Here is a 57,671-nt window from a genome sequence, read left to right on the forward strand (position 1 = left end):
GTCGCAGCCCCGACCCGCGGTCACGAGCGGGGGCTCCTATCTTTTTAGTGCCCTCGGATTGGGTCATAGTGTCTGTCGGTGCCAAAGCATCGGCGTTGCCTTGATCAACGCCTGCCAAAAAGGGACGGGTTTATTTTGGTCGGTTTTATCTGGGCAAACGTGGTCGTCTATCGCAATGTAGTCGTTGGGGACGTTCTTGTTTGACTAGTCGTTTAAGAACGTCCCCAACGACTACATAGCATGAGAGTGGATAATCTCCCGGTTTGAGCCCATATTCATGCTCAAGGTGGGAGATTGTCCACTCTCGTTTCGTTTGATGATTTCGATGCCTACATTTGGAGGAAGAGCTCGTGGAGGCGCGTGTCGTCGTCGAGCTCGGGGTGGAAGGTTACGCCGAGCTGGCTGCCCTGACGGGCGGCGACGATACGGCCGTCGACTTTCGCTAAGGCCTTGGCGTCGCCGTGGACCTCGACGATGCGGGGCGCGCGGATAAACGTCAGTGGCACTTCACCGTCGATGCCGGCTAGCTGCCCCTTGGTTCGAAAGCTGCCGAGCTGCCTGCCGTAGGCATTGCGCTCGACAAGTACATCCATGGTTGCCAAACGCGGCGTGCCCTTATCGTCATGGGCGGCAAGGTCGTGAGCCAGCAGAATTAGGCCGGCACAGGTGCCCAGGACGGGTATGCCTTCAGAGATGCGGGCACGAAGCTCCTCGAGCATGCCCAACTCATCAAGCAGCTTCCCTTGAACGGTAGACTCGCCGCCGGGAAGTACCAGACGGTCAAAGTCCTGCTTTAAATCAGGCGCCTGCCTCAGCTCAATACAGTGTGCGCCAAGCTCGGCTAGTCTTGTCTCGTGCTCGGCAAAAGCGCCTTGGACCGCCAGCACGGCGACCGTTTGGTCTGCATAATCGCTCATGTGCGATCCTTTCTGCTGGACTAGCGCCCGCGCTCTTCCATGATAATCTCGATCTCGTCGGCGTTGATGCCCACCATGGCCTCGCCCAGGTCCTCCGAAAGCTCGGCAATGAGTTTGGCATCGGTGAAGTTTGCCACGGCCTTGACGATGGCGGCTGCGCGCTTGGCGGGGTCGCCGCTCTTAAAGATGCCCGAGCCGACAAAGACGCCTTCGGCGCCCAGCTGCATCATCAGCGCGGCGTCGGCGGGGGTCGCTACGCCGCCGGCGGCAAAGTTCACGACGGGAAGCTTACCCGTGGCATGGACCTCGCGCACCAGCTCGACCGGAACCTGCAGTTGCTTGGCTGCCTCAAAGAGCTCGTCGTCGCGCAGGGCAACAACGTCGCGGATCTGCTTTTGGATTTTGCGCATGTGACGCACGGCCTGAACGACGTCGCCCTTACCCGGCTCACCCTTGGTGCGAATCATCGTGGCGCCCTCGGCAACACGGCGCAGCGCCTCGCCCAGATCGCGGGCGCCGCAGACAAACGGCACGTCAAACTGGGTCTTGTCGATGTGATAGACGTCATCGGCAGGGGAGAGAACCTCGGACTCATCGATGTAGTCGATCTCGATGGCCTGAAGGACCTGCGCCTCGACGATGTGACCGATGCGGCACTTGGCCATAACAGGGATGGAGACGGCCTCTTGGATGCCCTTGATCATCTTGGGGTCGCTCATGCGCGAGACGCCGCCTGCGGCGCGGATGTCGGCCGGAATGCGCTCGAGTGCCATGACGGCGCAGGCGCCCGCCTCCTCGGCGATGCGCGCCTGCTCGGGTGTGGTGACGTCCATGATGACGCCGCCCTTGAGCATCTGCGCGAGTTCGCGATTGAGTTTGACGCGATCGGCCTTGCTGGTCTGTTCTGCCATGGTTGCTCCCTTGGTTGGCATGTGCATTGCTTGACGGAACATCCTATCGGGGAGCTGGGTATGGCGAAATACTCAGTTTTCGAGATAATAATAAGGTCAGCTTAATACCAGATTGAACAGCTCGATAAGGTCAGGTGGCAAACTCATGCTTGACTACAATTTGGAAAAACGTGGCGAGGCATCGCTTTATGAGTATGTTTACCAGCAAATCCGAGATGATATTGTTGCTGGACGTATTGTGGCGGGGGAGCATCTTCCGTCTAAGCGCGCCTTTGCCCGTCATCTGGGAATCAGTGTCATTACCATCGAGAATGCATATAGCCAGTTACTCGCTGAGGGCTATATTTGCTCAATGCCGCGTCGTGGCTACTACGCTTGCGAGCTTCCGGATGCACCGGTTTTGGCTTCGGCTGCGGAGGGCATCGACCGAGATGTCGTCTCTGTGGGCCCCAGCGTGCATGATGTCAACGGACAGGTCGAGCGATTCGATGCGCTTTCTCCTTCTGCTTTGGAGGCGGCGCGGCTTTGGCAAAGCGCGCTACGGGCGACGCTGGCATCCGAAGACGAGCGCGAAATCTTTTCGCCCGCACCGGCGCAGGGCACTGCTCGGCTGCGACGCGCAATTGCTCACCATCTGCACGGGACAAGGGGTATGAATGTCGACCCCAACAACATCGTTATCGGTGCGGGCGCCCAGCTGCTCGATACCATGTTGGTTCAGTTGCTTGGCGCGGACAAGGTGTATGCGGTTGAGGATCCGGGCTATTTGCGTCTGACGCGTATCTATCAGGCTATGGGCTGCCAAGTTCGACATATCCCGTTGGATGATGAGGGCGTGGACTTGAGCACTCTGCAGAAAAGCGGGACCGATGTCCTTCACCTGATGCCGTCCCATCAGTATCCGACCGGCCTTGTGACGAGCATTGCGCGTCGCTATGCGCTTCTGAGCTGGGCCGCCGAGCGACCAGGTCGGTATCTCATCGAAGATGACTTTGATTGTGAGTTTCGCCTTGCTGGCAAGCCGATTCCCGCGCTCGCGTCGATCGATGCCGCCCAGTCGGTTATCTACACCAACACGTTTTCGAAGAGCCTTTCATCGGCGTTGCGTTTGGCGTACATGGTGTTGCCCGATGAGTTAATGGAGCGGTTTAGGCACAACCTTGGTTTCTACGCCTCGTCGGTGAGCTCTGTTGACCAGGTCGCTTTGGCGCGTTTGCTGGAATCGGGTGATTACGAGCGACATGTGAACCGCGTGCGCGTTCGTGCTCGCGAGGCGCGTGATGGCCTGATGGCGCTTGTGCGGAAGGTATTTCCGGCAGGAGAGGTCTCGATCGAGCATGCAGACGCGGGCCTTTACTGTATCGTGGTTGCGGAGCGTGGAACGGGCGGAAGCACTTTTGCATGGGCCCTCACGCGCTCGAGCATCCCTTTTATCGATATCGGTGACTGTTTTTGGTGTGCCGATGGCGCATCTGTCCCTGAAAACACAACTCAAATTCTTGTTCAGTATGACGATCTGAGTCCAAAAGTACTAACAACCTTGGAATTGCAGCTAATGGGGGGCACTCTGCAACCTAAGTGAGTAGACTTTTAGCACTTTGGCGACCAGGCAGTTTTGTAGCAAGCTATTTACCTGCGGTTTTGAAAAGCAGGATGACCGGCCTGCTCGGGATGTTCAAAAAAGTCTACTCACTTGCCGCGCAAAGCTCCTGCATGAGAAAAAATGGGGTTTTCAACAGGGCTTCGTCCAGCTCTCGGCAAGCTTTTGGCCAGTTGGGGAGTGCTGTTGAAAACTTGGCAGTCCGTTCGGCGCCATTTTTGGTGCGTTCGCGCCAATGCGTGACTGACTGGGTTGAAATTCGTGTTTTCCTGTGCCTATGAAGGATTTACTTTGTGACATATCGGCTTTTAGGTACTGGCGTTTGCCTCCTCAAGTCCGCGCTTTGTGTCCGCCGCTTCCACGACCGGAAGAAGACCGGCAGCGATATGATCTCGCCCGCAACCCGACGGCTGCGGTCGCGCTCGGTTTTCCGTTGTATACATTGGTTCGGACGAGAAACAAACGGACTTGTCCAGCCAGCATTAGGCAGCGGCTGTTTCTTGGTGAGCTTCCCAGGGAATCCGTGCTGGAAACGGAGCATGGGTTTTTGATTACGTCTCCTCTACTGACGGCATTCATCATGTCGCGGCACCTGACGGATCTCCAGCTTCTTTTGGTATTGGCGGAGATGTGTGGCTTGTTTGCGGTGTGCGCTCTGCCGGCGGCACTTGAGGCGGAGCTTTCGCGTGCAATTGATTCGGGCGCGATTTCGACAACGTTCGGTTGGGTGCGCTGCCCGTCCGAGGACGGCACCGCCTCAAATTTATGGCGTCGAGACGCTTTGGTTTTGGGCGGAGACCTTGACCGTTTTTGTTCAGATGTTTGCGGGATGCGTTACGGCAATAGATTTATGGCGGTATCGCAACTCGTTCCATTGGGTGCCGCGTCGCCTTTTGAGGTCGAGGCGTATTTGCTACTTGCACTGCCGCGATCCCTGGGAGGCGAAGGTTTTTGCGACATAGAGCTTAATGTTGAAGTGATGCTAGGCACAAGTGCTCGAGCGATTGTGGGAAAGTCCCGTATATATATCGACCTACTTCTTTCTTCACCGGACGGTAGGCGACAGGTGGCCATTGAATGTCAGGGAAAGGCCTCGCACGGACGCGCAGGGGATGGCTTGCGTGACGCTGACCGCATGACGGCCCTTCAGGCCATGGGCTACGATGTGCTTCTCCTGACACACAGACAGATATCGGATGAGGATAGATTCCGCGCGATCGTTAAGGCCGTATGCAGGATGCTCGATGCTGAATATCGTGATAAAAGCTCAGATGAGCAAAGGGCTGAGACATTACTCAGGTCTGAACTATTCGTTGACTGGACAAAATTGGGAGTAATCGACGGAAAGATGCCCGTTAGACACAAAATGGCTCGATCGTGGACGGCTGCGAATCTAAGTGAGTAGACTTTTGGCACTTTGGCGACTAGGTCGTTTTGCAACAAGGCATTTACCTGCGGCTTTATAAAGTGATATGGATGGTCTGCTCGGCAAGTTCCAAAAAGTCTACTCACTTAGTTTTTGACGAGAAGCCGATGCCGAAGGCGGTCCTATTTCAGGTAGTTAACAAGTTTGTGAGGCACGAAAAAGGCCCGAACCATGCGGTCCGGGCCTCATCGAGCTAGAGGTTATGTCTCAGGTTGCTGGCTTAGCCGAAGTAGCGCTTGAGCAGGCCGGCGAAAGCCTTGCCGTGGCGAGCCTCGTCGCGAGCCATCTCGTGCACGGTGTCGTGGATGGCATCGAGGCCAGCGGCCTTGGCGCGCTTAGCAAGATCGGTCTTGCCGGCGGTGGCGCCGTTCTCGGCCTCAACGCGCATCTCGAGGTTCTTCTTGGTGGAGTCGGTTACGACCTCGCCCAGGAGCTCAGCGAACTTGGCAGCGTGCTCGGCCTCCTCGTGGGCAGCCTTCTCCCAGTACAGGCCGATCTCGGGATAGCCCTCGCGATGAGCGACGCGCGCCATGGCCAGGTACATACCGACCTCGGAGCACTCGCCCTCAAAGTTGGCGCGCAGGTCGGCAACGATGTCCTCGGAGACGCCCTCCATCTTGGCGACGCCCACGACGTGCTCGGCAGCCCACTCGAGCTGACCCTCCTCCTGCTTCAGGAAGCGAGAACCGGGAACGCCGCACTGGGGGCACTTGAAGTCCTCGGGCAGCTGGTCGCCGTCGAACTCTTCCACATAACCGCAAACGGGGCAAACAAACTTCATGATTCGATCCTTTCGATCGATGGCGATTGTGCGCTCGTCCGGTCCCGTAAGGGCCCTCTCCGGACGTGCGTCTTGACGAGTTCTATTATCCATAAATGCAACCAAATGTGAAGCCTATTAGGAATGATTTTTAATAAAACAATTTTGAGATATGAAGATGTTGATTGATTAACGATTGGCAGGCCGTCTTTGACCGCCGCTGAGTACAATCGGGCGAGCAAATGTTGACCTATCAACAAATGAAGGAGTTTCCTTTATGCATCTAGCCCGTCGTGCCTGGTGCCGAACATATCAGACGGTTTTTCGCATTGCATTGCCGATCCTGCCCTATACCGAGCCGCGCATTTTAGAGCATGCCGAGGATGTGCCCGCGGTGCTTCAAAAGCGCTCGATCCAGAAGGTCCTTATCGTGACGGATCCCGGCATTGCCCGTCTGGGGCTCACGGCACCGCTCGAGACGGCGCTCGCATGCAGGGGGATTGGCGTTACGGTCTATGCCGAAACGCGTGCAAACCCCACGGTTTCAAACGTGGAAGAAGCGGCGTCCCTGTATCGAGAGAGCGCCTGCCAGGCCATTATCGGCTTTGGCGGTGGCTCGGCCATGGACTGTGCCAAGGGCGTGGGCGCACGCATTGCGCAGCCAAACAAGCCCATCAACAAGATGCGCGGCCTGCTGCGGATTCATCGTCGCCTGCCGCTGCTCATCGCCGTTCCCACTACCGCCGGTACGGGAAGCGAAGTCACGCTTGCGGCGGTAATTACCGATGACGGGACGCACTACAAATACCCCATTAACGACTTTGTGCTCATCCCGCGTTTTGCAGTCCACGACCCCGAGTTTACGTGCGGCTTGCCCGCTTCCATTACGGGGCAGACGGGCATGGACGCCCTGACGCATGCCGTTGAGGCCTTTATCGGGCGAAGCACCACGCCCTATACGCGCAAGATGGCGCGACAGGCGGTGCAGCTTATCCACGACAATTTGCTCGAGGCCTATGAGCATGGTGACGACATGCGCGCTCGTCGCAATATGCTTTCGGCGGCGTATAAGGCGGGCGTTGCGTTTACCCGCTCCTATGTCGGATATGTGCATGCCATCGCGCACAGTCTGGGCGGCCGATACGGAATTCCGCACGGTTTGGCCAACGCGATCATCCTGCCGCACATGCTTCGCGCTTATGGTGACGCCGCCGCCCCCAAGCTTGCCGATCTTGCTCGCATGGCGGGCATTGCGCCGGCTACCGCGCAGGATAGTCTTGCGGCCGAGGCCTTTATCGATTGGGTCGACCGCATGAACGAGATCCTGGGAATCCCCAAATATGTCTCGGGCATTCGCCGCTCCGACATTCCCGAGATGGCGGCGCATGCCGATGCCGAGGCCAATCCGCTGTACCCCGTTCCGCTTTTGATGGACCGCTTGGAGCTCGAGCGTATGTACGAGGTCGTCGCGGGTGGTATGTTTGAGGACGAGAACTAGGAGGGTGCCATGAACACCGAGGAAATTGCGCGCATCGTCGGCGATCAGCGCACTTAATTTAAAACGCACGCTACGTTTGATGTTGATGCCCGACGTCGCGCGCTCGTGAGTTTACGCGATGCGGTACGGGCGCACGAGGCCGATATTGCCCATGCACTCAAGACCGATTTGGGAAAGTCGCATGACGAGGCATATATGTGCGAGATCGGCACGTCGCTTTCCGAGATTCGTCATCAGATCGCTCACGTGGCTCGATGGAGTCGTCCGCGCCTGCGTCCGTGTGACCTTGCCAACGCCGTGAGCGCGTGCAAAACGCGAGCCGTGCCCTATGGCGTCACGCTCATCATGGCTCCGTGGAACTACCCGTTTTTGCTAACACTCGAGCCGCTCGCCGGCGCCCTTGCCGCGGGCAATACCGTGGTCATCAAGCCGAGTGCCTATGCTCCGGCATCGAGCGCGGTGCTCAAGCAAATCTGTGAAGAGGCATTTGATCCGCGCCTGGTGACGGTTGTCGAGGGCGGGCGCGCCGAGAACGAAGCGTTGCTCGATGAGTGCTGGGACAAGATCTTCTTTACCGGTAGCGTTCCGGTCGGCAAGCTCGTCATGGAGCGCGCGAGTAAAAACCTCACGCCCGTGACGCTTGAGCTGGGCGGCAAGAGCCCCTGCATCGTGGATGCGACGGCAAACTTGAAGGTCGCGGCACGGCGTATCGCCTTTGGCAAATGGCTCAACGTAGGGCAGACCTGCGTGGCGCCCGACTACCTGCTGGTCGATACGCGCGTGCACGACGAGCTGCTGGACCTCATCAGGGAAGAGGCCCGCCGTATGTTTGGCGAGCATCCGCTCGATAACGAGGATTATGGGCATATCGTCAACGCCAAGCATTTTGCGCGCGTGCGTGGGCTGATCGATCCCGATAAGGTTGTGCTTGGAGGCACGGCGCGCGAGTCATCGCTCAAGATTGAGCCGACGATTTTGGACGGCGTGACCCCCGATGACGCCGTGATGCAGGAGGAGATTTTCGGCCCCATCTTGCCGGTGCTGACGTTTGAGAGCCTAGACGAGGCCGAGACGTTTATTACGGATCGTCCGACGCCGCTGGCTCTGTATATCTTTAGCCAGGATCGCGCAGTTCAGCAGCGCTTTGTGCGTTACGTGCCCTTTGGCGGCGGCTGCGTCAACGACACGATTATGCACTTGGCTACGAGCCATATGGGCTTTGGTGGCATGGGTGCGAGCGGTATGGGGCGGTACCATGGACGCGAGAGCTTCGATACGTTTAGCCACAAGAAGAGCATCGTGAACAAGGCAACGTGGCTGGACGTGCCATTCCGCTATGCTCCTTACGCAAGCTGGAAGCACAAGTTCGTGCGCATGTTTGTGCATTAGAAAAGGGCGCAGGTAATACGAACAAGTGTTCCTATTACCTGCATTTTGCGTTAGACTACTGTTATGGAGCACGGATGGGCCAACTCCCTTTAGAAGGGATTTGGTATGAACGTAAGCGATGTTATTTCGTTATTGGCGTTGTTGATTGCGGCTATCGAACTCGGTCTGTTTATCGGCCGAATGAAATAGCCGCCCCCGCGTAAGCGAAGACGGCCACTTCTCACGATGAAAACGTGTATCGGAGTTGGCAAGACCCGCGGCAACGGGTGCCATCCGTGTTCCTATCTTATCTGCAAGCGTTCTGTCGCGCAAGCGTTGAGGCAAACGATTGAAGGACGCAGACAGGATGTATTTGTGTCCGCACGGGACCGTAGACTTCTCAATAAGGTTACACACCGGTTTATCCGGCCGTTAGAGGAGCTGCTATGTACGAGCCTTCGCGTGTTCTTCTGTCATTTCACATTGCAGGATTTCAGTATGCCGATGGCGCTTTGGTCCTAGGCGATCTTAAAGCGGGCGATAAACTGACGCTGTGTGCCGAGCGCGATAATCCCCATGACCCCGAGGCAGTTGCGATCTACTATGGCAAGACCAAACTTGGCTACGTTCCGGGAAACGAGGTCGGCCCACTGTCCTTGATGATGTATTACGGCCACGAGGACGTATTTGAGGCCCGTGTGCAACAGGTTGCCCCCGAGCGCAGCCCGTGGCATCAGGTGCGCGTTGGGCTCTACGTGGTGGATGCTCGCTAGTCGGCAATGGAGGCTGCCATGTTTGATGACGATGACCTGTTTGATCTGGCAGATGATCCGTTTGAGTGGGATGTGCTACTCGATGACGATGAGCTGGAACAGGACCGTAAGATGCGGCAGGACAAGAAAACTCAGGGTGACGCTTCGAAAAAGCAAGACAAGCGCCGCCGCGGACTGTTCGGCGGGCTCTTTGGATAACCGCCGCATCGCTACGTCTGTATACTTAGCACGAGTTGGATGCATTGCGAAATGAGGGCATAGACGATGATGTGGTTTACCGCCGACCTGCACCTGGGCGATACGAATATCTTGCACGACATGGATCGACCGTTTGATTCGGTCGAGGAGATGAACCGCAAGGTCATCGATGCCATCAATGAGTGCGTGGCTGCGGACGACCGCCTCTATATCCTGGGAGACTTTACGTATCGCTTGCCCATGGCGGAGGCGGTGCGCCTGCGCGAGCGTATCGAATGCAAGAATGCGACGCTCATCCGCGGTAACCATGACGGCGACTGGGAAGATTCCGACGCCCCGCAAATTTGGGAAGACGTGCGCGATTACCTGGAGATTGCTCCCGGCTATGCCAAGGGCCATCGTCTGGTTATGAGCCACTACCCCATGCTCAGCTGGAACGGCAAGGCACGTGGCGCCATTATGCTGCATGGGCATATCCACAGCAGGGGTGACCGCACCAACGCACGCAACCGCGATCGCGAGCGCCCGATCCTGCGCTATGACGTTGGCCTTGATGCCAACGACTACAGACCCGTAAGCCGCGATCAAATCCTGGGCTTCTTTGGACTGTAATGCTCGAACCACCACAAAGGGGACAGGCACCTTTGTGGTGGTTCTGGCGCCGTTGCCATTATGGCGGCGGCGCCTTTTTTGTCCGCGTGGCGCGGTAGAGTGTAGGCGGTTGAAATTTGCGTCCATCGAGGAGCTGCTATGAACGAGATCAAGTGCCCGCATTGCGGCGAAGTTTTTAAGGTCGATGCGTCCGGCTATGCGGATATCGTCAAGCAAGTGCGCGATGCCGAGTTCTCGCGCGATCTTGATGAGCGCGTAGCGGCGGCTCGACGCGAGGGCGAGCAGGCGCTGGAGCTTGAGCGTTCGCGTTCGGCGTCTGCCCTGCAGGAGGCGGAGTCTCAACGCGACGCTCAGCTTGTCGAGCAGAAGAACACTGCGGATCAGAAACTGGCGCAAGAGGTTGCCAAGCGCGATGCTGAGCTTGCCGAGCTGCGCGCTAAGCTCGAGGGCGCTGCCGCAGAGCGCGAGAGTGCAAGCCAGCGCGCGGCGGTTGAGGCACGAGCCAATGCTCAAAAAGAGAATGCCGAACTCCAGCGTGAGATTGATAGCCTGCGTGCGCAGCTTGGGCGCAAAGATGACGAAGCAAAGCTTGCCGAGTCGGCGGCGCGCAACGCTGCTCAAAACGATTTAGCTGCACGTGATGCTCAGATTGCCGAGCTGCAGGCCAAGCTTGCCGCGGCGGACAAGGCCCAGGAGATGGCGCTTGCCGCCGCTGCGGCTGAGTCGCAGCGCGAGCTCGATGCCGCTCGCAGCGAGGCCGAGCGCGCGCTTACTGACTATCGCGCGACGGTACAAGAGAAGTTTTCCGCCGCTAAGGCACAGTCCGAGCAAGAGGCCGAGGGTCTGCGTGCCCAGCTGCGCGAGCAGGAACTGATGGCAAAAATGAACCTGTCGGAGGCGGTTGCCGCGGCGGAGCGAGAGCGCGATGAGGCGCGTGCCAAACTGACGAGCGAGCTGGCGGTGCGCGATTCTCGCGAGGAACAGGCCAAGGCGGCACACGAGCTCGAGCTTGCGCAGGCCAAGCGTGCGAGCGATGACCTGATTCGCTATAAGGATGAAGAGATCGAGCGCCTTAAGGACATGAAGGTCCGCCTGTCCACCAAGATGGTGGGTGAGTCGCTCGAGCAGCACTGCGAGACCGAGTTTAACCGTCTGCGCATGACGGCGTTTCCTAACGCGTACTTCGAGAAGGATAACGATGCGTCCGAGGGCACCAAGGGCGACTTTATCTTCCGCGAGTGCGACGCAAGCGGTAACGAGGTCATTTCGATTATGTTCGAGATGAAAAACGAGAACGACGAGACCGCGACCAAGCATAAAAACGAGGACTTCTTTAAGAAACTCGATCACGATCGTCGCCAGAAAGGCTGTGAGTACGCGGTGCTCTGCACGCTGCTCGAGCCCGAGAGCGAGCTTTACAACGCGGGAATCGTGGACGTGAGCTATCGCTACGAGAAGATGTACGTGATTCGCCCGCAGTTCTTTATTCCCATGATCACGCTTCTTCGCAACGCCGCCATGGGTTCGCTTCGCTATAAGCAGGAGCTGGCGGAGTACAAACAGCAGAATATCGACGTTACGAACTTCGAAGCCAAGATGGAGAAGTTCAAGAATGATTTCGGCCGCAACTACGAGATCGCGAGCCGCAAGTTCCAAACGGCGATCGATGAGATCGACAAGACGATTAGCCACCTGCAGAAAACCAAGGAGGCGTTGCTGTCCTCCGAGAACAATCTGCGCCTAGCCAACAAGAAGGCGGACGATCTTACCATTCGCAAGCTCACGTGGGGCAACAAGACCATGAAGGCCGCGTTTGACGAGGCGCGCGGGGCTGCGACAGAGACAAACGATGAGCCAGCCGAGGCGGATTCGTATGAGGTCGAGGGTGCCGAGTAAGGCATAGCGTATAGCGCAAAAGCGGGGCCGCTGGCTATATTGCCAGCGGCCCCGCTTCGTTTCGTTCCATTGTGCCCGGCTAGTCCTCGAGCAGGTCCTCGATAAAGCCGACGCGGTAGTTTTTGAAGATGACCTCGCCGCCGTCTTGCGTGGCGTCCAGATCGACATCGCCCATGATGCCAAAATCGTGGTCGCCATCCTCGTCGGCAAAGATCTGGTGCACGTGCCATACGTGCGCGGTCTTCTCGTCGGACTCGTCAATGGAAAACATCGCGGCGCTGCGGGCATCTCCGTCGGTGAGGATTTCCTCGTGCTGCTCGTGGTAAGCGTCGAGTGCTTTTTGCCAGCGGATCTCGCTCATGCCCCAGTCGTCGTCGAGCTCGCCCAGCTCGCGAACGTGCTCGCGGGCGGCAAGGGTCACGCGGCGGAAGAGCGCGTTGCGCACCAATAGCGTGCAGCCGCGACGGTCCGCCACGACCTCGTCGATGCCCTGCGGCGGCGCAGCATCGAGGGCTGCCGGGTTGCCGGCGTTTTCCCACTCGTCCACCAGGCTCGAGTCCACCGAGCGCACCACAAAGCCCAGCCACGAGATAATGTCGCGCAGGCGCTCGTCGCGCTTCTCGATGGGCACGGTACGGTCGAGTGAACGGTAGGCCTCTGCCAGGTAGCGCAGTAAAATGCCCTCGGAGCGGGCGATGCCGAGCTTTTGAATGTAACCCTTAAAATCGCTCGCGCTTTCCAGCATATCGCGCAGGACACTCTTGGGAGAGAGCTGGTAGTCGTTTGCCCAAGGCACTTCCTGGCAGTACTTGTCAAAGGCGGCATCGAGCAAATCCTCGAGCGGCTTTTCGTAGGTGACGTCCTGAATGCGCTCCAGACGCTCCTCATAGTCGACGCCGTCAGCCTTCATTTCGGCCATCGCGCGGTCGCGCGCGGCGCGCTCCTGTGCGCGCAATACCTGCTTGGGGTCCTCGAGCGTTGCCTCGACCATCGAGATCAGATCCATGGTATAGGTCTCACTCTCGGGGTCGAGCAGCTCCAGCGCGGCAAGCAAAAACGGCGAGAGCGGCTGATCGAGCGCGAAGTCCTCGGGCAGATCGACCGTCAGCGCATAGTCGATGTCCGGCGCGGCGTCAGTCGGGGCGTCGGGCGCGGGCGGCACCTCGGTGCGAACGACGACGCCGGAATCGATGAGCGTGGCGAAGATTTCGTCGGCGCGAACCTCGAGCTTAGCCTTTTCCTCGGGAGTCTGCAGGCTCGTCTCGATGAGGTCGTGTACGCGGGTTCGGGCATCGCCGCCCTGCTCGACCACGCTAATCACCATGGAGTGCGTGATGCGCAGGCGCGGCTTGAGCGTCTCGGGCTGCGTCTCGATCAGGCGCTCAAAGGTCTGCTTGTTCCAGGTGACAAAGCCCTCGGGGGCCTTTTTCTTTTTAATCTTACGGAGTTTTTTGGGGTCGTCGCCCGCTTTGGCCACAAGCTTGGCGTTTTCGATCTCGTGCTCCGGCGCCTCGGCAATTACCATACCCTCGGTGTCAAAGCCCGAGCGGCCGGCGCGACCGGCAATCTGGTGGAACTCGCGGGCGCGCAGACGACGCATCTTGTAACCGTCGAACTTGGTGAGCGCGGTGAGCACCACGGTGTGGATGGGCACGTTGATGCCGACGCCGAGCGTGTCGGTGCCGCAGATGACGGGCAGCAGGCCCTGCTGCGCCAGGCGCTCAACCAGTAGGCGATAGCGCGGCAGCATACCGGCGTGGTGCACGCCGACGCCGCAGCCGAGCAGGCGCTTGAGAATCTTGCCGAAGGCGGTGGAGAAACTCGTGCCTTTGGCAGCTTCCTTAATGGCCTCGCGCTGCTCCTTGCTAGCGATGCCAAAGTTGGCAAGCGACTGTGCCGTGGCAAGCGCGGCGTCCTGACTAAAGTGCACGATGTAGAGTGGGGCCTCTCCGCGGCGCATGGCGAGCTCGACGGTGCCCTCGAGGGAGGTCGTCACATAGTCGTAGCTCAGCGGAACAGGGCGCGGGGCGTCGACAACCAGGTCGCAAGCAGCGCCGGTGTGCTCCTCGAGCGAGGCGGCGATGGCGGTGACATCGCCGAGCGTGGCACTCATGAGCATAAACTGCGTGTGGGGCAGGGTGAGCAGCGGCACCTGCCATGCCCAGCCGCGGTCGGGGTCGGCAAAGTAGTGGAACTCATCCATGGCTACGCAGCCCACATCGGCGTCCTCGCCCTCGCGTAGCGCATCGTTGGCAAGGATTTCGGCCGTGCAGCAGATGACGGGTGCCTTGGTATTGATATGCGTGTCGCCGGTGATCATGCCGACGTTATCGCGGCCGAGCACCTGCACCAGGTCGAAGAACTTTTCGCTGACCAGAGCCTTGATAGGAGCCGTGTAGTAGCAGCGCTTGCCCTGTGCCATGCCCATAAAGAGCATGCCCAGCGCGACGAGCGACTTGCCCGATCCGGTCGGCGTGCCCAAAATGACGTGATCGCCGGCGGCCAGGTCCATGAGGGCCTCTTCTTGGTGATCCCACAGCTCAATGCCACGGTCGCTCGTCCATTCAAAGAAGCGTTCGAAGGCCTGATCGGGCGTGAGCCATGGTTCGGGCTCACTGCCATCCTCGGGCTCCCACCAGGTGGGGGAGAGCGCGCCGAGCGAGCCGAACTCGGCTTCGGTTCCCGTGCCGCCCGAGAATGAACTGGCGGCGCCGGCGCCGGAGACGGTGCCGGCGACGGTATCTGTCGTGGTCTGTGCCATGTGGTTGCTTTCTCTCGCGATTGTCCGCCAACTATTATGGCGTAGCGGCGGCGTGGGGTGCCAGCGCGCGAGAAAATGCAGGAAATGGGCGTTCTGCCCAGCCGTTTAGTGTAGTCGCTAGCTAAGTGAGTAGACTTTTTGCGATATTGCGAGCACATGGCTTTTGCGCAAGGGTTCTACCTGCGGTTTTATGTTTCGCTATGCGGGCTGTGCTTGGCTATTGCAAAATAGTCTACTCACTTAGGTTTGAGGGCCGTTCGCTGGCGCCTATTTGCGCTTGTTTGCCAACGCCGCGACCATCAGAAGCCCCTAGGACTCTTGCGGTAGACGCTTCTTGCCCTTGCGGGCACGGTTTCTAAAGTTCTCGACGGCTTCTTCCATGCCCAGAGGTATATAGGTGAGCTCATCGAGGTTGTCGGGCAGGTAACACGCAAGGCTTTGCTCCTGCGCGCGGCCCGCCGCGAGCTGTTCATCGCTGGGCTGCGTGCCGGGTGTGGCGCAGATGCCATAGACGGCGGCGCCCATCTCGCGCGTGCGGCATTCATATTCGGTCTCGGGATGTTCGGGATGGTCGCGGCGGACGTCGTCACTTACCCAAAGCGTGTCGTAACCGGCCGCGGCAAACTGCCCCAGGGCGTAGTCACGCAATGGCTTGCTGTCGGTTCGCAGCGTTACGGTGGCGCCAACTGCAAAGAGCGGGCGATAGAGCATCAGATGGTCGACATGGACGAGTCGTTTTTTGGCGTACTTGGCCTTGGGCTGCGGCGTGGGAAAGTTGATGGTGATGGCATCGAGCTCGCCTGTGGCAAACAGCTGCGGCAGCGATGCGGCGCCTCGGGGCAGGACGAGTGCGTTGGTCAGTTCCTGCTCGCAGATTTTCTGCGCGGCATAGGCGATACAGATGGGCTCCTGGTCCATACCGATAAAGAGGGTGTTTGGCTCGTGGGCCGCGCGCTCTACAAGGTACGTTCCCTTGCCACAGCCAAGATCCAGGTGAAGGTGCTCGAAGGGCTTGTTGCCTGCGGGCGCACAGGCCTTGCGCCAATCTCCGACATAGGCCTCGGGGTTCGTCTCAATCGCATCGGCGTAGCGCTCCAGGCGCTCCTCGAGCACAAAGTTCTTAGGCGTGCGAACGTGGACGGCTCCCATGAGGCTCCTTGGTCATAAGTATGGAACGTATAGCTGCGCGTTCCGTCAATGGGTTGAAAAAGGCGTGGGCATAGTTTGCCCGAAAGACGCGGTGCGGCTCGACGGCGAGTCGTCGGTGCCTACAGGCGCTTGAGAATCACATAGCGGTTGAGATCGCCGCTACGACCGTCGGCATGGAAGCGCTCAAGCTCGCGCACGGGGACCTCGCCGCTCTTGTAGAACGTACGCACGCCGCGCACCAGGTCGGTGATCTGCTGATCGTCAAAGTGATGGCAATAGCGGTAGGCGTGGCGGTCGTTTTGCCAGCCAATGAGGTGGTCACCGGCTTCAAACTGCGCGGAATCGTAACCCTCAAACGGCGGGGTGAGCTCGGCGCGGGCCTCGGCGCGAACAGCCTTGCGCGCCATGCGCTCGTCGTTCATAAACTCCCAAAAGCTGATGGCGATGATGCCGCCTGGGCGCGTCTGCCGCACCAGGGCGTCGAGCACGCGTACGCGGTACTCGCACGACGGTACGTGGTGCATAAAGCCAAAACAGACCGAGATGTCGGCGAGCGGGGCATCGAAAAGCGCATCGGGCGTCTCGGCGGGATTGAGCTTCATGAGGGCATCGAGCACATCGAGCTCCTGGAAGTGCAGGTTGGGAATGCGCAGCGCGTGGCCATGTGCATCGATGGCCAGGTCTTGGCACGAGTCGACGCCATAGAACTCAAACGGACAGCTGGCATCTGCCGAGGGGTTTGCTCCGTCGACGCCCTTGGCGGCAAGTGCGCCGCCGGCGGCAAAGTTCTCGAACCGCATATTGCCGCAGGCAAGATCGAAGACGCGGACGGGATGCTCGATCGTGGCGACGTCGAGCTGCCCGAGCGCGATATCCATGGTGCGCACCCAGCCGGGCCACGGGGCCTGGCGCGTATCGGAGAAGGAGGCGGAGTGCTCGCGATAGAACGTGTTGTTGAGCTGGATGAGCGATGAGGCGAAATCGCGGTTCACGGCGCGGAACTCCCTCCGTTGGCGGTGCGGAATAAACAGTACGACCATACTACCGTTAACGCTGCAACGGGGACAACCAAGCTACGGGTCATTGCTTTGTTTGGACACATTTCCGCAGCTCATATGCACCCGCAACCGCCGGTTGTCAAAAATCTCACTAGAATAGGTGGCATGCTTTTGGCGGTGGCGGATAGATTTTTAACTGTGCAAGGCGCCTTAAGAACAAAAACGGTCCGGCGGCACGGCTGGCATCACATAGGAGGAACCATGAATGTAGAAACTGCGCAGCGGCTCGCCGACCTTCGTCGCAGCAAGGGTTTTAGCCAAGAAGGGCTGGCGCGAAAGTTAGGGCTGTCGCGCCAGGCGGTCAGTAAATGGGAACGCGCGGAGAGCTCGCCCGATACCGAGAACCTAATCTCGCTCGCCAAACTCTATGGCGTGAGCCTGGACGAGCTGCTCAATCCGAGCGACGAGATCGAGGACGATATCGAGTTTGAGAACGAGGACCGCGCCCGTCAGCGCGAGGCCGAGGCGGCAGAGCGCGCCCGCACCCATGAGGCGGCGGCACGCGCCACGGAGGCAGCTACGCAGGCAAGTGATGCCGCGGCCAAGGCGGCGCAGGCGGCAAGCTGGAGTGCGCAGGCCGCCAATGCCGCTACGGCGCAGGCGACGAGTGGCACCGCGGTTGGCTCGACTCCGGTGAAGGGCCCGTTCCAGTCGTTCCCGTATTGGGCCGTGTGCTGGCTGCTGTTCTTTTTGCTGATGTTCCTGTTTGGTGCCGGTCCCTTTGCCGCGCTGATCTTCTTTACGATTCCCATCTATCACTGGGTGGCGCGTGCGCTCGATGGCGATTGGGCGCGCGGGGATATTCAGGTTGGCCCGGCGTCGGTGACAACTAGGGCTCAGAATGTTTCCGCTTCGGTTGATGCTGACGTGGCTACCGCGACCACCGCTGAGCCGATTGCCAAAGAGGGTGGTGAATGATGAAGCTTTCGCATGAATCCAAGGTACGCTTGGGCGTTGGCATCGGAGCGTTCGTGCTTATCATCGGGCTTGTCTTTGGCACTTCGCGGCTATTGGCTCATTCTGATATGGTGCGTACGACCGGTATTCTATCTGGCCATTTGTCTGATTTTGACGATATGTTTGACGAGGACGATTCCTTGAATAGCGGTAACTATTCCGCTCGGCCTCAGCAGCTTTCGAGCACGACTTTTGATGCCGATGAGTTCCGCTACCTCGATTTCGATATCAATGCGGCTTCGGTGGACGTCAAGGTTGTTGATGGCAACAAGGCTCGCGTTATCGAGCGGGGGCGCGTTGCCGAGGGTATGGATGCCTCCAAGGCCGCGACGCAAAACATCGCATCCGTCGAGGACTCGACGCTCAAGGTTTCCCAGTTTGGAAGTGATGACGGTAAGGCAATCGATCGCTCAGTTACGGTCGAGCTGCCGCGCCGTGTTGCCGAACATCTGAAGGGAGTCAACGCGCACGTGGGCTCGGGTGATCTGCAGATTGCCGGTGTCATCTGTGATGGTTTCGATCTTTTCCTGGGTGCGGGAGATGTAGAGTTTACGGGCAGCGTGACTGATGCGCTTAGCGCTGAGGTCGGTTCGGGCGATGTGACGCTCGAGCTTTACCAGGCCCCCGCGAAGTCGATGGACGTGAGTGTGGGCTCGGGCGATGTGGAGATGACGGTTCCGAACTCGACGGGCTTTAAGGCGAGCCTCACCTTGGGCAGCGGCGACTTCGAGAGCGATTTCCTTCCGCTTGGCTACGACGGCGAGACCATTTTGAATCTTGAATTCGATAACGGTGACAAGTCTGCCACGTATCGTTTTGAGGTCGGTTCGGGCGACATGTCGTTTGATCCGGAGTGATGGCTGCGGGCTGGTCCGCAAGCATAGATGCTTAGACGCGCTGTTTGATGGAGGCGCCGGAGCCGTGACGGGCTCCGGCGCCTTTGCCTTTACAATGGGGGCATGGAACAGATTATCTTGAACATACTCGAGGCCCTGCGTCGCGGCGAAACCGTGGACGACAAGGCGCTCGTCAAACTGATACATGCCGAGGCGCGCCGCGAGGGTGCCGATAAGCGCGACCTGGCCAAGCGTCGCCTGCTGCCGTTTTACCAGCGGGTAAAGCGTGAGGGGCCGGCTCGTTGGGCTGGGTGGAATGTCGATGCCGAGCTGGAACGTCAACTGCTGCAGGTGCTGCGTATGAAGCCGCGCCGAACGGCTTCGGGCGTGGCGACCATTACCGTCATCACCAAGCCGTGGCCGTGCTCGGGCGATTGCCTGTTTTGCCCCAACGACCTGCGTATGCCCAAAAGCTATCTGCATGCCGAGCCCGCGTGCGCCCGTGCGGAGCAAAATTGCTTCGATCCATATCTGCAGGTGAGCGCCCGTTTGACGGCGCTTTCGCAGATGGGGCATGCGACCGATAAGATCGAGCTCATTGTGCTTGGCGGTACCTGGAGCGACTATCCGGAAGGCTATCAGACATGGTTTATGTCGGAGCTTTTCCGTGCGCTCAATGACGATGCCGTCGCCGGCGTGGCGGCAAACCCCATGTTGGCGCGTCCGGGCATCAGTCGTGCCGAGGCGGGGCGCCTGCTCGATGACGCTCCCGCCGATGCCCTGCCGCCCGTGGTAGCGGAGCGCCGCGAGCGCTATCGGGCTGCCGGCATTGCGACAGACGAGGTCGAGCTTGCTGCCGGCGTTGCCGACGAGCAAGGGCGTGTGGATGCTGCCGTGGGCGGCTATAACCGCGCGGTGCGTCGTCTGTACGGTTCCGGTACGCCGTGGGGCGAGGTCGCCGAGTGGCAGACGGCCACGATGGAAGAGCTTGAGCGCCAGCAACGAATCAACGAGACGGCGAAGCATCGCGTGGTGGGGCTCGTCATCGAGACGCGCCCCGATGCTGTAACGCCGCAGGCGCTTACGCTTATCCGCCGCCTGGGCTGCACCAAGATCCAGATGGGCATCCAGAGCCTCGACCAGCACCTGCTCGATATCAACGAGCGTCGCATTTCGGTGGAGCAGATCGAGCGGGCGTTTTCGCTCGCGCGCCTGTTTGGCTTTAAGATCCACGCGCATTTTATGCTCAACTTGCTGGGCGCCACGCCCGAGGGGGACAAGCGTGACTACGAGTGCTTTATGACCGAGGGGGCCTTTATGCCCGACGAGGTCAAGGTCTACCCGTGTGCGCTTATCGAGGGCTCGCGTCTGGTGGGTTGCTATGAGCGCGGCGAGTGGCGTCCCTATACCGAGGAAGAGCTGCTCGATGTGCTGGCCGACGACATCGTGGTGACACCGGCGTTCTGCCGCATCAGTCGTATGATCCGCGACTTTAGCTCCGACGACATCATGGTGGGCAACAAGAAGCCCAACCTGCGTCAGCTCGTTGAGAACCGCCTGGCTGCTCGGGGTGACGGTGCGACGGTGCGTGAGATTCGTTATCGCGAGATCAGTACGGCGGGTGCCGACTTGGGTGAGCTGTCCCTTGACGAGGTCGCCTACGAGACCCCGGTGACGGGCGAGCGCTTTTTGCAGTGGGTGACACCACAGGGCAAGATCGCCGGCTTTTTGCGCTTGTCTCTGCCCGACCGCGCATTTGTTGCCGCCCACGCGGGCGAGTTGCCGACGACGCCGGACGAGGCGATGATTCGCGAGGTACACGTGTATGGCATGGCGGCGCGTGTGGGCGATCAGGGCCAGGCGGCGCAGCATCATGGGCTGGGCCGTTCGCTGGTGGAGCGCGCGTGCGCTATCGCTCGGGATGCGGGCTATACGCACATTAACGTGATTAGCGCGATCGGCACGCGTGAGTACTATCGTCACCTGGGTTTTTACGATCATGGCCTCTATCTGCAAAAGGAGCTCTAGATGAACAAGCCGAGTGTTTCTGCCGGGGTTGTTGCCGGTGTTGCCTTGGGAGCTGCTGCGCTTGGTGCGGCCGCTGTCGCTGTTCGCGCTGCCTGCTTGCAGGTCGCGCGGACTCGTAATGGGCTAGCACGCGTAAGGCGCGTGCGCGATGCGAACGGCGATGAGGTTCGCGTGCTTGTGCAGGGTGGCGTTTACCAAAGTGCGAGCTATGTTGGCGATCGCTGGACAGAGCCGGTCTTTGCGTACTATCGTGCGTTTGACGATGTGTTTGAGGCCCAGGATGCGATGCGCGCAGCTTGCGGGCATGGCATCGACCGCATGCTCATGCTGGGCGGTGGCGGGTTTGCTTACCCCAAGTTTGCGCTGATGTCGCACGAGGGCCTGCGTATGGATGTCGTTGAGTACGATGCCGAGATTACGCGTCTGGCCCGTCGTTGGTTCTATCTGGACGAGCTTGAGCGCATGGTGGGTGACCGCTTGTGTGTGATCACCGCAGAGGCGCGCTCGTATCTGGGCGTGACGAGCGTGGGGCATCGCCGCTACGACGTTATCGTGAGCGATTGCTTTGGCGGCGCCGAGCCTGTGCGCGAGCTGGCGACCGTCGAGGCTCTGCGCTTGGTGCGGGGTAGCCTGCATGCGGGTGGCGTCTATGTAGCCAATATCGTGAGCGCGAGCGAGGGGAGCGATGTGACGTTCCTGCGCGATTGCGTTGCCACGGCACTTGAGGTGTTTGCCCATGCGTGGGTTGTCCCCTGCGGCGACACGGAGTTTGGCGGCGAGGAAAACTACCTGCTCATCGCCGGTGACGGCGACTATGCCTTCGCGGGCGCCGTGCCCTACGACACCGACTTCCTCGGCACCGTTCTTTACGACTAGCCCATTCGGGGCCGGCCTTATGCGTGGTCTCGCCAGCTAAGGACGCGCTGCTTCATGCCTTCGATGTCGAGCACGCCTTCGGCAAAGCCTTTGCGCACGAGCTCTTCGGGAACAAACTCGTCGTAGCGGTCAAAGTAAGGCACCTCGCCAGGATAGACGAGCTCGATGGGGTCGAAGTTCTTCTCGGCCTCGGCGGCGAGCACCTCAAAGAACGTCTCTTCGTCGGCTTTCATCTTAAACTGCATAAAGTACGGGCGTGACGGGTCGAGTCCGCGAAGGCCCAGCTCAGCGGCACATTTAATCTTGAGCATGCGCTCGAGCGCCAAAAAGGCGTAGCTGCCCAGCCAGGGGAAGAGCACCCAGGTATCGCCGCCCAGGTTGATGAGCGGTTTAGTTCCCGCACCCGAAAGCTTGGCCGTATGACGAGCCTGCGCTAAGCGGGCCCGTGCGTTACCCATGAGGTACGGATATGTCGCGTGCTCGTTGAGCGCCTTGCGCATGCGCTCGAGTACGTGTGTATTGATGTCGCCGGGGCAGTCGCCAAAGTAGGCCGGCACCCGGCCCTTGACCTGCGTGGCAAAGACAGTGTGGCGCTTCCAGTCCACTTCCTCGACAATCCAGCAATGGCCTGCGATGGCGATGCGCTCACCGGGCGGTGGGGGATTGACGATCGTGCCCAACTCGGCCGACTCGCTGCGAACAGTGAACTCCTCGTTTTCCTGGAACACGGCGTAGAACTTAAAGTTGTTAATGATGCGCTCGCCCGCGAGACCCACGATGAGTCCGCCGCCTTCGGTGACCTGGATATGGTCGATCTTAATGAGGTGACGCAGCAGCACGCGATAGTCATCGGCCGAGATACGATGGAAATAGCTCAGTGTGAGCACGCGCTGGGCAAGTTCGGCCGGCGTGAGCTCTCCGGTGCTGGCGAGGGTCGACATGGTCTGGTGATAGAGCAGACTGTAGGGGAGTCGATCGAGCTCAGGCGGCTCGACCCATTTTTCCTCGCGATAGAGTTGTACGAGCGCGATGCCCTGCAGGAGCTTCCAAGGAATGGTCTCGGGCATCATCGTGCGCGGCTCAGGCTCTTCCTCGCGCATGACAAACCACATCTCGGGCGGAAGGTCGCGGCGTCCCGTGCGGCCCATTCGCTGCAAAAAGGAACTGACGGTAAACGGCGCATCGATCTGAAACGCACGCTCCAGACGGCCGATATCGATACCGAGCTCCAGCGTAGAGGTGGTGACGGTTGTCTGTGCCTGCTCCTCATCGCGCATGAGTTCCTCGGCCGTCTCGCGCAGCGATGCCGAAAGATTGCCGTGATGAATGAGGAAACGGTCGGGCTCGTGCCGGTTCTCGCAGTAGCTACGCAGCATGGAGCACACGGCCTCTGCCTCCTCGCGCGAGTTGGCAAAGACCAGGCACTTGCGGCCGCGCGTATGCTCAAAGATATAGCCCATACCGGGGTCGGCGTTGTCGGGCGCCGTGTCGGTGGGGTTGAGAAGCGCCTGCTCGGTCGCTCGTGGGATGTCGACTTCGCCCTCGGGGGCCGAGGAAGTGCGACGGTCTTTGGGAGCGGCTTTGCCCCGTGCCCGCTCACGACGTTGACGGCGCTCCTCTTGTGTGAGCTGTCCGCTGTGACGCATGTCTTGGGCGCCGGCGGGCAGTGCCGCGGATGCCGCCGCCTCGATGCGCTCGCACGCAAGCACTTCGGCCTCTTGAGGACCCGTGCTCTCGAATCCCCGCTGCTGTGCCTGGGGACCCGAGTTGTAGAAGTGCTCCATGGAGATGCGCCACACGCGACGCGGTTCCTCAAAACGGGGGATAACGCAGTCGCGTCCCGTTCCCTGCGAGAGAAAGGCGCCCGTGCGCTCGGGGTCGCCGATGGTGGCCGAAAGGCCAATGCGGCGGGGCTGCACGCCTGCCATGCGCGAGAGGCGCTCGATAAGACAGAGCGTCTGCCCGCCGCGGTCGCCGCGCATGAGCGAATGAACCTCGTCGATGACGACGTAGCGCAGGTCGCAAAACATGCGCGGGATCGCCATGTGCTTATGGATCAGGAGCGCCTCGAGCGATTCGGGCGTAATCTGAAGGATGCCGCTCGGCTTTTTGATGAGTTTGGCCTTGTGCGACTGCGAGACATCGCCATGCCAGTGCCAGACAGGGATATCGGCCTCTTCGCATAGGTCGTTGAGGCGGACGAACTGATCATTGATGAGTGCCTTGAGGGGGCCGATGTAGAGGGCGCCAACGCTTGCGGGCGGGTTCTCCCAAAACTCGGTCAGGATGGGAAAGAAGGCTGCCTCGGTTTTGCCGGAAGCTGTGGATGCCGTCAGGAGCACATTGTCCTGCGTATTAAAGATGGCGTCTGCCGCTGCAACCTGGATAGAGCGCAGACTCTCCCAATCGTGGGAGTAGATGAAGTCTTGGATAAACGGGGCGTAGCGGTCAAAGGCGTTCACGGGGCCTCCTTTCAAAAACGAATCTCTCAACGCGGTGGGCAGTGGCTTGCTGCATTAATGCCTCGACGTTTGCCCAGATAAAACCTGCCAAAATAAACCTGTCCCTTTTTGGCAGGTTAGATGGTGAATTCGGCGAAGTTACGGTCGCCGCCTGCGGTATCGGTGTCGCCTGTTGCGGTTGCTGGCGCCAGCGCGTCACCGCCGACGCTTTGCAGCAGCTCGGCTACGTTGGCGTCGGGGTTCTGGCATAGGATGTCGAGCAGCTCGATAAAGTCACGAATAACTTCACGCGGCGTCAGATGCGTATCGGCTCCCACACGATCGAACTCGATCTTGAGGAAGTCCACCAAGTCGTTCTCGGTAAGCGTGGGCGTCCAGCCAAAGTAGCCGGCGTGAATTTGCATGAGTTTTTCGATCAGCACCAGCAGCTCCTCATAGGTGAGTGGCTGCAGGCGGATGATGGGTGCGAGCATGTCCTTAAGGTCCTCGCGCGCAAAGCGACCCTGAGCGAGCCGGCTGCGCAGAGCCTCGTAGGAGAACACGCCGCGGCGGCGGTCTTCGATGGAGGTTGGAGTGCCGCCCATGATCATGCCCAGGTACTGCGCCTTGCCCTGGAGCGTGTCGTTGTACATAGTCAGGATCTTCTCGTAGTTGTATTGGCGCGTGATCGCGTTGGGAATCTTGTACAGATTCACGAGTTCATCGATGAGCACCAGCATGCCCTTGTATCCGCTGCAGACCAAAAAGCGTGCAATGAGTTTGACGTAGTCGTACCAGTCGTCATCGCTGATGATGGTCGAGGAGCCCAGCTCGGCGCGTGCCTCGCTCTTGGTGCGGTACTCGCCGCGAATCCATTTGGTCACGCGGCTCATGGCCTCTTCGTCGCCCTCGGATACGGCCGTGCGATAGCGGCGGAGCATGCGGGTGAAGTCAAAGCCGTGGACCATCTCCTCGAGCGGGGCCAGTTGGGTATTGACGACCGACTCGTCGTCGTCGGCACACGAGGCGACCCAGCGATCCAGAATAAGGTTGAGCGCACCGCCCTCGGGGCGCGTCTTGGTCGATATATTGCGGATGAGCTCGCGGTAGGTGGCAAGGCCCTGTCCTTGACCGCCCTGCAGGCGGCGCTCGGGCGACAAGTCGGCATCAGCGACGACGAATCCCTCGCCCATGGCGTGCGTGCGGATGGTCTGGAGCAAAAAGCTCTTGCCGGCGCCGTAACGACCGACCAGAAAGCGGAAGCTCGCGCCACCGTCGGCGATGAGACTCAGATCGGTGAGCAGGGCGCGGATCTCGACCTCGCGCCCTACGGTGATGTAGGGAAGGCCGATGCGCGGGACCACGCCGCCCTTGAGCGAGTTTAGGATAACGGCGGCGACGCGTTTGGGTACGCGGGGCGCTGCGGATGCGGTATCACTCATGGTCTAGGTATCCTCTCACGTCTGCTTCGTAATCCTCGATAATTTGCGGTCCTGCCGCGCCGAATTCGATAACGGTGTCGCCCACCAGGTCAAAGAGCGCTTCGTTGATGGTATCGACGAGCATGTCCTCGCTCTGCCCCGATTGCACTACCGCCGATTCCGCCTGTACTGCGTTGTGCTCGAGCAGCGCGCGGAGATAGGCGTCTGCGGCAGGCGTGAGTTCGTTCGTGGCGTCAGCGGGCGCAACAGCTGCGAACGCGGGCGTCGGCGCGAGAAGCGGTGCCACGACACCAAACTGTTCGGTGGATATGGTTGGCTCGTCGGTCTCGTCCTGCCGAATGGGTGCCGCGACCGCCTCGACAATCGCGTCGGCTACGGGCTCGGCTTCCGGTTGCCCTGAGTCCGCTGCCTCGGCTTCCACAGGTGCGCCGTCCTCGCGCTCTTCATCGATCAAAAGCGCTTCGCGCGTTTGCGCGGCGGCGCTTCGAATGTGCCCCAGCTGACTCAGATCGATATCGATCTTGACGGGCTGGTGTGCGGCGTCCCACGAAAGCCATGCCACAATCTCGTCATCGATAATCTTGGCCAGATATTTGGGGACCTTTTCTTCCTTAAGGGGATGGGCGGGGTCCAGCGCCAGGCGCAGGCGTTGGTCGCAGGCGCGCATCATTTCACCGAGCTTGCTGCTCTTTTGCCTGCTGCCGTGGATGCGCATGCATTCCCAAAAGCCGTTTTGGCAACGGTAGATATGGATAGGATCCAGGCGATATTCGCAGTCCTCGTGGCGCTCGGGCGCAAAGAACACGGCCGAGGCAAACATGGTATAGGGCATGGCCGTCTCCTCCCCAAACAAGCTCGCCACGATACCGGTCTTTCGGTGCGTGTCATAGTAACGCGCCATACGGACATACACGGCGCATGCCACGTGGCGCAGGTCGCGATGGTGGCTGCGATCGAGTCTTGAGTTATTGAGGTTATACGTGGAGAGGGCGTTGATAGCGGCCATGAGTCGCTCCTCGCGCGCCTCGTCGGGCGGAAGGGGGAGGATCGGCTCAGAGGATTTACGACGTTTGGGGGCCTGCCCGGACGGCGCCGGTGCAGGCGCAAGGTCTCGAGCTGCGCGCCGCAGCTCGATAAGGGCGTTATCGAACATGACGGTTTTAGAGTCGCGAAGCAGCTTGGGATCGAGCCCGTGGAACACGGCGTAATCCTGCAGCCACACGCGTGCAAACCGGTCGATACCGGGCTCGAAGGCACGATAAGCATCCCAAAAGGTCTTGATCTTGCTAAAACCATCGAGCGGGCCATCTACGCCAATGCCGCAGATCAGTTCATAGAGATACAGGAAGGCAAAGGACGTAGACGTTTCTTCGACGGTTCCGCGGCGTACCCGTGCGCGCCAGGTAAAGTACCCGCGCAGCTGGCGATCGCTCATGGCGTTGTAGGTTGGGAAGTACGACTTGAACGTACCGTTATAGGGGCAATCGTCCTCAAAGTCAGCCATCAGCTGGCCTTGGCGGTAGAAAAGTTCGGCTTCCGAAAGCCAGCGTCCCGCACCGCCTTTGGGGTCATCCTGCCAGCGCGATATCTCGCGCATCTTGCGGTACTGGTCGGGAAGGAAATTCTGCATCTGACGACCGGTTTTGAGAATCGGCTCGTCTGCGTAGACTTCGTTTGAGAAACGGGCGGACTGATGGGTCCGGGCCTCGGCCATAATGCGCTCGATGAGCATCTTGATGTCCTGGTCGGCCACCGCTTCTCCTCTCCTAACGCAGCTTCGGTGACCTCATATCATAGCACAGCATCAAACAGGTGTTCGAGATGCCGCTATGTAGATAGATTTAGAACAGGAGGGCGTAGATGACGGCTATGACAACGGAGGGGAGCATATTGGCCGTGCGGAAGGTCTGGGGACGGATGAGATTGACGCCGACGCAGAAGATGAGCATAGAGCCCACGAGCGATAGGCTGTCGAGGGCGGCGGTGGTCATGATGGGGGAGAGCGCGCCGGCAAACAGCGTAATCGTTCCCTGGAACACGGCGACGGGCAGGGCCGAGAAGATGCAGCCGCGTCCGAGCGAGGCCGTCATGGTGCAAACGATGATGCAGTCCAGTGCGCCCTTGAGAGCGAGCGTGGACCAGTCGCCGAGCAGGCCGTCCTGAATCGAGCCCACGATGGCCATGGCACCGATGCACACCGTGAGCGATGTCGAGACAAAGGCGTTGGTGAACTCGTTGTCACCCTCGCTGCCGGTTTTTCGCTTGAGCCATTCGCCAAGGTTCTCGATGGCGGCCTCCAAGTTGATGGCCTCGCCGATGAGCGAGCCGAGGGCGAACGAGACAATGAGCATGGTGGTACCGGTGGTCGCCAGCGCCTTTCCATCGATAAGGAGCATCTTTTGCATGGTGCCGCCAAGGCCGATAAACAGGACGCACAGCCCCGATGCTTTCATGAGCGTGTCTTGGATGCGCGGTGTAATGAAGCGACCGCCCGCTAATCCCAAAAGACCGCCCGCAACTAAAAGCACAACGTTGATGATTGTTCCCAAGCCCGGCATGAGCCCTCCCGTATTGATGCCAACGTGGCAATCGTAGCAGAACGAAATGCGAGGCACATCGCAACCCATCTAATACGTTATATAAGTGGTATTAGGAATGATGTGCAGCATTTAAGCCTCAGGTGGTTGTCGGGACATAGGGATAGTATTCAAAGCGCAGTGTCATAAGCCGCTGCGGGGATTCAATAGCCGCGGCGATGATATTGGCATCGCGGGCACGATCAAACCCTTCGAGTTCGATCTGATACGAGACGTCTTGCATAATGTCCAGACGTCGCCAGGCTAGAAGTGTGTCGCCATCGAATTCCAGGGTCTTGCTTCCGTTTGCGGCAACGGCGTATAGACGCAGCTTGGCGGTGGTTGCAGGGTCGACAACTGTGACCTTTTTAATTTCGTTTCGAGTATTCTTGGCGCCCAACAAGGTGAGCAGTGTTGGGGCCACGACCTCGCCCGATGGCAAAAAGACGACTTCGATGGATTCAGGAAATGCGATGATAGCCGACTTGCGGACGGGCTGATTAGCGGCGGCAACTTCGATGCTTGCTGCATCGACGGTCGTCGTGTGGTCGAGTGCGGTGAGCATGCAGCAGTTACCTTCATCGATCTCTTGAGGATCAGCAAGCCCCAGACTGTCCGCGAGCTCGGGATCGTTTGGATCGTTAGCGGGCTCATTCGGTGCTTCGAGAGAAGCTGGGATGCTGTTTGTCGGCGACGGCGTGTCGCCCGCACCTGCTTCTTTGTCCGCGCTCTCTTCTTGTATGGTTGCGTTGATGGGTTCGTCGTTTGAGGGGAGCGTCTTGGCGTCAAGCGCGGAGGGAAGAATTCCGATGGCTCCGGATCCGTTCCACTCCATTTCGAGAAGCGCCGGATCGGCAAGAATGCGTTGCCTGCTTTGCGCGTGGGCATCGATTTCAATAGGGCCTGTCTCTATTCCTCGTGTAAGGCTGAGTGATCCGGCTGGCTTCTCGAAATGAGCGTCTGTGTCTTTGGCGCTGACGGCGTAGAACAGCAGGGACGCTTCTCCCGCCGCGATGGCATCGGTGCCGGCTTTGGTCAGCCGCAACGATGCCGTGAATGAGAGGGTGGGCTGCGCATCGTCTGCATTCGCGGCGGCGCAGCCCAGACATATACCGCCTCCTTTCTCAAAAAACGTACCGTCGAAGGCGACCTTCGCTCCGTTCGCCGAGTCATCGACCGAAGCGATGTCGATGCGCAGCTCTAAATTGCATGGATCGCCATCCGCATCGAGCACAACCGAGCGCCACGTGCAGACGGCGCACCCCGCCTGGGAGCCGTTTGCCTTGTTCGAACGCTTGATATCCACGACTATCGAGCCGTCCGTATTACGACGAAGGCATCCCGAGGTTGAGATCGCGGCCTGTGCGATCGAAAAACGCTCGCACGCAATGGTGCTCGACGGATTTGGAGCGGAACTTAGGGCTGCTGGTAAGGAGCCTGCCATGACGGGAGTCGCCCAAGCGGCGACAGGCGTTCCGGTTGCGAGTGCGCCGCAGAGTGCGACGACGGGCAAAAGGTTCTTCGATGCCATGGGGTCTCCTTAGCTAATTTAGTGCGGCCTGTCCATGTTTTGTTTCTGGCTGCGTTTGATGTGCAGACCGAGGCCGGCCGTTCCTGCGCCTGCTGCTGTGGCGCCTGCTGCCAAGAGCCATCGTCTGTCGCCTGTCTGCGCCAACGGTTCCTCGCGGTCGCCGCGGTCGAGCTCCGAGAGGTCGACCGTCACTTGCGTGGCGGCCTGCGCCTGTTCTTGCTGGGCAAAGGCCATGGCTGGCCCAAACGCTAAGATGCTGACGGCGGCGGCCAGGGCGACGGCCTTATGCCGCGTGCGCACCGGGCTCGACCGTCCAGGTGATCGTCGCAACCTGATCGCCTTCGCCGGTTACGCGGAAGATGTCGCGCGTGACGCGGGCGACGTTTCCGCTTGTCTTGAGCTTGATTTTGTCCGTGCCGCCGGCAATGCCCTGGTAGCCCATGTCGAAGGCTGCATTCTTGGAAAGATCGAGGCCCGTCCCCTGCATTGCGGCGCTGGCGTTCTGGAGTGCGCCGTCGGGGCCAACCTTAAAGTCGATGGAGTTCTGCGCGGTTCCGGCCTTGGCGTCGGCGGCAATGGTCCAGGTGTTCATGGCATCGATCTTCATGTTGGTGACATGGATGCCGTAGGCCGAATGATTGTCGATGGTGGTCGCGTCTTCTGAGGGGCCCTGAAGCGTGCCGTCGGCCTTGGCGACGAAGGGAATAACCGTCGGAACTTTGAACTCAACGTTGTCGATCTCGGTCCTGACCATTACCTTCGTGGTTCCAACGCGCCCGGCTGCCATAGCTGGCGTCGGGGCGGCGCCCATTGCGAGCGCGAGCGCGAGCCCTGCGCCCACGACGAGCGCTCTGGCTCCGTTCATGTTCCTGGTGATGTCCATGGTCGTTCCTTTCTATTCGCCGCGGGGCCGTCCCCGCGATGATTGGACGAATGCTGGTGAATTGCGCGCGGTGTCGCGTCGGCCGGAAAAGCTAGTTCTCGGCTTGCTCAACCCGTACCTTGACACGTGTCGGATTGCCGTGGCTGTCGAGGGTCTTGGCATCGAGTGCCTGGATCTCGATGTACGCCTCGCCTTCTTTGATGTCGCCGGCGGGGCACGTCTCGATTGTCTTGCCGGTCTCGACCACGCCGGATTCGTACATGGTCTCGTCGTTTTGGATGACGCGGAATCGCTGGGGAAATTTATTGTCTTGGACGTTTTGCACGTTGACGCGCAGCTTGCCGTCCTCCTGCAGCTGAGCGACCGGCGCGACCGAAATCGTCATCATGTTGTCGCGGACGATGGCGTCGAGCTCATCTTGGATTTCCTGACGCGTTTTGCCCTCGGCCGTCGTGACTGAGGCGCCCGCCTCGGGTACGGGCTGCGACTGCCAAGCGTATAGTCCTACGGCGACAAGGGCGCAGATGATGGCCAAGCAGGCAACGATGAGCTTCTTGCGATGCCCCAGGCCTGCAAAGTGGGGTGGCCTCTTCGCGCTCATGCGGCATCCTTGGCGGTATAGACGCGCGCAAAGGTGGACGGGTCCGCTCCAAAGAGCATGTGAAGCATCAGGCGGCGCGAGTAGACGAGCTCTTCGAAGTCGGGAGGGAGCTCGATGTCGTGGATATGCGCGATATGGTGGGCGAGCGCCGAGAACGACTCGGGGTCGCAGATCACATCGGTGGTAACGTGGTAGACCGCCGTATCGGGGAATGCCTCTTCGTCGAAAGGCAGGAGATGGGGATCGTCGTCGACTTCGATGGCGATGCCGTACTGGGGCCAGTAATATGCCATGGGAACCTCCCTGCTTCTGGGGCCAAAACTTCTGTCGGTTTTGGCTGTCGATGCCGACGGTATCAGCCGCTACTTGACCAATTGCTGACCAAATGCTTGACGGATTGGTGTCTCCGCAGGTAAAAGGCGGCAAAAAATACTCCAACTTTTTTCGAGTGACAATCGCGCGGTCGGCGACGGCGGGGCCATATGTGTCAAAAGCATCGTCTGCCGAGGAAATCAAGCCGCTCGCCGAATTGCACGAACGTAAAAATCGCCAATTATGGAGACGGTCTCGAACACGTCGACGAAACGATGCGGTAACATCTCCCTGCAAACACTGTAGTTAGCTAAAGGGGGAGTTCGCGTGTCTGCAACCATCAAACCCTTCACCGACGAGTTCGAAGAGTATGGTCGCGATGAGTCTCGCGCATCGGGCGAGGCCTCGAGCATCTCGTTTCCGACAACGGAAGACGAGGTCCGTGCCATTTTGGAAAAGCTCCATGCCGAGCGTGTCCCGGTAACGGTTCAGGGCGCCCGAACCGGCCTTGCCGCCGGTGCCGTGCCCCACGGCGGGCATATCCTCAATACTTCCCGTATGAATCGCTACTTGGGCCTTCGCCGCGATGAACAAGGCCAATTTCTGCTGCGCGTGGAGCCGGGCGTTGTGCTCTCGGAGCTGCGCAAGCAGCTGAGCAAGAAGGTGCTGCCGACTGCTGGTTGGGACCAGGCATCGCTTGAGGCCTACGAGGAGTTCCAAGAGGCCCCCGAGCAGTTCTTTCCCACCGATCCCACCGAGGCGTCTGCCTGTCTGGGCGGCATGGCGGCATGTAACGCCTCCGGTGCCCGCAGCTACGCCTACGGTCCCATGCGCCCACATATCACGGGACTCCACGTCGCGCTGGCTGATGGCGATTTGCTTGAGCTTCAGCGCGGCGAGGCTTTTGCCCAGGGCCGCCACCTGTCGCTCGTGACGGCAGCGGGCTGTACGCTCGAGCTCGATCTTCCCGGCTATACCATGCCCAAGACAAAAAATGCCTCAGGCTATTTCGTCGCTGACGATATGGATGCCATCGATCTGTTTATCGGTGCGTGTGGCACACTCGGCGTCATCACCGAGCTCGAGATTGCCCTGCAGGCGGCGCCTGCGGTCGTTTGGGGCGTGAGCTGCTTCTTTGACAGCGAAGACAAGGCTGTGTCCTTCACCGATTCTGTGCGTCCCGTCCTCTCCCACGCGGCTGCCATCGAATATTTCGATGCGGGCGCTCTGGATATCCTGCGTCGTCAGCGCGAGCAGTCGACGGCGTTTGCCTCGCTGCCGGCGCTCGACAAAGAGGCCATGGTCTGTGTCTACGTGGAGCTCGACTGCGATGACGAGGCCCAGGCGACCGAGGAACTGTACCACCTGGGATGGGTGCTCGAGTTTGCGGGCGGCCGCGACGATGCGACATGGGTCGCGCGCACCGAGGTTGATCGCGAGTGCCAGCGGTTCTTCCGCCATGCGGTCCCCGAGAGCGTCAATATGCTTATCGACGAGCGTCGCCGCACGGATCCCACCATTACCAAACTGGGATCGGACATGTCGGTGCCCAACGCGTGCCTTGCCGATGTCGTTGCGCTCTATCGCCGCACACTGGCCGAAAGCGGGCTTGAATCTGCTGCTTGGGGGCACATCGGTAACAACCATCTGCATGTGAACATTCTGCCGCGCGATGCGCAGGACTACCGTCGCGGTGGCGAGCTGTTTGCCCAGTGGGCTGCGGAGGTAACGGCTATGGGCGGTGCCGTTTCTGCCGAGCACGGCGTCGGCAAGATCAAAGCGGGCTTCTTAGAGACGATGTACGGTCACGAGGCCATGGTCGAGTCGGCGCGGCTCAAGCTCCAGCTCGATCCCGACGGGCAGCTGGGTCGCGGCAACCTGTTTTCGGAGAAGCTCTTGGATGAGCTCGTCCAGAAAGGGGGCGCGTGAAGATGAGCGATTTCCATATGGCGGTGTGCGTCAAGGCCGTGCCGGGCAGCACCGAGGTCAAGATGGACCCCAAGACCAATACCATCGTGCGCGATGGCAAGCAGGCGGTCATTAATCCCTTTGATGCGAGCGCTTTGGAATGCGCGCTGGCGCTGAAGGACGACTTTATCGGCTTTGGCATGGATGTGCGCGTGACGGTGGTGTCGATGGGCATCCCCGCGACCGAGTCGCTGCTGCGCGACTGCATCGCTCGAGGCGCCGACGACGCGCTGCTGCTGACCGATCGCGCCTTTGCAGGTGCCGATACCCTGGCGACCACCTATGCTCTCAAATGCGGCATCGAGGTGCTCGACGAGGACTTCGACCTGCTCATCTGCGGCAAGATGGCGGTGGATGGCGATACGGCCCAGATTGGTCCCGAGCTCGCCGGTGCCTTTGAGATTCCCTGCGTGACCGACGTGAGCTGCGTGCAAAGCGCGGGCTTTACGACGTGTGGCTCGCTGGCGCTCGTTCACGGATGCGATGCCGGCGAGGAGACGGTGTGTCTTGAGATGCCGTGCGCGATGACGACTGCCAAGGAGATTGGCCAGTTGCGTATGCCGAGTATTGCCGGTATTCGCGCGGCGGAGGAGGCGGACGTGTGCGTGGTCAGTGCCGCTGACGTGAACGCCGACCCCGCGCGTTGCGGTCTTGCCGGGTCGCCGACACAGGTCGTGCGCTCGTTTGTGCCCGACCGTGACCAAACGTGCGAGGCCGTTGAGGGGACGGCGTCCGAGCAGGCGGTAGAACTTGCCAAGATTATCGAGGGGATGGCATAGATGAGCGGACTGATTATCGATAGCGAAGCCTGTATCGGCTGCGGTCGCTGCGTTCGCGCCTGCGCCTCGGGCGGCATTGTGGTGGAGGGCGAGCGTCCCAATCGCTGCGCCCGCGTGACCGAAGGCTGCATCTTGTGCGGCGGGTGCGTCGATGCCTGTCCCGTCAACGCTATCTCGATCGAGCGAGACGAAGCTGCCGGCGCGGCAGACCTTGATGCATATCGAGACATTTGGGTATTCGCGCAGACCGACGAGCACGATACGGTGAATCCCGTTGCCTATGAGCTCATGGGCAAGGGCCGCGAGCTTGCCGATGCTCGTGGCTGCCGTCTGGTGGCACTGGCCGGCATGGGCCCCGAGGGTTCTCTCGGCGACCTGGAGCATCTGGTTTGCGCGGGCGCCGACGAAGTCCTGGCCTGTCGCGACGAGCGCCTGCGCCAAAACGATGCGGAGGTCTACGCCCGCTTGATCTGCGATTTGGTAGCCGAACGCAAACCCGAGGCCATCCTATACGGTGCGACCGCTTTTGGCCGCGAACTGGCACCCGGCGTTGCCGTGCGCTTGCAGACGGGCCTTACGGCTGACTGCACCGTACTTTCGATGGATACGGAGACGGGACTGCTGCAACAGACGCGTCCGGCGTTTGGCGGCAACCTAATGGCCACCATCGTCTGCCCCAATCATCGTCCCCAGATGGCAACGGTTCGTCCCGGCATCTTTAAGGCGCCCGACTTTGACTACGGCCGCTCCGGCACGATCACCCAGATATCGCTTGCGGATGATGCTAAGGCTCGTGTCGAGATCTCGATTCCCGCCGAGGAGTGGGGGCAGCAGGCCTCGATCGCCGATGCCGAGCGCTTGGTCGTGGTGGGCCGCGGCATTGGCTCCAAGAAGAATCTGCCCCTGATGCGAAGGCTCGCCGAGGCTCTGGGAGCCGAGCTTGGTTGCACGCGACCTGTCGTGGAGGCCGGCTGGTTGGAGTATCGCCATCAGATTGGCCAGACCGGCGTATCGGTTTCGCCCAAGCTTCTCGTGAGTATCGGTGTTTCGGGCGCCATCCAGCATCTTGCCGGCATCGGTGGGGCGGAGTGCATTATCGCCATCAACGAGGACCCGGATGCCCCCATTTTTGGTGCTGCCCAGTACAAGGTTGTTGGGGACGCCGTCGAGGTCGTCGAGGAGCTGCTGGCCCAGCTTGAGCGCTAGGCGCTTGCTAACCAGTCGCGCATCTCGTCCTTTAGGCGGCTCCAGGTTGCCTGCGTGGCGGGGTCGGTAAAGGGCTGTGTAATGCCAAAGGGCGCGTCGAGCAGGCGGTGGATATCGCCCTGTTCGCGCGCCAGCGCGCGGCTTGCTGGATAGACGAGCTCAAACATAAAGCAGATGAGTCCCACCAGGTAGTCTGCGGGCTCGTTGCGTTCATCGCGTGCGACGCAGCGGTGCTCGTCAAAGGCGGCAAGTGTCGGCGACGAGAAACGACTGCCGAGAAACGTCTTCTCGTCCACCTTAAGGATGGTGTCGACGGTGCTGTCGGCGATGGTGCGCATAATGTCGATCTTGTCACCATCGCGCACGATATCGCAGAAGCTTCGCGTGCGCACGTCGAGCTGCGCGGGTAGACGGAAATCGCTGTGATAGGCAATGCTCGTTCGGATGAGCTCATCTTCTGCCGGGTCATCGATAAAGTCGCGGATGCTTGTTACGGCGGGTGCATCGGCGGGATTCTCGCCAAAGAGGACCTCGATGCCCAGCGCCGCATGGCTCATGCTCTCGGCGTCCTTAAAGGTGTCCCAGCGTCGCAGCTGCTCAAAGCGGCCCATATCGTGTAGCAGGCCGCAAAGCCATGCCAGGTCAATATCTTCTGACGACCAGCCCTGCTCGCGCGCTACGGCATCGCATGCCTCGGCCACGTGGTACGTATGCTCGATTTTGAGCGCGATGCGTGGGTTGGCGGCATCATAGGCATCGGTGTAGCTTTTGAAGGCCGCGCGCGCCCGGTCTCGATCGATAGCTGTCATAATGACTTCCTAAAAAGTTGTGTCTTTCGATCCGGTGGCAATTGTAGGTGAACTCGGTTGCTGTCGGATGATGATTCTGCCGTGTCGCTACATGCGGTTCGGAGACCTTGTCAGGATGAGAAGCGTATGGTGCTCAAAATCGTTAGAACCGTCTGGCCAGTGATGCTTACCTATGTTGCAATAGGCGCGCCGTGCGGAATGATCATGGGGCAGACGGGAATGGAACCCTGGATGGTCTTTGCCCTGAGCAGCACGTTTGTGACGGGCAGCGGCCAGTTTATGATCTGCAACCTTTGGCTGGCGGGCGTACCGGCACCTTCGATTATCGCGAGCGTTGCCGCCATCTCCTCGCGCTTTGCGCTTTACTCGGCATCGATCGCGCCGCATCTGAGGGGTGCTTCGAAGCGTCAGACGCTGGCTGTTGCCGCGACACTTACCGAGGAGGCATATGGCATCTCGCTTGCCAAGCTGATTGAGGGGGAGGATTGGGGCCCGCGCGAGTCCTTTGTGCTCAATGCGATCCTCATCGCAACATGGGGCGTTTCGTGTACGATGGGTGCCATCGTCGGCGCCGTTGTCGATGTTCCCACCGCCATTGCAGCCTTTGTCTGCACTTCGCTCTTTATCTGCCTGCTCTTTTCGCAGCGGCTGTCGCGCGGCAACGTTGTCGCGGCGGTTTCGGGCGCGGTATCCGTCGCCGTATGCAAGTTCTTGGGCCTCGCGAATATTGCCGTGCCGGCAAGCGTCGTGGTCGGCATTGCCATTGCGCTGGCGTGCGATGCTGTATTTGACGGAAGAGGTGCCCGCGATGCCCGTTAACGAGTTCTTGGTTCTGTGGCTGTCGTCGTGGGCTGCTATCGCGTTCTTTCGCATCGCGCCGGCGTTCGCCTTGCGCGGGCGGACCCTGTCGCCCCGCATTACCGAGGCCCTGGGCTATATCCCGCCCGCTGCCTTTGCCGCGCTGGTCGCCAACGACTTGGTGAGCCCCGGCGCGTTCGACGCGGGACTCTGGCCTGCCTTGGTTCCCTGGATTGCGGCCGCCGGCGTCGTGGTCGTGGCGGTCAAGACAAAATCGATGCTGTGGTGCTGCGTCTCGGGCATCGTACTCTATATTGTCTTGAGTCTTATATAGGGCTGGCGTCGCGGGCGCCGAATCTCGTTCCATCCCAACTTGTAGAATTTTTCACCGAGCTGGTCTATTTCTTCTGGTACCATGGTCAAACTTTACTGTAGCAAAGCGTGACGTGGGCTTTTGTTCTGCGTCAGCGGAAATGGGGGTTTCATGGCACAGGAAGCGACCGCCAACGAGCAAAAGAAATTCAAGGTACCGCGCATCCCGGGCGACATCATGATCTATCCCATGATCGTCGGTCTTTTGCTCAACACCTTCTGCCCGCAGGTCTTTGAGGTCGGCGGCTTCTTTACGGCTGCCTGCCGCGGCGGCTCCAACACCATCGTTGCCGCGATCCTGCTGTTTGTGGGCGCCGGCATCAGCTTTAAGTCCACGCCGGGCGCCATCAAGACCGGCATCGTCGTGCTGATTCCTAAGCTTGTAGTGGCAGCCGCGCTGGGTCTGGGCGTCGCGTACTTCTTTAACGATAACTTTTTAGGCCTGAGCTCGGTTTCCATCATCGGCGGCATCACGTTTTGCAACATGGCGCTCTATACAGGCATCATGGGCGAGTTCGGTGATGAGTCCGAGCAGGGCGCCGTCGGTATCCTGTTCTTTACGGCCGGCCCCGCCGTCACGATGATCGTCCTCGGTGTCTCGGGTCTCGCCAATATCCCCGTCGGTACCATCATCGGATCCATCCTGCCGCTTGTTATCGGCATGGTCCTGGGCAACTTGTTCCCGTTTATCAAGAACCTGCTGGTCCCCGGCGCCAATCCCGCGATCGCCGTCATCGGATTTCAGCTCGGTGCGTCCATGAGCCTGTCGAGCTTTATCACCGGCGGCATCTCGGGCATCCTGCTGGGCCTGATCACGCTCTTTATCGTCGGCCCCATCACCTTTGCGTTCGAGCGCCTGTGCGGCGGTAACGGCAAGGCGGCCGTTGCCTGCTCCACTATCGCCGGCACGGCTATGACCACGCCGGTCGCCCTCGCCGAGGTCGCGCCGCGTTATGCCGAGCTTGCGCCCACCGCGTATGCCCAGATCGCCACCGCCGTTATCATCACGGCAATCATGGCTCCGATCCTGACCGGTTGGGTCGATAAGAAGTTCTGCCAGGGCAAGGAAGACCTGTCCGTTGCCGGTGTCGAGGCTATCGAGGAGGCTGTTGCGACCGATATCGACGGCGAGTAGTCGTCTCTTCGAATCAGTGAAACGGTGCGTGCAATTCGCGCCATCAGAGCGTCCGAACGGCATCTGTTATCCAGAGTCATTCGGACGCTCTGCTATTATTCCCTTTACCCCTGCGGAGTAAGGGGTGTTTGGTGCCCGGGCATGACTCGGGCGATTCTGGCGACTTGGATATAGAGGGGATGGGACCTAGTGGTTAAGGCACTCAAGATCGAGATATTTATGCTGTGCATGATTATTCTTATCGTACTTGCCGCACGAAGCCGTCGCTCCCTGTTCTCGAGCACCCAGCAGCTTTTGTTCAGTATGCTCGGCTACACATCTGCCGCCTATGTCTTCTTCGATATGATCTGGACGCTCTCGGACGGGGTTAACACCTCCTTGGGCATCGCTGCCAACTGGGTTTCCAACGAGGTTTCGTTTTCGCTGTTTGCCATCGCGTGCCTCATCTGGTTCATCTATTCCGAGACGATGCAGGGCTCTCGACTTCTGACCACGCGCTCCAGGGTGGTGCTCGCGACGCTTCCGACGGTGCTGGTGGTTGTGTTGGCGTTTACAAGCTACTGGACACACGCCCTGTTCTACATCGATGCACAGGGCGTATATCGTCGCGGTGCGGCTTATATGATTCAGCCTATTGTTAGCTACTGCTACGTCATATATACGTCCCTGCATGCCTTTGTCCATGCTCGAAAAGTCGAAAGCCTGCAAAAGAAGGCCATTTATCGCACTCTTGCCTTCTTTGCGGTCCCCGCTCTGGTGGGTGGTACCTTCCAGGTGGTGTTTTCGATACCGGGCCTTTGTGTCGGTATAACGCTGAGCATCCTGCTGCTCTACATCATCTGCCAGGAGCAGCTGATCTCGACCGACCCGTTGACTGGCCTTAACAATCGCAACCGTTTTGAGACCTATATGCTGTCGCTGTTCTCGGGTGCTGACCAGGCCGAGGGTGTGTATCTGCTGATGATGGATGCTGACGGTTTTAAGCAGATTAACGATCACTATGGACATGTTGAGGGCGACCATGCTCTTCAGGTTGTTGCGACGGCGCTCAAGGACGTCTGCTCGCCGGCTGGTGGCTTTATCGCACGTTATGGTGGCGATGAGTTTGTGGTGCTCCAAAAGGCAGCGGCGGAACAGAACATCATAGACCTGTGTTCGGCGATTGACGACGAGCTCGCTCGTGCCGAGGTACCGTATGCATTGCGGATGTCCATCGGTTACGCGCGGGCCGGCGATAGTGTTGATACCTGGCAAGACTTACTTCGCGCTGCCGATGCGGAGCTCTACCGCGTCAAGGCCGAGAAAAAGAAAGCCGGCATCCAGATACGCTAGGAAAAGGGTCGCACGCTTGCGTGCGTGGCGGCCCTCAGCTCATCGATGTATTCCATTAAGCTAAAGTATGCGAATGCCCTTCCTAAAAAGGTGAGCTCGCTAGGCTTTTTTGGGTTTGTTGACAATGATGATGCCGCCGCAGACCAACAGCAGGGCAACGATGACGGTAACGGGGCTCGTGCCAGCGCCCTCGCCGAGCAGCAGCGCGCTCAGCAGCACGCCAAAGACCGGGTTCATAAAGCCAAAGACCGAGACGCGGCTGACGGGGTTGACGGCAAGCAGGCGCGACCACAGCGAGTAAGCGACCGCGGAGATAAGCGCCATGTAGATGATGAGCGCGATGGCGGGGACAATCGCCGTGGGGGAGAGCGCGCCGCCCATCAAAAAGCCGATGGCGGTGAGGACCAGGCCCCCGACCAAGAACTGCCACCCGGCAAGCAAGACGCCGTCGTGCTCGCGCGAGAAGATGCCGATCAGGCAGGTCGAAAGGGCACCCGCGACGGTGGAGGCCAGGATAAAGCCCTCGCCGTCGAGCTTAAAGCCAAAGGTGCCGTCCGCGCCCGAAAGGTTGACGAGCGCGACACCGGCAAAGCCCAGCGCACAGCCAAGCACCTTGGCCGTATTGAGCTTCTCGGTGCGAAACGCCAGGGCGGCAAAGAGGATGGCTAGGAAGTTGGCGCTGGCCTCGATGATGGAGCTCGACATGGCGCTGGCGCGCGAGAGGCCCAGATAGAAAAAGAAGTACTGACCGATGGTCTGAAAGAGCGACAAGATAAAGATGGGCTTGATGTCGCGAGCCTGCGGAACGAGTGGACGGCGCTGAGCCGCGCTCATCCCAACGATAACCAGAGCGCCGGCAAGCGTAAAGCGTAAACCTGCAAAGAGCAGCTGCGAAGCGCTATCGTGCGCTGGGATACCAAAGAGTGCGTAGCCGATCTTGATGCAGGGAAAGGCCGATCCCCAGAGTGCACAGCAAACAAGACAGCCCAGGATGAGTCCGGGCAGGGTGGCGAGATACGGCTTGCGGCTTTCCATGATGTCCTTCCTGCATGCGCGAAGCAAAAAAGAACCCGCCACCGGGCGTGCCGGTGGCGGGTGTTGTTACCCGAAGGGATTGTACCCGATGGGAAAGCTTTAGGCGAAGTAGGCCACGCCGCTCTCAAAGATCGGCATGAACTTATCGCCGGGGACATGCTCGGGCACGTTGCGGTACAGGTTGTCGCCGCGACGCTCGGCATGGCCCATCTTGCCCAGAACGCGGCCGTCGGGGCTCGTGATGCCCTCGATGGCGAGTGCGGAGCCGTTGGGGTTGACGGAAAGATCCATGCTGGGCTTGCCGTCCTCGCCCACGTACTGCGTGGCGACCTGGCCGTTGGCGATCAGCTGGGCGAGCACTTCGTCGTTGGCGACAAAGCGGCCCTCGCCGTGGCTGATGGCGACGGTATAGGGGTCGTCGAGGCTGCACTGCGACAGCCACGGGGACAGGTTGGACGAGATGCGGGTACGCACCAGACGGCTCTGGTGGCGACCGATGGTGTTGAACGTCAACGTGGGCGCATCGGGCGTGGCGTCGACGATGTCGCCGTAGGGCACCAGACCGAGCTTGATCAGGGCCTGGAAGCCGTTGCAGATGCCCAGCATCAGGCCATCGCGGGCCTTGAGCAGGTCGCGGACTGCCTCAGTGACCTCGGGAGCGCGGAAGAACGCCGTGATGAACTTGGCGGAGCCGTCGGGCTCGTCGCCGCCCGAGAAGCCGCCGGGGATCATGACGATCTGGCTTGCGCGGATGCGGCGGGCAAGCTCGTGGGTGCTCTCGGCGACGGCCTCGGGCGTGAGGTTGTTGATCACGAAGGTGTCGGCCTCGGCACCGGCGGCACGGAAGGCGCGGGCGCTGTCGTACTCGCAGTTGTTGCCGGGGAACACGGGGATGATCACGCGCGGACGGGCGATCTTGGCGCCGCTGTACACGTGGATGTCCTTGGCACGGAAGTCGATGGTCTCGACCTCGGGGGTCTCGTCGGCGCTGCGGTAGGCAAAGACGCCCTCGATGCCGCTCTCCCAGGCCTCCTGGAGCTCGGCGAGCTCGATGACCTCGGAGCCGGTGTCGATGACATAGCCCTCGACGGTGGTGCCCAGGGGCTCGACGACAACGCCGTCGGCGACCTCGGGCAGCTCGGCGTCCTCGGCGAGCTCGACGATAAAGCTGCCGTAGAGCGGGGTGAAGAGGCTCTCCACGTCTACATCCTCGGCAAGCTCGATACCGATCTGGTTACCGACGCACATCTTAAAGAGGCTCTCGGCGCCGCAGCCGTAGCCGGGCGTGGATATGGCCAGGGCGTTGCCGGTAGCAGTGAGCGCCTCGACGGCGTCAAACGCGGCGAGCAACTGCTGGGCGTCGGGACGGTAGTCCTCGCCATAGGTGGCGGGGGCGATGCGGACGACGCGGTGCGTGAGGCCCTTGAACTCGGGCGAGACGGCGCGGGCGGCCTTGCCCACGGCGACGGCGAAGCTGATCAGGGTCGGCGGAACGTTGAGCTCGCCGGTCTCGTCCTCAAACGAACCGCTCATGGAGTCCTTGCCGCCGATGGCGCCGGCACCCAGGTCGACTTGGGCCATGAGGGCGCCCAGGACGGCTGCCGTGGGCTTGCCCCAGCGCTCGGCCTCGGTGCGCAGACGCTCGAAGTACTCTTGGAAGGAGAGGTAGGCGCGCTTGTGCTCAAAGCCGGCGGCAACGAGCTTGGCGATGGACTCGACCACGGACAGGTAGGCGCCCGCAAACTGGTCGGCCTCCATCAGATAGGGGTTGAAGCCCCATGCCATGGCGCTCGCCGTGGTGGTCTCGCCGTCCACGGGGAACTTGGCGACCATGGCCGAGCTTGGGGTGAGCTGCGTCTTGCCGCCAAAGGGCATGAGCACGGTCGCGGCGCCGATGGTGGAGTCGAAGCGCTCGGAAAGGCCCTTGTTGGAAGCGACGTTGAGGTCGGTGACGAGCGAGGTCATGCGCTCGGCGAGCGTGGTGCCGGCCCAGCTGGGCTGCCACACGCTGCGGGCACAGACGTGGGCGACCTGGTGCTTGGGCGCACCGTTGGAGTTGAGGAACTCGCGGGACAGATCGACGATGGCGACGCCGTTCCATGCCATGCGCATGCGCGGCTCGGCGGTAACCTCGGCGATAACGGTCGCCTCCAGGTTCTCCTCGGCGGCGTAGCCCATGAACTCCTCGACGTCACCGTCGGCGACGGCGCAAGCCATGCGCTCCTGGGACTCGGAGATAGCGAGCTCGGTGCCGTCCAGGCCGTCGTACTTCTTGGTCACGGTGTCCAGGTCCACGTACAGGCCGTCGGCAAGCTCGCCCACGGCGACTGAGACGCCGCCGGCGCCAAAGTCGTTGCAGCGCTTGATCAGACGGCAGGCGTCGCCGCGGCGGAACAGGCGCTGCAGCTTGCGCTCGACCGGGGCGTTGCCCTTCTGGACCTCGGCACCCGAGGTCTCGATGGACTCGGTGTTCTGGGTCTTGGAGGAGCCGGTGGCGCCACCGATGCCATCGCGGCCGGTGCGGCCGCCCAGCAGGATGATCTTGTCGGTGGGGGCGGGGCACTCGCGGCGCACGTGGTTTGCCGGGGTAGCGCCCACGACGGCGCCGACCTCCATGCGCTTGGCCACGTAGCCGGGGTGATAGAGTTCGTTGACCTGGCCGGTGGCAAGGCCGATCTGGTTGCCGTAGCTGGAGTAGCCGGCGGCAGCGGTGGTCACGAGCTTGCGCTGCGGCAGCTTGCCCTCGAGCGTCTCGGAAACCGGGACGGTGGGGTCGCCGGCGCCGGTGACGCGCATGGCCTGGTACACATAGCTGCGGCCCGAGAGCGGGTCGCGGATAGCGCCGCCCACGCAGGTGGCGGCACCGCCGAAGGGCTCGATCTCGGTCGGGTGGTTGTGGGTCTCGTTCTTAAACAGGAACAGCCAGTCCTGGTCCTCGCCGTCGACATCGACCTTCACCTTGACGGTGCAGGCGTTGATCTCCTCGGACTCATCGACATCGGTCATGACGCCGGTCTTCTTAAGATACTTGGCGCCGATGGTGCCCATGTCCATGAGGCAGACGGGCTTGGCGTCGCGGCCGAGTTCGTGGCGCATCTCCATGTAGCGGTCGAAGGCTTGCTGCACCACGGCGTCGTCGATCGTCACGTCGTCCAGGACGGTGCCGAAGGTGGTGTGGCGGCAGTGATCGGACCAGTAGGTGTCGATCACGCGGATCTCGGTGATGGTGGGGTCGCGGTCCTCATCGCGGAAGTACTGCTGGCAGAAGGCGATGTCCGCCTCGTCCATGGCAAGGCCGCGATCGGCGATAAAGGCGGCAAGGCCGGCCTCGTCGAGCTCGCGGAAGCCGTCGAGCACCTCGACGGGCTGGGGCTCGGGGGTCTCCATGTACAGCGTCTCGGGCAGGTCGAGCGAGGCGATGCGCGCCTCGACGGGGTTCACCACGTAGTGCTTGATGGCCTCGATGGCGGCTTCGTCCAGAGCGCCCGAGATGATATAGACCTTGGCGGAGCGCACGGCGGGGCGCTCGCCCTGGCTGATGAGCTGCACGCACTCGCTGGCGGAGTCGGCGCGCTGGTCAAACTGGCCAGGCAGGAATTCGACGGCAAAGACGGCGCCATCGCTTGCGGGGAGCTCGTCGTAGGTCACATCGACCTGGGGCTCGCTAAAGACGGTCGGCACGCAGGAGCGGAAAAGCTCCTCGTCGATGCCCTCGACGTCGTAGCGGTTGATGATCCTCAGGGCCTCGATGCCCTTGATGCCGAGAATTTCGGTCAGCTCGCCCTTGAGCTGCTGAGCCTCGACGTCGAACCCGGGTTTCTTCTCCACGTAGATACGAGAGACCATTGGTTCCTGCCTTCCTGATCGGTTGGGCGTACGGTACGGTATGCGGCAGCGGTCGGTTTGCGGGGTCTGCCCTGCGGTCGCCTTGAGCCACATGTTTGTAAACCTCACTATGATACGACAGCTCGCGGCGCGTTGAGGACGGCGAGGGTGCTACAGTGAAGCGCAAACAAGAGAAAGGCATCACATGGCATTCGTTTCGCTCGCCATCATCGCACTCGTGGCCTTTGCGAGTCCTTTTATCGCCTCGGCGATTCCCGGAAAACCCGTTCCCGAGACGGTCTTTTTGCTCGTGCTCGGCGCGGTGCTGGGACCCCATATGCTCGGCGTCATCCATGTAGATGCTGAGGTCTCGCTTGTGTCCGAGCTGGGCCTGGCCTTCTTGTTCCTGCTTGCCGGCTTTGAGATCGACCCCAAGAGCATCACGGGCGTCGAGGGGCGCTACGGCTTGGCGACGTGGGTCGTCACGTTTGGTATCGCCTGGCTTGCCGTGCGCTTTACCCCGTGGTTCTCAGTCAGTCATTTCGACGGTATCGCCGTGACGCTTGCCCTCACTTCGACGGCGCTCGGCACGCTCGTGCCCATCATGCGTGAGCGCTCGCTCACTGGCACGCGTGTGGGCGACTCGATTCTCGCGTATGGCACCTGGGGTGAGCTCGGCCCTGTGCTCGCCATGTCGGTGCTGCTGTCTGCCCGCACTGGCATCCAAACGCTCGTAATCCTTGGCTTGTTTGCGGTGGTTTGCGTGTTGCTGGCTGTGGTCCCAAGCCGCTCCAAGCGTGTCGGCAGCCGCTTCTTTGCGTTTGTCGAGGAACGCGCCGATACCACGTCGCAGACCTTCGTGCGCCTGACGGTGCTCATCCTGGTCACACTCGTGGCGTTCTCGGCCGTCTTTGATCTCGACATCGTGTTGGGTTCTTTTGCCGCCGGCTTTGTCTTGCGCTATATCATCCCCGAGGGCAACCATACGCTCGAGACCAAGCTCGATGGCCTGGCCTACGGCTTTTTGATTCCGGTATTCTTTACCGTATCGGGCGCAAAGATCGATCTGACGGCCGTGGCGTCGCGCCCGGGTCTGCTCGTGGGCTTTATCGTGGCGTTGTTGATTATTCGTGCCGTGCCCATTCTTATTTCTATGAGCATTTGTCCTGCGACGCGCGATGTGTCGGCGTATGGTCGCATTACCGTGGCCCTGTACTGCACCACGGCCCTGCCGATCATCGTTGCCGTGACAAGCGTTGCCGTCAACGCGGGCGCGCTGTCGCAAGATATTGCGTCGGTCATGGTCGCTGCCGGTGCCATCACGGTGTTCTTGATGCCGTTGCTCGCGCAGCTCTTCTACCGCGTGGTCGACGCCGCGCCGGTCGCCGCCGTGGCAGAAGTTGCCGAGCATCCATCCGATGCGCTCGACATCCTGCGCGCCCATCACGATTTGGCGAGCCTGCTCGCACGTGAGCACGAGCTGCTGACTTCGCATGGCCATGGTCGCGTATTCGAGGGCTTGCCTACGCTCGATACGATTGCCGAGCGTCTTTCCGCCGAGGCGGCGAGCGGCCACATCGATGCCCGCATCGTGGACGCGGCGCATCTTCTTGCCGATAAGACCTATGGTGATGAGGTCGACCCGTCCGAGCTGACCCCGCGCGAGCGTCGCCGCCTGGAGCGCGCCAAGCTCGCCGTGCGCGAATACCGCCGCCGCATGTTGGAGCTCTATGCAAGAGAAGAAGCCGAGGACGACGACGGCAAGTAGTCGATACTCTCTCGGGGAAGCCGCGTCCCGCTTTGAAGGCTCGGAACGGGATGTGGTTTCCGAAACGGGGGCCGTTGGGAAACTGTGTCCCGGAATGGGCGCTCAGAGTGGGATGCAGTTTCCGCGAGAGATCCGTTGCGGAAACGGTATCCCAGAATCGGCGTTCAAAACGGGGCGCTCTTTCCGAAACATGGCCCTGAGGGAAGCTGCGTCCCGGTCTGAGTCGGAATTCCGGGACACAGCTTCCCTTTCAAACAGAAGAAGGCGCGCTGCCTGCAGTTGATGCAGACGGCGCGCCTTCTTTGTTGGACTATGTTGAGGCTGGGAGCTGAGGCTTGTGGTCCCTTAAGAGCGGGCGGCTCCGTCGACGGGGAGCACGGCGCCCGTGACGTAGGAGGACATGTCGCTCGCCAGGAAAACAAAGGCGTTGGCGACATCCTCGGGCTCGCCCATGCGACCCAGCGGAATGGTGGCGACGATGGGCTTAATAACCTCTTCAGGCAGGTTGGCGACCATGTCGGTTTTGGTTACACCGGGTGCTACGGCATTGACGCGAATGCCCATGGGGGCGAGCTCGCGCGAGAGCGACTGGACCATGCCGTTGACGGCAAACTTGGACGTTGGATAGCCGACGCCAGAGGGCTGGCCGTACTTGGCAACCATCGAGCTCGTGGTGGTGATGGTGCCGCCGTGGCCGGCCTCGGTCATGATCTTGGCGGCAGCTTGGTGGCCATTAAAGACGGCGACGACGTTAAGGTCCATGACCTTTGCGAACTCCTCGGCCGTGTAGTCCAAGAGGGGTGAACGCTGGGAGATACCGGCATTGTTGACGACCGTGTCCAAGCCGCCCATGTCGGCTGCAGCCTGGGTAAAGGCCTCGGTCACGGCTTCGAGTGAGGTGAGGTCGCAGGAGCGGCCCCAGACCTTGGCGTCGGGATAGGCGGCTGTCAGCTTCTCAACGGCCGCATCGGCGGTCTCCTGACGCGAGCCAAAGACGGTGACGGCGGCGCCTTCCTCGATAAAACGGCAGGCGATGGCATAGCCGATACCGCGCGTGCCTCCGGTGATGATTGCTTTCTTGCCCTCGAGCAACATGGTATTTCCTCTCATCGCGGGCGGACATTCGCAGCACAGCGTAGCCGTAACTGGAATCGGCCGTGTTTGCATATCGGTGAACGGTAGCCCGCGTTACCGATGAGCGGCTCGCGCAAATGTGCTCTGCCGTTGTGCTTAGGGCAGGAGACAAAAGGGCTCCCGTCCCGCATCGGACGGGAGCCCTCAAAGCGTGTATTGCTAGGCGAGCGTTGAGCTAGTTCGCCATGACGCCTTCGGTCCAAGCCTCAACGTCCTCGATGCGCAGGACGTTGGCGACCTCGGCTACGCAGTCGACGCTGGCAAGCTCGGCGGTGGCAGCCTGGACGTCCTTCTCGAGCGCGCGGTGCGTCAGGAAGATGACCGAGCAAGTATCGCTGGCGCCCGACTTGCCGTCCTCGACCTGGTTGATGAGCGAGATCGAGATGTTGTGCTTGGCAAAGATGTCGACCGTCTCGGACAGGGCACCCACGCGGTCGGCGACCTTCAGGCGCACATAGTACTTAGTCTGGAGCTCGTCCATGGGCTTAAAGGCGAGGTTGTGACCATAGGGCTCAATCTCGGGCAGCGGAGCCACGCCGCGGCTGATCTGCTCGGAGAGCGACAGGATATCGCCCACGACGGCGCTCGCGGTGGGGAAGGAGCCTGCGCCGGCACCGTAGAACATGGTTTCGCCCACGGCGTCACCCACCACGTAGACGGCGTTCATGGCGCCGTTGACCTTGGCGAGCATATGGTCTGCCGGGATGAGCGTGGGATGCACGCGGACGTCGACGCCGGCGTCGGTGTTGCGTGCGATGCCCAGCAGCTTGATGGTGTAGCCGAGCTCGCGGGCCTGGGCGATGTCCTCGGCGCCGATGGTACGGATACCCTGCTGGTAGACATCGTCGGTGGTCACGCGGGTGCCAAAGCCGATGGAAGCGAGGATTGCCGTCTTGCTGGCGGCGTCGAAGCCGTCGACGTCGGCGGACGGGTCGGCCTCGGCATAGCCCTTGGCCTGCGCGTCGGCAAGCACATCGGCGTAATCGGCGCCCTCGGCGTCCATGCGCGACAGGATATAGTTGGTGGTACCGTTGAGAATGCCGGCGATGGTCAGGATCTTGTTGCCCACCAGGTCGTGCTCGAGCGTGCTCACGATGGGGATGCCACCGCCACAGCTGGCCTCGCACTTAATCTGCACGCCGCACGCGCGCGCCTTCTCGGCGAGCGTCTCGACATGACGGCCCAGCAGGGCCTTGTTGGCAGAGACGACGTGCTTGCCGTGCTCAAAGGCAGTGGTGAAGATCTCGGTTGCGGGATGCTCGCCGCCGATCAGCTCGACGACGATATCGACGGCGGGGTCGGTGACGACGTCATGCCAGTCACTCGTAAAGGCCTCGCGCTCAATACCGGCTGCCTCGGCTTGCTCCCAAGCAAGCGCGCAGGCGCGGGTCAGCTTAAGGTCGATGCCGTAGGCTGCCAGGTACTCATCGTGGTGGCTCTTGATCAGGCGGGCCACGCCGCCGCCGACGGTTCCCAGACCGATGAGGCCGACGTTCACGGTGCGCAGGGGTTCGCTCATAGATAGCTCCTTCGTGCATCTTATGGATGGATTAACCGCTTAAAGGTTGAGTGCATTCTAGCGTGAACCGAGGGCGCGTGCTCGCCAGGCAACAGGAGTCGCACAAAACGGCACCCCCGAAACGCTGCGGAAACATTGGAAACATGCTCGCTACAAACGAACTTCCGCAACAAACTGTCAACGTTTGCGCCATAAGGTTTGCCCTGTACCGCAAGACGGCCGCACCGCGGCCAGCGAAAAGGGGGACACCATGTTTAGCATCAACAACGTACTTAACCGCAGGAGTTTCCTTGTCGGAGCCACGCTTATTTTTGCCCCGATCTATTACACCCCAGCGTCCGTTTTGCTCAAGAACGCCAAGGACATGAGCTACGACATGACACTAATGGGTGTCGACGGCATGGACAGCCTATGTGATCCAGGACGGCAAGTACATCGCTTCCTAAGTGCGCATAAAGCACGACCGGTGAGGCTGTTTTATTTAAGGCAGGTATGCTTGTAACAGAACGGAAACATTACTTTTACATAATAAAGTGGCAATACTGTATAAAGTAATAGAAATACGCAGAATTATGGATAAATCAACAAATCCAAAGAAAAGTTGAAATAATCGCCACTTTCCTTAACTAAAGCGTCTAGTATTTTGCGAACGCCGAACACGGCGAAGGATGGCCTGTCGGGTAACCGAAACCCGACGAGATTTGAGAGGAGAGCCGCATGTCGAGCCTCACCGGTAAGTCATTGAACCCTGTTATGAATCGCAGGAGCGTTATCGCGAGCGCAGCAGGTCTGGGGGCGATGTCCATTCTAGCTGGTTGCTCCTCCAACGGCGGCGACAGCGGTTCCGCTTCGAGCGACGCTTCGTTTAAGATCGGTACCATCGGCCCGCTGACCGGCGCCAACGCGTCCTACGGCAAGTCCGTTACCCAGGGTGTCGAGCTTGGCTGCAAGGATTTCTCGACCAAGGAGCTGCCGCTTGCCAGCAAGGCCGAGGATGACCAGGCCGACGGCGAGAAGGCCGTCAACGCCTTCAACACCCTGCTCGACTGGGGCATGCAGGCCCTCGTCGGCCCGACCACCACGGGTGCGTCGGTCGCCGTTGCCGCCGAGTGCGGTAACGACCCCAAGACGTTCATGATCACCCCGTCCGCGTCCTCCGAGGACGTCACCGACGGCAAGGATTGCGTCTTCCAGGTTTGCTTCACCGACCCCAACCAGGGTGTCAACGCTGCCAAGTTCCTGGCGCAGAAGTATGCGGACGAGAAGTTCGTGCTGTTCTATAACTCCGGCGACGCCTATTCTTCGGGCATCGCAGATTCCTTTAAGGCCCAGGCCGCTGAGTCCAAGCTCGAGATTGTTGACGAGGAGACCTTTAAGGACGACTCCGCCACGAGCTTTACCAACCAGCTGACCAAGGCCAAGCAGGCCGGCGCCACCATGATCTTTGCGCCGATCTACTACACGCCGGCGTCCGTCCTGCTCAAGAACGCCAAGGACATGGGCTACGACGTCAAGATGATGGGCTGCGACGGCATGGACGGCATCCTGGGCGTTGAGGGCTTCGATACCTCTCTTGCTGAGGGTCTGCTGCTCATGACCCCGTTCTCCGCCGACGACGAGAAGAACGCCGACTTCGTTAACGCTTACAAGGATAAGTACGGCGATACCCCCGACCAGTTTGCCGCCGACGCCTACGACGGCGTGCACGCGGTGGCCGAGGCCGTCAAGGAGGCCGGTCTTGGTGTCGACGCCGATCCGACCGAGGTCGCCGAGAAGCTGTCCAAGGCTATGCTCAAGATTACCGTTGACGGTCTGACCGGCAAGCTCACCTGGAACGATAAGGGCCAGGTCCAGAAGGAGCCCACGGCGTACGTCATCACCGACGGCAAGTACGTACAGGCCTAATTGGCCGCCTTACATAGAGCGGTTTTGATCCCAAGCAGGGGAGGTTTTGGCCTTCCCTGCTTGCTTGGTATCTAGGGACAGTGTAACGTCCCTGTTTCATACATTAACTGGAAACCTATTCGAAAGGGGGATGTGGAACATGACGGTCTTTATCCAATACCTGGTCAACGGCCTGTCCATGGGCAGCGTCTACGCCATCATCGCGTTGGGCTACACCATGGTCTACGGTATCGCCAAGATGCTCAACTTCGCTCACGGCGATGTCATCATGGTCGGTGCCTATGTCTCGTTCTGCGCCACGTCGTATCTCGGCCTCCCGGGCTGGGCATCTGTAGTTCTCTCTTGTGTGGTCTGCACGGTTCTCGGTGTTCTCATTGAGGGTCTGGCCTATAAGCCGCTGCGCCAAGCAGGCCCGCTGGCCGTTCTGATCACGGCCATCGGCGTGTCTTACTTCCTGCAGAACGCCGCGCAGCTTCTGTGGGGCGCCACGCCCAAGAACTTTACTTCGCTCGTCACCTTCCCGGTGCCGGAGTTCTTGGCCAAGTTTAACGTAAGCGCCGTCTCGCTCGTCACCATCGTCGCCTGCCTGGTTATCATGGCCGGCCTGATGTTCTTTACGGGCAAGACCAAGATGGGCAAAGCCATGCGTGCCGTGTCCGAGGACAAGGCCGCCGCTCAGCTCATGGGCATCAACGTCAACCGCACCATCTCGATGACGTTTGCCATCGGCTCTGCCCTTGCCGCTATCGCCGGCGTGCTGCTGTGCTCCTACTCGCCGGTGCTGCAGCCCACGACGGGTGCCATGCCTGGCATCAAGGCCTTCGACGCCGCCGTCTTCGGTGGCATCGGCTCCATCCCCGGCGCCTTTGTCGGTGGCATTCTCATCGGCATCATCGAGGCGATGGCGCAGGCTTACATTTCCACGAGCCTTGCCAACTCCATCGTCTTTGGTGTTTTGATCATCGTCCTGCTCGTCAAGCCTGCCGGCCTCTTGGGCAAGTACGTCCCCGAGAAGGTGTAGGTGAGCGTTATGAAGTTTCTTAAAGACAAGCAGACGCGTCACGACTTTGTCACGTACGCCATGTGCGTTGTGGCGTTCGCCATCGTGTTCTTTATGCAGTCCAACCACATGATCCCGCGCATGATTGCCGGTCAGCTGGTTCCCATCACGGCCTATATCGTCATGGCCATCTCCCTTAACCTTGTCGTCGGCATCGCAGGCGACTTGTCGCTGGGCCACGCGGGCTTTATGAGCGTCGGTGCCTATACGGGCATCGTCACTGCCGTCGCGCTGGAGAGCACCGTTCCGTCCGATCCGATGCGTCTGATCATCAGCATTGTGGTCGGCGCTATCGCCGCTGCCATCTTGGGCTTCTTGATCGGTATTCCGGTCCTGCGCCTGAGCGGCGACTATCTGGCCATCGTGACCCTCGCTTTTGGCGAGATCATCAAAGAGATCGTCACCTGCCTCATTGTGGGCGTCGACTCCCGCGGCCTGCACGTGATCTTTAACATCACGGGCAACTCTACGATTAACGACCTGCACCTGCTCGAGGACGGCACCGCCATCATCAAGGGCGCGCAGGGCGCATCGGGCGTGTCGACCTATTCGACCTTCCTTGCCGGCGCCATCCTGGTCATGGTCGCGCTCGTGATCGTGCTCAACCTGGTTCGCAGCCGTACCGGCCGTGCCATTATGGCCGTGCGCGACAACAAGATTGCAGCCGAGTCCGTGGGCATCTCCGTCACCCAGTACCGCATGATTGCCTTTGTTGTTTCCGCTGCCCTCGCCGGTGCTGCCGGAGCCCTGTTCGGCGGTAACTTCTCGCAGCTTTCCGCCACTAAGTTTGACTTCAACACGTCGATCCTCATCCTGGTGTTCGTGGTCCTGGGCGGTCTGGGCAATATGCGCGGCTCTGTCATCGCGGCGGCGTTGCTCACGGTGCTCCCCGAGCTGCTCCGTCAGTTCTCGGACTACCGCATGCTCATCTACGCTATCGTGCTGATCCTGGTCATGATCTTTACCAACAACCCGCAGCTCAAGGCTTTCTTCGGTCGCATCAAGGACCGCTTTGCTTCCAAGAAGGAGGTGGCAGCCGATGCCCAGTAAATTTGAGTTCAACAAGGGCAAGATGGTCCCGTATCCTTCTGGCGCCATCGTTCCCGACCGTGACCTGGGCGAGCGCCCGGCACTCGAGTGCATCCACCTGGGCATTGAGTTCGGTGGCCTTAAGGCAGTCGATGACTTTAGCCTGACTATCGGCAAGACCGAGATCGCCGGTCTCATCGGCCCCAACGGTGCCGGCAAGACCACGGTCTTCAACCTGCTCACCAAGGTGTACCAGCCTACGCACGGCACCATCCTGCTCGATGGTGAGGACACCTCGGGCAAGTCGGTCTACCAGGTCAACCGCATGGGTATTGCCCGTACGTTCCAGAACATTCGCCTGTTCAACACCATGACGGTGGAGGACAACGTTAAGGTCGGCCTGCACAACCAGGAGCGCTACTCCGGCTTTGAGGGCGTGCTGCGCCTGCCGACGTATTGGAAGCACGAGAAGGCCGCCCACGAGCGCGCCATGGAGCTACTGTCCATTTTTGACATGGAGCACCTGGCAAACGAGCAGGCCGGATCGCTGCCTTACGGCGCTCAGCGTCGTCTGGAAATCGTCCGCGCGCTTGCCACCAACCCCAAGCTGCTGCTGCTCGACGAGCCTGCCGCCGGCATGAACCCGTCCGAGACCGCGGAGCTCATGGAGAACATCGTTAAGATTCGCGACACCTTCGGCATCGCCATCATGCTTATCGAGCACGACATGTCGCTCGTCATGAATATATGCGAGGGTATCTGCGTGCTTAACTTTGGCAAGGTCATCGCCAAGGGCACGGCCGAGGAGATCCAGAACAACGACGCCGTTATCGAGGCGTATCTGGGCAAGCAGGATAAGGGGGAGAACTAAATGGCAGAGCCGATGCTTTCCGTCTACAACATCAACGTCTGGTACGGCGCTATCCACGCCATCAAGGACATCTCCTTTAACGTCAACGAGGGCGAGATCGTGGCCCTGATCGGTGCGAACGGTGCCGGCAAGTCCACAACGCTCAAGACTGTCTCGGGCCTGCTGCGCTCCAAGACCGGCTCCATCAAGTTTATGGGCGAGGACATTACCCATACGCCTGCCGACAAGCTGGTGGGCAAGGGCCTGGCTCAGGTCCCCGAGGGCCGTCGTGCCTTTTTGCAGATGGCGGTCGAGGAGAACTTGGAGATGGGCGCCTACACGCAGCCCAAGTCCACGGTGGCTCCGGGCCTGGAGCGCGTCTACGAGCAGTTCCCGCGCCTGAAGGAACGTCGTCGCCAGGTCGCCGGCACCCTTTCAGGCGGCGAGCAGCAGATGCTCGTTATGGGGCGCGCCCTTATGAGTAACCCCAAACTGCTCATGCTCGACGAGCCTTCCATGGGTCTGGCACCGATTCTGATCGAACAGATCTTCCAGATTGTCGAGGACTTGTACAAGGCCGGTACCACGGTGCTTCTGGTCGAGCAAAACGCGCAGATGGCGCTTTCCATCGCCACACGCGGTTACGTGCTCGAGACCGGCAAGATCACCATGACCGGCACCGGCCAAGAGCTCCTGCATGACGACAACGTCCGCAAAGCCTACCTCGGAGGCTAACCCACCTAACAAAAGGGGCGCTGACTATCTCAGTCAGCGCCCCTTTTTAAGTTGCGGTGAAATAGGGACTGAATACGGGCTCCAGAGGCCAAAAGAGTCCCTATTCCACCGCAACTTCATGGGGATGTGTGACAATGCCCGTCGGAAAACATCTGCTGTCTTTGGGGGTCTATCTATGCTGTACGAGTTTTGTGCCGAGAACTTTGAGCGGGTGCCGGCGGCTATCGATGCCGGTGCAAGGCGTATCGAGCTGTGCGACAACCTTGCCGTTGGTGGCACCACGCCTTCGGCCGGCGTTATCAGCGCTACGACCAACTATGCCCACGAGCACGATGCACGGGTGATGTGCATGATTCGCCCGCGTGGCGGCGACTTTCACTACAACCAGGACGAGTTGCGTATGATGGAGATGGACCTGGGCCTTGCCGTGAGCGCCGGCGTTGACGGCTTGGTCTTTGGCTGCTGCAAGCCCTGCGCTGGCGGATGGGCACTCGACGAGCTTACGTTGGGCGCTCTCGTGATGGCTGCGGGCTGCGCGACCGAGGAATGCAAGCGTGAGCCCATCGACATCACCTTCCACATGGCGTTTGATCAGCTCTCGCCCGAGGCTCAGCTCGACGCGATTGACATACTCGCCGACTGCGGCATCACACGCATCCTGACGCATGGTGGCGCTGCCGGTACGCCGATCGAGGACAACTTCGAAAACCTGGCCCGCTTGATCGAGTATGCGGGCGACCGCTTGACCATCCTTCCCGGCGGCGGCATTTCCACGGTCAGCCGCGATACCGTGGCGGCGGCACTGGGCGTCTCCGAGCTCCATGGCACCAAGATTGTGCCGCTGGAGGTATAACCCGTGACGCTGGCATTTGACGTTCAGCAGGCGAACGGTAAGCCCGACGACAACCGTCGTCCCGGCACCGCGTGCCCCTTTTGCGATACAGAAGGGCTCACCGACATCATTCGCTGTGATGGCGATTGCATTTGGCTCGAGAATAAGTTCAAGACCCTGCGCGCCACCCGTCAAACCGTGCTGATCGAGTCGGCCGATCACGATGCCGACCTGGTGACCTATGAGCCGGATGAACTCCACCATGTGATGCGGTTTGCCCTGGGTTGCTGGCAGCAGATGATCGATTCACAGCAGTATCGAAGCGTGCTCATGTACAAGAACAAGGGTCCGCTCTCGGGCGGTAGCCTCGTTCATCCGCACATGCAGATTGTGGGTTTGGAGCAGGAAGACGGCTATGCTTCGCTGGCTTCCGCCAATTTCGAAGGCATCAATGTCTGGCAACAGGGGAGGATCTCGGCCAACATCTCAACCGAACCCATCATGGGGTTCTTTGAGATCAACGTTTCAGCCCCGCAGGGAATCGCTGCCAGCGATGACACGAGAGACCAAGCCGAGGCGGATCTCTTCGCCGATGCGATCCAGGTAGCTCTGCGCTATATCCTGAACGAGCACCACGGTGGTCGCGCAGAGTCGTACAACCTGTTCTTCTATCACCTGGGCGGTCGGACCATTGCCAAGGCGCTGCCACGTTGGGTGGTTTCGCCCTACTTTGTCGGCTATCGTTTGGCCCAGGTCAATGCTGAGACCACGCTCGATGTCGATGCTGAGCGCCTGCGTGCGCATCTGGAAACGCTCGTATAGCAAGACTAACACCCGCGTAATGCGGACAGTCTAGCGTGCCATGGCGTCGCGGCCGGCTTCGACGCGCTTGCGCTGGGCGGCGCGCTCCTCGCCGGTCAGACGCTCAAAGAGATGCCCGATAAGCGAGGCGAGTACCTGCTGAAACAGCGTTCCGCACATGACGGGAAACACGACTTCGCCCGGAAAGTACTGCGTGGCGATGACGGCGCCCGAAGAGATGTTACGCATGCCGCAGGTAAAGCACATGGTGGTCGTCTCGCTATATGGCAGATGCAGCGCATGGGCGACCAGAAAACCGACGACAAAGCCACTGATGGCGAAGACCAAAATAAAGAGGGCGACTTCCAAGCGCACCGCGTTCATGTGCAGCACGTACTCGCTCATGGCGGTGGAGTTGGAGGCGATAACGCCCATCATCATGAATTTGCAGGCGGGCGAGAGCACGGGGGAGAGTTTTTCGTGCCCCCATCCGCGCGTGAGCTCGTTGATCACGATGCCGAGCACGGCGGGGATGGCGATCATAAAGGCCATGTCTTGCATCATGCTCGGCACATCGATCGAGACGGTGGCGCCCAGCAGGAGCTTGAGCGTGAGCGGAATCGTCACAGGGGAGATAACCGAGGACGTCAGGATGATGGTGAGCGCGAGCGGGCCGTTGCCGCCGAACATGCTAATCCACATAAAGGCAGTGACCGCCACGGGTACGCTGTACTCGAGCACGATGCCGCAGACAAGGTTGGGGTTGGAGCCAAAGAAGAGTGACCCTATGGCATACGCCGCGATGGGAATAAGCACTGCCGAGACCAGCAGCGCCAAAATCAGATGCAGGGGACGGTGGAACACCTCAGCCACCTGGTGGAAGGTGTTGCTGAGCGCGCCTTGGAACGTCATAAAGGCAAACAGGGTGGGAACGATGGGCTTGAGAACGCCGATCTGCTGAGGAAAGAGCACGCCGAGCGCCACGCAAATCGGAACGATGACCTGCATATGTCCTGCGAGAAATTTGCCCAGTCCAACCCATTGCTTCATATGCTCTTGTGACTCCCTTTGCTCGTGAATCCGTTTTGAATGGATATGCTAGACGCTCGCATGCGTCCGTGTGGCTGAAACGCTCGATTATTTCGAGGCTATTACCGCCCTCGTTTATCGAAACCACGGCGTGCTGGATGTTGTGCGTCCGCGCTGCACGGTATAATAAATCCGTTCAACAGATCTGCCTGCCGAAGCGGGCATGCACAGAGGACTCATCGCTATGAACCGTGAGAGGTATCGCGGCGACCTGCCCCTATCGGGGGTGGGCGCCTATGTCATCGCTTAAGACGACGCATCGCTGGGCGGTCGCTCAGCA

At 60.3% G+C, this 57,671-nt stretch carries 49 protein-coding genes and 1 pseudogene (1 of these 50 running past the window's edge); 29 read left to right on the forward strand and 21 right to left on the reverse strand.

Annotated elements, in window-relative coordinates:
• Positions 1-329: 329 nt before the first annotated feature.
• Positions 330-917, reverse strand: coding sequence for a pyridoxal 5'-phosphate synthase glutaminase subunit PdxT (gene pdxT / locus FGQ67_RS06255; RefSeq protein WP_138340667.1), 588 nt, complete (start codon positions 915-917; stop codon positions 330-332).
• A 20-nt stretch (positions 918-937) separates the two neighbouring features.
• Positions 938-1,828 (reverse strand): pyridoxal 5'-phosphate synthase lyase subunit PdxS, encoded by an 891-nt coding sequence (pdxS, locus tag FGQ67_RS06260; RefSeq protein ID WP_138340669.1) that lies wholly within the window; start codon positions 1,826-1,828, stop codon positions 938-940.
• Between the two features lie 145 nt (positions 1,829-1,973).
• On the opposite strand from pdxS, the gene pdxR reads away from it, so the two are divergent.
• Together pdxR and FGQ67_RS06270 are read left to right on the forward strand one after the other, a co-directional pair.
• Complete coding sequence (pdxR, locus tag FGQ67_RS06265; protein WP_138340671.1) at positions 1,974-3,410, forward strand: MocR-like pyridoxine biosynthesis transcription factor PdxR; 1,437 nt, start codon at positions 1,974-1,976, stop codon at positions 3,408-3,410.
• A 541-nt stretch (positions 3,411-3,951) separates the two neighbouring features.
• The gene (locus FGQ67_RS06270) at positions 3,952-4,833 is read left to right on the forward strand and encodes a hypothetical protein (RefSeq protein ID WP_171025226.1); all 882 of its coding nucleotides are present in this window, start codon (positions 3,952-3,954) and stop codon (positions 4,831-4,833) included.
• Between the two features lie 241 nt (positions 4,834-5,074).
• On the opposite strand, the gene FGQ67_RS06275 is transcribed toward FGQ67_RS06270, so the two are convergent.
• On the reverse strand, positions 5,075-5,635 hold the full coding sequence (locus tag FGQ67_RS06275; RefSeq protein ID WP_022094328.1) for a ferritin family protein: 561 nt from the start codon (positions 5,633-5,635) through the stop codon (positions 5,075-5,077).
• A 256-nt stretch (positions 5,636-5,891) separates the two neighbouring features.
• Between FGQ67_RS06275 and FGQ67_RS06280 the strand changes: the two genes are divergently transcribed.
• The 6 genes and pseudogenes from FGQ67_RS06280 (at position 5,892) to FGQ67_RS06305 (ending at position 11,959) form a co-directional block, all read left to right on the forward strand.
• The gene (locus FGQ67_RS06280; RefSeq protein WP_117769822.1) at positions 5,892-7,112 is read left to right on the forward strand and encodes an iron-containing alcohol dehydrogenase; all 1,221 of its coding nucleotides are present in this window, start codon (positions 5,892-5,894) and stop codon (positions 7,110-7,112) included.
• Between the two features lie 72 nt (positions 7,113-7,184).
• Positions 7,185-8,501 (forward strand): annotated as a pseudogene (locus FGQ67_RS06285) (aldehyde dehydrogenase); the annotation flags it as partial.
• A 425-nt stretch (positions 8,502-8,926) separates the two neighbouring features.
• Positions 8,927-9,253, forward strand: a complete 327-nt coding sequence (locus tag FGQ67_RS06290) for an HIRAN domain-containing protein (RefSeq protein WP_035137041.1) — start codon at positions 8,927-8,929, stop codon at positions 9,251-9,253.
• 18 nt (positions 9,254-9,271) lie between these two features.
• The gene (locus FGQ67_RS06295) at positions 9,272-9,451 is read left to right on the forward strand and encodes a hypothetical protein (RefSeq protein WP_035137042.1); all 180 of its coding nucleotides are present in this window, start codon (positions 9,272-9,274) and stop codon (positions 9,449-9,451) included.
• Positions 9,452-9,517: 66 nt separating this feature from the next.
• Complete coding sequence (locus tag FGQ67_RS06300; protein ID WP_138340675.1) at positions 9,518-10,063, forward strand: metallophosphoesterase; 546 nt, start codon at positions 9,518-9,520, stop codon at positions 10,061-10,063.
• Between the two features lie 138 nt (positions 10,064-10,201).
• Positions 10,202-11,959 (forward strand): DUF2130 domain-containing protein, encoded by a 1,758-nt coding sequence (locus FGQ67_RS06305; protein WP_138340677.1) that lies wholly within the window; start codon positions 10,202-10,204, stop codon positions 11,957-11,959.
• A gap of 79 nt (positions 11,960-12,038) precedes the next feature.
• Here the strand turns inward: FGQ67_RS06305 and FGQ67_RS06310 are convergent, their stop codons facing one another.
• The 3 genes from FGQ67_RS06310 to FGQ67_RS06320 form a co-directional block, all read right to left on the reverse strand.
• Complete coding sequence (locus FGQ67_RS06310; RefSeq protein ID WP_138340679.1) at positions 12,039-14,720, reverse strand: DEAD/DEAH box helicase; 2,682 nt, start codon at positions 14,718-14,720, stop codon at positions 12,039-12,041.
• Positions 14,721-15,029: 309 nt separating this feature from the next.
• Complete coding sequence (trmB, locus tag FGQ67_RS06315) at positions 15,030-15,869, reverse strand: tRNA (guanine(46)-N(7))-methyltransferase TrmB (RefSeq protein ID WP_138340681.1); 840 nt, start codon at positions 15,867-15,869, stop codon at positions 15,030-15,032.
• Between the two features lie 119 nt (positions 15,870-15,988).
• Positions 15,989-16,861, reverse strand: coding sequence for a class I SAM-dependent methyltransferase (locus FGQ67_RS06320; protein WP_171025227.1), 873 nt, complete (start codon positions 16,859-16,861; stop codon positions 15,989-15,991).
• A gap of 267 nt (positions 16,862-17,128) precedes the next feature.
• Here FGQ67_RS06320 and FGQ67_RS06325 point away from each other — a divergent pair, with 267 nt between their 5' ends.
• The 4 genes from FGQ67_RS06325 (at position 17,129) to FGQ67_RS06340 (ending at position 21,624) form a co-directional block, all read left to right on the forward strand.
• Entirely contained in the window at positions 17,129-17,845 is a 717-nt protein-coding gene (locus FGQ67_RS06325; RefSeq protein WP_138340684.1) for a helix-turn-helix domain-containing protein, read from the forward strand.
• The gene (locus FGQ67_RS06330) at positions 17,842-18,741 is read left to right on the forward strand and encodes a DUF4097 family beta strand repeat-containing protein (RefSeq protein ID WP_138340686.1); all 900 of its coding nucleotides are present in this window, start codon (positions 17,842-17,844) and stop codon (positions 18,739-18,741) included. The genes FGQ67_RS06325 and FGQ67_RS06330 overlap by 4 nt, the downstream gene beginning before the upstream one ends.
• Positions 18,742-18,843: 102 nt before the next feature.
• The gene (locus FGQ67_RS06335; RefSeq protein ID WP_138340688.1) at positions 18,844-20,748 is read left to right on the forward strand and encodes an elongator complex protein 3; all 1,905 of its coding nucleotides are present in this window, start codon (positions 18,844-18,846) and stop codon (positions 20,746-20,748) included.
• Complete coding sequence (locus tag FGQ67_RS06340) at positions 20,749-21,624, forward strand: spermidine synthase (RefSeq protein WP_138340690.1); 876 nt, start codon at positions 20,749-20,751, stop codon at positions 21,622-21,624. It abuts the gene before it with no gap.
• Positions 21,625-21,641: 17 nt separating this feature from the next.
• On the opposite strand, the gene FGQ67_RS06345 is transcribed toward FGQ67_RS06340, so the two are convergent.
• From FGQ67_RS06345 to FGQ67_RS06385, 9 genes are all read right to left on the reverse strand, one after another.
• Positions 21,642-24,086, reverse strand: coding sequence for a DEAD/DEAH box helicase (locus FGQ67_RS06345; protein ID WP_138340692.1), 2,445 nt, complete (start codon positions 24,084-24,086; stop codon positions 21,642-21,644).
• 116 nt (positions 24,087-24,202) lie between these two features.
• On the reverse strand, positions 24,203-25,507 hold the full coding sequence (locus FGQ67_RS06350; RefSeq protein ID WP_138340694.1) for an ATP-binding protein: 1,305 nt from the start codon (positions 25,505-25,507) through the stop codon (positions 24,203-24,205).
• On the reverse strand, positions 25,500-27,260 hold the full coding sequence (locus FGQ67_RS06355) for a TerB N-terminal domain-containing protein (RefSeq protein WP_249934404.1): 1,761 nt from the start codon (positions 27,258-27,260) through the stop codon (positions 25,500-25,502). The genes FGQ67_RS06350 and FGQ67_RS06355 overlap by 8 nt, the downstream gene beginning before the upstream one ends.
• A gap of 88 nt (positions 27,261-27,348) precedes the next feature.
• Positions 27,349-28,122 carry a DUF554 domain-containing protein gene (locus FGQ67_RS06360; protein WP_249934405.1) on the reverse strand — a complete coding sequence of 258 codons (774 nt, stop codon included), beginning with the start codon at positions 28,120-28,122 and terminating at the stop codon, positions 27,349-27,351.
• A gap of 61 nt (positions 28,123-28,183) precedes the next feature.
• Positions 28,184-29,614 carry a hypothetical protein gene (locus FGQ67_RS06365; RefSeq protein WP_138340696.1) on the reverse strand — a complete coding sequence of 477 codons (1,431 nt, stop codon included), beginning with the start codon at positions 29,612-29,614 and terminating at the stop codon, positions 28,184-28,186.
• A gap of 18 nt (positions 29,615-29,632) precedes the next feature.
• On the reverse strand, positions 29,633-29,848 hold the full coding sequence (locus FGQ67_RS06370; RefSeq protein ID WP_138340698.1) for a hypothetical protein: 216 nt from the start codon (positions 29,846-29,848) through the stop codon (positions 29,633-29,635).
• 49 nt (positions 29,849-29,897) lie between these two features.
• Positions 29,898-30,497, reverse strand: coding sequence for a hypothetical protein (locus FGQ67_RS06375; RefSeq protein ID WP_138340700.1), 600 nt, complete (start codon positions 30,495-30,497; stop codon positions 29,898-29,900).
• Positions 30,498-30,588: 91 nt separating this feature from the next.
• Positions 30,589-31,098 (reverse strand): hypothetical protein, encoded by a 510-nt coding sequence (locus FGQ67_RS06380; RefSeq protein ID WP_138340702.1) that lies wholly within the window; start codon positions 31,096-31,098, stop codon positions 30,589-30,591.
• Positions 31,095-31,391 (reverse strand): hypothetical protein, encoded by a 297-nt coding sequence (locus FGQ67_RS06385; RefSeq protein WP_138340704.1) that lies wholly within the window; start codon positions 31,389-31,391, stop codon positions 31,095-31,097. The genes FGQ67_RS06380 and FGQ67_RS06385 overlap by 4 nt, the downstream gene beginning before the upstream one ends.
• Positions 31,392-31,737: 346 nt before the next feature.
• On the opposite strand from FGQ67_RS06385, the gene FGQ67_RS06390 reads away from it, so the two are divergent.
• From FGQ67_RS06390 to FGQ67_RS06400, 3 genes are read left to right on the forward strand one after another with little or no spacing between them, the layout of a single operon-like run.
• Complete coding sequence (locus FGQ67_RS06390; RefSeq protein ID WP_138340706.1) at positions 31,738-33,339, forward strand: FAD-binding oxidoreductase; 1,602 nt, start codon at positions 31,738-31,740, stop codon at positions 33,337-33,339.
• A gap of 2 nt (positions 33,340-33,341) precedes the next feature.
• Positions 33,342-34,157, forward strand: coding sequence for an electron transfer flavoprotein subunit beta/FixA family protein (locus tag FGQ67_RS06395; RefSeq protein WP_138340708.1), 816 nt, complete (start codon positions 33,342-33,344; stop codon positions 34,155-34,157).
• Positions 34,158-35,363 (forward strand): electron transfer flavoprotein subunit alpha, encoded by a 1,206-nt coding sequence (locus FGQ67_RS06400; protein WP_138340710.1) that lies wholly within the window; start codon positions 34,158-34,160, stop codon positions 35,361-35,363. It begins immediately after the preceding gene.
• On the opposite strand, the gene FGQ67_RS06405 is transcribed toward FGQ67_RS06400, so the two are convergent.
• Positions 35,360-36,172, reverse strand: a complete 813-nt coding sequence (locus FGQ67_RS06405; RefSeq protein WP_138340712.1) for an HD domain-containing protein — start codon at positions 36,170-36,172, stop codon at positions 35,360-35,362. The genes FGQ67_RS06400 and FGQ67_RS06405 overlap by 4 nt on opposite strands.
• 162 nt (positions 36,173-36,334) lie before the next feature.
• Between FGQ67_RS06405 and FGQ67_RS06410 the strand changes: the two genes are divergently transcribed.
• The 4 genes from FGQ67_RS06410 (at position 36,335) to FGQ67_RS06425 (ending at position 39,809) form a co-directional block, all read left to right on the forward strand.
• Positions 36,335-36,991: an AzlC family ABC transporter permease gene (locus FGQ67_RS06410; protein ID WP_271735631.1), complete on the forward strand. Its 657-nt coding sequence runs from the start codon at positions 36,335-36,337 to the stop codon at positions 36,989-36,991.
• Positions 36,981-37,304, forward strand: a complete 324-nt coding sequence (locus tag FGQ67_RS06415; protein WP_035137063.1) for an AzlD domain-containing protein — start codon at positions 36,981-36,983, stop codon at positions 37,302-37,304. Before FGQ67_RS06410 ends, FGQ67_RS06415 begins: the two co-directional genes overlap by 11 nt.
• A gap of 150 nt (positions 37,305-37,454) precedes the next feature.
• Complete coding sequence (locus FGQ67_RS06420) at positions 37,455-38,477, forward strand: 2-keto-3-deoxygluconate permease (protein WP_138340716.1); 1,023 nt, start codon at positions 37,455-37,457, stop codon at positions 38,475-38,477.
• 189 nt (positions 38,478-38,666) lie between these two features.
• On the forward strand, positions 38,667-39,809 hold the full coding sequence (locus tag FGQ67_RS06425) for a GGDEF domain-containing protein (RefSeq protein WP_138340718.1): 1,143 nt from the start codon (positions 38,667-38,669) through the stop codon (positions 39,807-39,809).
• Between the two features lie 99 nt (positions 39,810-39,908).
• Here the strand turns inward: FGQ67_RS06425 and FGQ67_RS06430 are convergent, their stop codons facing one another.
• Positions 39,909-40,844, reverse strand: a complete 936-nt coding sequence (locus FGQ67_RS06430; RefSeq protein ID WP_138340720.1) for a DMT family transporter — start codon at positions 40,842-40,844, stop codon at positions 39,909-39,911.
• A gap of 99 nt (positions 40,845-40,943) precedes the next feature.
• The gene (locus FGQ67_RS06435) at positions 40,944-44,690 is read right to left on the reverse strand and encodes a phosphoribosylformylglycinamidine synthase (protein WP_138340722.1); all 3,747 of its coding nucleotides are present in this window, start codon (positions 44,688-44,690) and stop codon (positions 40,944-40,946) included.
• Positions 44,691-44,874: 184 nt separating this feature from the next.
• On the opposite strand from FGQ67_RS06435, the gene FGQ67_RS06440 reads away from it, so the two are divergent.
• A complete protein-coding gene (locus FGQ67_RS06440) occupies positions 44,875-46,437 on the forward strand; it encodes a cation:proton antiporter domain-containing protein (protein ID WP_006234446.1) in 1,563 nt (520 codons plus the stop codon).
• Positions 46,438-46,782: 345 nt separating this feature from the next.
• Here FGQ67_RS06440 and FGQ67_RS06445 read toward each other — a convergent pair whose 3' ends face one another.
• Together FGQ67_RS06445 and FGQ67_RS06450 are read right to left on the reverse strand one after the other, a co-directional pair.
• Complete coding sequence (locus tag FGQ67_RS06445; RefSeq protein ID WP_138340724.1) at positions 46,783-47,532, reverse strand: SDR family NAD(P)-dependent oxidoreductase; 750 nt, start codon at positions 47,530-47,532, stop codon at positions 46,783-46,785.
• 214 nt (positions 47,533-47,746) lie between these two features.
• Positions 47,747-49,090: a homoserine dehydrogenase gene (locus FGQ67_RS06450; protein ID WP_138340725.1), complete on the reverse strand. Its 1,344-nt coding sequence runs from the start codon at positions 49,088-49,090 to the stop codon at positions 47,747-47,749.
• 250 nt (positions 49,091-49,340) lie between these two features.
• On the opposite strand from FGQ67_RS06450, the gene FGQ67_RS10270 reads away from it, so the two are divergent.
• The 8 genes from FGQ67_RS10270 (at position 49,341) to FGQ67_RS06490 (ending at position 56,323) form a co-directional block, all read left to right on the forward strand.
• Positions 49,341-49,592 (forward strand): hypothetical protein, encoded by a 252-nt coding sequence (locus tag FGQ67_RS10270; RefSeq protein ID WP_230318676.1) that lies wholly within the window; start codon positions 49,341-49,343, stop codon positions 49,590-49,592.
• Positions 49,593-49,807: 215 nt separating this feature from the next.
• Positions 49,808-50,995 carry an ABC transporter substrate-binding protein gene (locus FGQ67_RS06460; protein ID WP_006234442.1) on the forward strand — a complete coding sequence of 396 codons (1,188 nt, stop codon included), beginning with the start codon at positions 49,808-49,810 and terminating at the stop codon, positions 50,993-50,995.
• Positions 50,996-51,134: 139 nt separating this feature from the next.
• A complete protein-coding gene (locus FGQ67_RS06465; protein ID WP_040358647.1) occupies positions 51,135-52,016 on the forward strand; it encodes a branched-chain amino acid ABC transporter permease in 882 nt (293 codons plus the stop codon).
• A 9-nt stretch (positions 52,017-52,025) separates the two neighbouring features.
• Positions 52,026-53,105 carry a branched-chain amino acid ABC transporter permease gene (locus tag FGQ67_RS06470; protein ID WP_138340727.1) on the forward strand — a complete coding sequence of 360 codons (1,080 nt, stop codon included), beginning with the start codon at positions 52,026-52,028 and terminating at the stop codon, positions 53,103-53,105.
• Complete coding sequence (locus tag FGQ67_RS06475; RefSeq protein ID WP_055287178.1) at positions 53,095-53,955, forward strand: ABC transporter ATP-binding protein; 861 nt, start codon at positions 53,095-53,097, stop codon at positions 53,953-53,955. The genes FGQ67_RS06470 and FGQ67_RS06475 overlap by 11 nt, the downstream gene beginning before the upstream one ends.
• A complete protein-coding gene (locus FGQ67_RS06480; RefSeq protein WP_212746018.1) occupies positions 53,956-54,669 on the forward strand; it encodes an ABC transporter ATP-binding protein in 714 nt (237 codons plus the stop codon). It abuts the gene before it with no gap.
• 175 nt (positions 54,670-54,844) lie between these two features.
• Entirely contained in the window at positions 54,845-55,522 is a 678-nt protein-coding gene (locus FGQ67_RS06485; protein WP_138340729.1) for a copper homeostasis protein CutC, read from the forward strand.
• A gap of 3 nt (positions 55,523-55,525) precedes the next feature.
• Positions 55,526-56,323 carry a DUF4931 domain-containing protein gene (locus tag FGQ67_RS06490; protein WP_138340731.1) on the forward strand — a complete coding sequence of 266 codons (798 nt, stop codon included), beginning with the start codon at positions 55,526-55,528 and terminating at the stop codon, positions 56,321-56,323.
• 30 nt (positions 56,324-56,353) lie between these two features.
• Here FGQ67_RS06490 and FGQ67_RS06495 read toward each other — a convergent pair whose 3' ends face one another.
• Entirely contained in the window at positions 56,354-57,352 is a 999-nt protein-coding gene (locus FGQ67_RS06495) for a bile acid:sodium symporter family protein (protein WP_138340733.1), read from the reverse strand.
• A gap of 275 nt (positions 57,353-57,627) precedes the next feature.
• On the opposite strand from FGQ67_RS06495, the gene recJ reads away from it, so the two are divergent.
• Positions 57,628-57,671, forward strand: partial view of a single-stranded-DNA-specific exonuclease RecJ gene (gene recJ, locus FGQ67_RS06500; protein WP_138340734.1) — the 5' portion only. It continues 3,244 nt past the right edge of the window; the window shows 44 of its 3,288 coding nt (coding positions 1-44); its start codon is at positions 57,628-57,630; the stop codon falls past the right edge of the window.

The sequence above is a fragment of the Collinsella aerofaciens genome, from assembly GCF_005845035.1.
GTDB lineage: Bacteria > Actinomycetota > Coriobacteriia > Coriobacteriales > Coriobacteriaceae > Collinsella > Collinsella aerofaciens_I.

Bases quoted from the DNA above. Each gene is read 5' to 3' on its own strand.
- FGQ67_RS06480 (WP_212746018.1), top strand. From the start codon at position 53,956: ATGGCAGAGCCGATGCTTTCCGTCTACAACATCAACGTCTGGTACGGC.
- FGQ67_RS06485 (WP_138340729.1), top strand. From the start codon at position 54,845: ATGCTGTACGAGTTTTGTGCCGAGAACTTTGAGCGGGTGCCGGCGGCT.
- FGQ67_RS06435 (WP_138340722.1), bottom strand. From the start codon at position 44,690: ATGGTCTCTCGTATCTACGTGGAGAAGAAACCCGGGTTCGACGTCGAG.
- FGQ67_RS06465 (WP_040358647.1), top strand. From the start codon at position 51,135: ATGACGGTCTTTATCCAATACCTGGTCAACGGCCTGTCCATGGGCAGC.
- FGQ67_RS06350 (WP_138340694.1), bottom strand. From the start codon at position 25,507: ATGAGTGATACCGCATCCGCAGCGCCCCGCGTACCCAAACGCGTCGCC.
- FGQ67_RS06365 (WP_138340696.1), bottom strand. From the start codon at position 29,614: ATGGCATCGAAGAACCTTTTGCCCGTCGTCGCACTCTGCGGCGCACTC.
- FGQ67_RS06305 (WP_138340677.1), top strand. From the start codon at position 10,202: ATGAACGAGATCAAGTGCCCGCATTGCGGCGAAGTTTTTAAGGTCGAT.
- FGQ67_RS06295 (WP_035137042.1), top strand. From the start codon at position 9,272: ATGTTTGATGACGATGACCTGTTTGATCTGGCAGATGATCCGTTTGAG.
- pdxR (WP_138340671.1), top strand. From the start codon at position 1,974: ATGCTTGACTACAATTTGGAAAAACGTGGCGAGGCATCGCTTTATGAG.
- FGQ67_RS06300 (WP_138340675.1), top strand. From the start codon at position 9,518: ATGATGTGGTTTACCGCCGACCTGCACCTGGGCGATACGAATATCTTG.
- FGQ67_RS06280 (WP_117769822.1), top strand. From the start codon at position 5,892: ATGCATCTAGCCCGTCGTGCCTGGTGCCGAACATATCAGACGGTTTTT.
- trmB (WP_138340681.1), bottom strand. From the start codon at position 15,869: ATGGGAGCCGTCCACGTTCGCACGCCTAAGAACTTTGTGCTCGAGGAG.
- FGQ67_RS06430 (WP_138340720.1), bottom strand. From the start codon at position 40,844: ATGGAAAGCCGCAAGCCGTATCTCGCCACCCTGCCCGGACTCATCCTG.
- FGQ67_RS06475 (WP_055287178.1), top strand. From the start codon at position 53,095: ATGCCCAGTAAATTTGAGTTCAACAAGGGCAAGATGGTCCCGTATCCT.
- FGQ67_RS06450 (WP_138340725.1), bottom strand. From the start codon at position 49,090: ATGAGCGAACCCCTGCGCACCGTGAACGTCGGCCTCATCGGTCTGGGA.
- FGQ67_RS06380 (WP_138340702.1), bottom strand. From the start codon at position 31,098: ATGAGCGCGAAGAGGCCACCCCACTTTGCAGGCCTGGGGCATCGCAAG.
- FGQ67_RS06400 (WP_138340710.1), top strand. From the start codon at position 34,158: ATGAGCGGACTGATTATCGATAGCGAAGCCTGTATCGGCTGCGGTCGC.
- FGQ67_RS06310 (WP_138340679.1), bottom strand. From the start codon at position 14,720: ATGGCACAGACCACGACAGATACCGTCGCCGGCACCGTCTCCGGCGCC.
- FGQ67_RS06370 (WP_138340698.1), bottom strand. From the start codon at position 29,848: ATGGCCTTTGCCCAGCAAGAACAGGCGCAGGCCGCCACGCAAGTGACG.
- FGQ67_RS06330 (WP_138340686.1), top strand. From the start codon at position 17,842: ATGATGAAGCTTTCGCATGAATCCAAGGTACGCTTGGGCGTTGGCATC.
- FGQ67_RS06335 (WP_138340688.1), top strand. From the start codon at position 18,844: ATGGAACAGATTATCTTGAACATACTCGAGGCCCTGCGTCGCGGCGAA.
- FGQ67_RS06385 (WP_138340704.1), bottom strand. From the start codon at position 31,391: ATGGCATATTACTGGCCCCAGTACGGCATCGCCATCGAAGTCGACGAC.
- FGQ67_RS06410 (WP_271735631.1), top strand. From the start codon at position 36,335: ATGCTTACCTATGTTGCAATAGGCGCGCCGTGCGGAATGATCATGGGG.
- FGQ67_RS06495 (WP_138340733.1), bottom strand. From the start codon at position 57,352: ATGAAGCAATGGGTTGGACTGGGCAAATTTCTCGCAGGACATATGCAG.
- FGQ67_RS06395 (WP_138340708.1), top strand. From the start codon at position 33,342: ATGAGCGATTTCCATATGGCGGTGTGCGTCAAGGCCGTGCCGGGCAGC.
- pdxT (WP_138340667.1), bottom strand. From the start codon at position 917: ATGAGCGATTATGCAGACCAAACGGTCGCCGTGCTGGCGGTCCAAGGC.
- FGQ67_RS06340 (WP_138340690.1), top strand. From the start codon at position 20,749: ATGAACAAGCCGAGTGTTTCTGCCGGGGTTGTTGCCGGTGTTGCCTTG.
- FGQ67_RS06290 (WP_035137041.1), top strand. From the start codon at position 8,927: ATGTACGAGCCTTCGCGTGTTCTTCTGTCATTTCACATTGCAGGATTT.
- FGQ67_RS06405 (WP_138340712.1), bottom strand. From the start codon at position 36,172: ATGACAGCTATCGATCGAGACCGGGCGCGCGCGGCCTTCAAAAGCTAC.
- FGQ67_RS06440 (WP_006234446.1), top strand. From the start codon at position 44,875: ATGGCATTCGTTTCGCTCGCCATCATCGCACTCGTGGCCTTTGCGAGT.
- FGQ67_RS06375 (WP_138340700.1), bottom strand. From the start codon at position 30,497: ATGGACATCACCAGGAACATGAACGGAGCCAGAGCGCTCGTCGTGGGC.
- FGQ67_RS06275 (WP_022094328.1), bottom strand. From the start codon at position 5,635: ATGAAGTTTGTTTGCCCCGTTTGCGGTTATGTGGAAGAGTTCGACGGC.
- pdxS (WP_138340669.1), bottom strand. From the start codon at position 1,828: ATGGCAGAACAGACCAGCAAGGCCGATCGCGTCAAACTCAATCGCGAA.
- FGQ67_RS06470 (WP_138340727.1), top strand. From the start codon at position 52,026: ATGAAGTTTCTTAAAGACAAGCAGACGCGTCACGACTTTGTCACGTAC.
- FGQ67_RS10270 (WP_230318676.1), top strand. From the start codon at position 49,341: ATGTTTAGCATCAACAACGTACTTAACCGCAGGAGTTTCCTTGTCGGA.
- FGQ67_RS06325 (WP_138340684.1), top strand. From the start codon at position 17,129: ATGAATGTAGAAACTGCGCAGCGGCTCGCCGACCTTCGTCGCAGCAAG.
- FGQ67_RS06420 (WP_138340716.1), top strand. From the start codon at position 37,455: ATGGCACAGGAAGCGACCGCCAACGAGCAAAAGAAATTCAAGGTACCG.
- FGQ67_RS06415 (WP_035137063.1), top strand. From the start codon at position 36,981: ATGCCCGTTAACGAGTTCTTGGTTCTGTGGCTGTCGTCGTGGGCTGCT.
- FGQ67_RS06460 (WP_006234442.1), top strand. From the start codon at position 49,808: ATGTCGAGCCTCACCGGTAAGTCATTGAACCCTGTTATGAATCGCAGG.
- FGQ67_RS06445 (WP_138340724.1), bottom strand. From the start codon at position 47,532: ATGTTGCTCGAGGGCAAGAAAGCAATCATCACCGGAGGCACGCGCGGT.